Genomic DNA, 56,658 nt, shown 5'->3' with positions numbered 1-56,658 from the left:
CAGCGTGCTTTCCAGCGCTGGAACACGCGCCGGTTCGACCACGATGAAGTCGGCTTCCTTACCGACGTCGAAATTCCCGAAACGGTTCTCCATATCCAAGGCACGCGCACCGGCCAGCGTGCCGGTGAACAGCATTTCCGCGGGATGCATCGACACGCCCTGCTCGCCCGGTTCGGAGATGTGCACTTTGAATGCGGCGGAAAGTACCTGTGGAATAAGCCATTCGTCGCCACCGCCGTAATCGGTGCCCGCGGCCACCGTGACGCCGGAGGCGAGCGCCCGCTTCCACGGCATCGTGCCGGAACCGAGGAACTGCTGCGATACCGGGCAGTGCGCGACCGACGTGCCGGTTTCGGCCATCCGCCGCAGTTCGTCGTCCTGGCAGTGCACGCAGTGGGCGAGAATGGCGCGCTTGCCGAGCATGCTCTTGCCGCCCACGGCCGACCCGGGCAGGAACTTCCCGTCGTAGGTGTCCAGATAGGTCGCCACGTCGTACGCCTGCTTGGTGGCATCGACTTCGCCGGTGCCAGGGCGGTTGTTCTCGTTGAGATGACTGTGGAAATAGACGCCGCGTTCGCGTACCGAATCATAGAGATCGCCCAGGTTTTTCAGCGTCGTGCGAGTAACCGCCAGCGAGAATCGCGGAACGACCGCCACGTGCAGCAGCGCCGTGTCCACGTCACCGGTGTCGGCGGCATGCCATTTGTCGATCTCTTCGCTCGTCAATCGGATGGCGTCGTCTTCGGTGGTGATCAGCGGCGCCGCCGCATCCGCTCCGGTCGTTTGGATTCCCCGGCCTGCGACAATCCGCAGACCACGCCGCCGGGTCTCGGTGAACAGGGCGTCCTGCGCATGCGGGAACGCCGAGCCGAAGACCATCGCCGCCGTGGTCCCCGCTGCGATGCGCCGTGCACAGAACTCGGTGGCCGCCGATAGCGCGAATTCTGGATCGGCATAACGGGATTCCGCGGGGTACATACATAATTCGAGCCACTCCAGCAGTTGGCCGCCGCCGTAGGCATCGCCCGCGAAGGTCTGAGGGAAGTGGATATGCGTGTCGACGAATCCGGGAAGCAGGAATCCTGGACGATGATCGAACACTTCTCCGGCGCGGTGCTCGGCCGGGATATCGGAGCGCGATCCGCAGAATACTATCCGGCCGCTTTCCCCGATTATCAGCGCACCGTCCGGCAGATCGGCCAACGCGTCGGCCGCATCGCCGGCTGCGGGACTTCCGGCGATGTGGAAAATGTGCCCCAAGTGGACTTGGCTCACCATTCGAGGAAAACACACATGGATCCGGCATGCGAGCGGATCGGGTGAAATGCGGTCAGACGCCGCGCGAGAACAATGTCACCGGAGGCGGCATACGGTAGCCGGCGAGTTTGATGAATCGGGCGCTCACGCTGCGCTGCGCGTCCTCCAACGGGCCCGCTCCGACCGTGTTCATCATCCGGTTGATCACGTTGAAGCAAGTGCCGACCCAGACGGCCTCGTCGAACGCTTCCCGGGAGACGCCCGCCAGCCGGACCAGCGCGGCGTCCTCGGCGGTCAACCCGCCCGGGTCACGAGCCATCTTCGCGAGGAAGGCCAGCATCGCGCGTGCCTCGGGACGCAGCGGGGAGTCCGCGCCGTCGGCCAAGGCGCGGGTCACCACGTCGGCGTCGATGTAGGCGCCCGCGATCGCCTCGTGCGAGGTGGCGCAGAACGGGCACTCGTTGGCCTGCGAGGTATGCGTCGCGAAGATCTCCCGTTCGGCGACGGTCCAGTACGACGGTCCGCGCATGATGTCCTGGATCAGCTCCGACAGCGGCGACCCGAAGAACCTGTGCCGGTAGAACAACACTTTGAGCACGGCGGGAACCTCCACGCCGCTGAACCGCCGCATGGTCCACAACACGAGTTTGGTCGGCCGGTCGTGACCGGAACGCACTGCCTCCAGCCACATCTCAGTACCCCTCCCAAGCCAGGTGCGCGGCGCGCAGGCGCCGGTCGGCCGCGCCGTAGGCGGCGACCGCGGTCGCCTCGAAGATCTCGTCGTCGGTGTGCCCGGCCGCTTTGAGCGCCGTGATCTCCTGCTCGGTGACCCGATAGGAGCGGTCGGCCACCAGGTCCGCGAACGTGGCGAGTTCAGCCGGAACGTCCTGGCCGGAGTCGGCTGTCCCGGCGGCTCTGGCTCTCAGCGCCCGGCGGACCCGGCTCGACAGCCGCCCCGGGGCGGACTCGAGACGGTCGCCGAACAGCTGCCATTTCTCACTCATCGAGCCGCGCATGGGCCTCATTCTGTCCGACGACGGTCACCTTCGCTGAGAATCACGGGCGCGCAGCGCTACTCGTTACCGCCCCTGCGCAATACGACCTTCCGACCGGCCAGGTCGACACCGATCAGCGGCGGCGCCCCCTGGTCCTGCTCGTCGCGCAACATCGACACCGATTCGCGATGGTCGAGCTCCATGCGCTTGGTCGAGTAGAACAGCGCGGTGAATTCGTCGGTGAACGTGCCGGAGAGCGGGGTGCGGCGGCGCCTGCGGCGCTTGTTCACGGTCAACTCGTAGACGGCCACCAGCACGAGCAGGATCACCCAGCCTGGAATCGTCCACTGGAACAGCGCCGCCATGCCACCGAAGGTACCAGCCGGCAGTTCCCGCCGAACCGGAGTGAAAATTGTCCTTTTCATGAGGGGTAACCGACGCGATCGCGGGTATACGCCCGATACGCAAGTGCGGGGAAGGACGCGATGCCAGATGCGCCGTCGGACAATCCGCGCGGGAACGATGCGCGAGAGAAACATGAGAATCGGAAGTGTAATCGTCTTGATCTGGTTGCTGATCGGCGTGGTCGCCGCAGCACAACGGCACTATTTCGACAGCGGGCCGGTCAACTGCGCCGGTTTCGGCACCATCGCCGTCACGGTGATCGCGGGACCGCTCAACTACATGGGCGTCAACCCGAAGGTCGCGGATTGCAATGTCCCGCAACCGAGCCCGTAGTTCGATCGAGTAACCGCGGACGGCCGGGTGGGTATACCGCCCGGCTGTCCGCTTTTCGTCTGCGGGTCCGTGAACCAAATATTTGCTGAGACGCGATTCGATCCACACTACCTCGGGCTGATTGGGTAACTGTCGGTGTGGCCGGGTATCCCCCTCGACGGGGAGCACGGAAGGAACCGAGGAGATGCGTGATTACGGGCGTCGTGAGCGTGATTACGAACGTCGTGCGCGTGCCGGCCGCGGCCCGGGCATAGGCTCCCGGGTGCTCGGGTTCCTGCTGCTGGCCTGGCTGGCGATCGGCCTGCTCGCGGCCGGGCAGCGGCACTATTTCGACAGCGGGCCGCCGTTGAACTGCGCCGGTTGGGGCACGATCGGTCTCACCGCCCTCGCGGGCCCGCTCAACTATGTCGGCGTCGATCCGAAGGTCGGCGACTGCGAACTGCCGCAACCGAGCCGGTGAAACGCACTCGGCCCCGCATCCGGACTCCGGATGCGGGGCCGAGCCATGGCCTTCGGATCAGCTGACGCCGACCGGCACCTTCGCCGTCTCGGCGGAACGCCGCTGCAGCTCACGCAGCTTCGTACCCTCGACGTCGATATCGGGCAGGATGCGGTCGAGCCACTTCGGCATCCACCACGACCACTTGCCCATCAGCACCAGTAGCGACGGGATCAGCACCATGCGGACGATGAACGCGTCCAGCAGCACGCCGACCGCCAGGGCGAAACCGAACGACTTCGCGGTCACGTCGGTCTCCAGCAGGAACGAGCCGAACACCGAGATCATGATGATCGCCGCCGAGGTCACCACGCGCGCGCCGTGGTGGTAGCCGGCGACCACCGCGTCCTTGGCCGACCTGCCGTGCACGAACTCCTCGCGCATCCGGGTCACCAGGAAGACCTGGTAGTCCATCGCGAGGCCGAACACCAAGCCGATCAGCATGATCGGCATGAAGCTGACCAGCGGATGCGGGTCCTCGATCAGGCCGAGCTTGCCCTCCTGGAAGATCAGCACGGTCGCGCCGAAGGTCGCGGCCATCGACAGCAGGAACCCGAGCGCCGCCGTGAGCGGCACCAGGATCGACCGGAACACCAGGATGAGCAGGACGAACGCCGCGCCCGCCACGATCGCCAGGTAGGGCACGATCTTGCTGAGCAGCACGTGGTCCACGTCGGCGAAGATCGCCGTGGTGCCGGTGATGCCGTACTCGATGCCGTACTCGGCCTTCAGCTGGCCCTCGGCCTCCCTGGCGTCGCGCACCAGATCCTTGGTGGCCTGGTTGTTGGGCCCGGACTTGGGCACGCCGTTCAGCAGCGCGCCCTGCTGGTCCTGGCTCCACTGCGGCTCGGTCACGTAGTCCATGTCGGGGTAGGACGCGAGCTTGTCGCGCAGCGCCTTCACCGCGGCGTCCCGGTTCTCGGCGGGGACGGCGCTCAGGTCGGCGGCCACGTTCAGCACGCCGTTGCTGCCCTCGCCGAAGCCTTCGGTCCGCAGCTCGTAGGCCTTCCGGATGGTGGAGGTCTTCGGCATGCTGTCCTCGCCGGGCAGGCCCAGGTTCAAGCCGGCCGCGGGGGCGGCGAGCGCGCCGAGCACCACGACGCTCAGGATCAGCGCGACCCACGGCGCGCGGCCGATCAGGCGGCCGAAACGCATGCCGTTGGTGACCGAGTTCTCGTCCTCGGGATCGTGCTGTGCGACCACCGGCAGCTTCGGCTTGAACAGGAACCGGCCGAACGCGCCGAGCAGCGCAGGCATCAGCGTGATCGCCGTGAGCACCGCGAAACCGGCGGCGATGGCCCCGCCCAGACCCATGAACGTCATGAACTCGACACCGACGATGCTCAGGCCCGCCAGCGCGATGATGACGGTCAGACCGGCGAACACGACGGCGGAACCGGCCGTACCGAGCGCGGTGCCGGCGGCCTCTTCCGGCGAATCCTGCACCGCGAGTTCATGCTTGTACCTGGACACGATGAACAGCGCGTAGTCGATGGACAGCGCGATGCCGATCATCGAGGCGAGGAAGGTGGTGAAGCTGGGGATCTCGATCACCGAGGTGCCGAGCATGATCAGCGAGGTGGCCGCGCCGAGGCCGATGATCGCGGTGACGATCGGCACGAACGCCGCGACGATGGCGCCGAATGCCACGACCATCACGACCAGCGCGACGGCCATGCCGATCATCTCGGACTTGCCGCTGGGCGCTTCTTGCTTCTGCGCGATCGAGCCGCTCATCTCGACCGTCAGCCCGGCGTTGCGCGCGTCGGCGGCCACGTCGTAGGCCGTTTCCCGCTGGGCGTCGGTCACGTCGGTGACCTTCGCGATCGTGAACGGGACATTGATCACAGCCACGGTCGCGGGCGCGGTCTTGCTCAGCACGTTCAGCGGGGCGGCGCTGCACTGCGCGGGATCGGGATTGCTCAGGCAGCCCATCTTCTCGGTCGCCTCGACCGGGTTGGTGATGGGTTTGCCGTGGTCGACGATGTCGAGCTGGCCGAGTTTGGCGATGAACGCGTCCAGCGCCGCACGGTTCGCCGGATCAGTCAGCGTCTGACCCTCCGGCGCGGCGGCGACGTAGGTGCCGGTGACCGCGTCGAACTTGTACGCGGCGGAGGCGCCGGGGAAGTGTTTGTCGAGGATTTCGTTGGCACGCTCCGAGGGCAGGTTGGGCATGCTGAAGTCGTTGCTCATCGGCTTGCTGAGCTGCGCGCCCAGGCCACCGAGGAGCACGAACAAGACGAGCCAGACGGGAAGCACTATCCATTTCCGGCGGAAGGCGAACTTCCCCCATCTGTACAGGTAAACGGACACGACTGGTTACTCCTAGCGATGACTGGGATTGTGCTGGTTCTGCGTGTAGACAGCACTCGCGGAGGTGCCCTGCCTGCCTCCGCCTCCACTGACGCTTTCTGCCTACCGTGCGGTAGGTAGACTACCCAGGAGCTAAGCGGAGGTACAACCTCAATTTTACGGGTGATCTTCGCTCGATGCGAAGGTGATGAGAGGATCGTCGAATGGCCGTGCGTGACGCACCCGGCGCTGTAGCCGCAGGTGGAAGCACTAAAATCGCGATTCGGGACGCCGCGGTAAAGCTGTTCGGAGCCAAAGGATTCGAACAGACGAGCCTGCGCGAGGTCGCGGATGCGGTAGGAATCACAAAGGCGTCGCTCTACTATCACTACGCGTCGAAGCTCGATCTGCTATTGGCGATCATCGATCCGATCGTCGATCTCATGCGTTCGGTGGTGGACGATCTCGACCGGGTGCCGCACGACGCCGAAGGCATCCGCCAGGTGCTGCGGACGTATCTGCGCGGTCTGATCCATCACCGTGACGCCGGGGCGCTGGTCGTGCGCGACACGGTCGCGATCATCAACGCCATGGCCGACCGCTACCCCGATCTGATGAACACCAGCAAGGCGCTGCGCGAGTGGCTGGCCGGACCGGACGCCACCGAGGAGGCGCACCTGCGCGCCTGCGCCGCGCTCGAGGTGATCGGTGTTGCGCTGGTGTCCAAGGAACTCGTGCCTGGTGCGGACGACTCGCTGGTGGAATCGTCACTGCTGGACGCCGCGACCTGTGTGCTCGCGGGCGGCGGCGCCGCGTAGATTCGAGCCATCCCCTCGACGCCAGGAGTCGCTGCTGTGCACATCACCGCGAAGGTCGATTACGCGGTGCGAACGCTGCTCGAGATCGCCAGTGCGCCGCGGCTGGACCAGTCGGCGGTCGGACTCGGCGCACCCCTTGTGCAGGCCGCGCCGGTGGTCAAGGCCGAAGCGATCGCCACCGCCCAGCGGATTCCGCCCAAGGTGCTCGAGTCCGTGCTCGGCGAACTGCGCCGCGCGGAACTCGTGATCAGCAGGCGCGGCCCGGACGGCGGCTACTGGCTGGCCAGGCCGGCCGCCGACATCTCCATCGCCGACGTGATCCGCGCGATCGAGGGCCCGCTCGCGTCGGTGCGCGGCGCGCGGCCGGAGGACGTCCGCTATGCCGGTGCGGCCGAGCCGTTGCAGCGGGTGTGGATCGCGCTGCGGGTCAATATTCGCGCGGTGCTGGAGAACGTCACCATCGCCGACATCGCGAGCAACCGGCTGCCCGGATTCGTCGAAACGCTCACCGAAGACCCAGGCGCCTGGGCGCGCCGCTAGCTCCGCAGACCCCGACGGGAGAGCATTCATGCAGGTCAGAAATCTTCACGGCGTATCGCGCCGACAGCCGGTAGCCTGCGATTCATCATGCTGACCCAACTGCTCCGCACGCATCTGTACCCCTACCGCACCCAGCTCGCGGGGGTCGTTGTGCTTCAGCTGATTTCCGTGATCGCGATGCTGTATCTGCCGAGCCTCAACGCTGACCTGATCGACAACGGCGTCACCAAAGGTGATCTCGGCTACATCTGGAGCACCGGCTTGTGGATGCTCGCGGTCACGGGCGTGCAGATCGTCGCGTCGGCCGCTTCGGTCTATCTCGGCGCCCAGGCGGCCATGGGCGCGGGCCGCGATCTGCGTGGCGCGCTGCTGCACCGCGTCGGCACCTTCTCCGCGCGCGAAGTGGGCATGTTCGGCGCGCCCTCGCTGATCACCCGCAATACCAACGACATTCAGCAGGTTCAGCTGCTCATCGTGATGTCGGCGACCATCCTGGTGATGGCGCCGATCATGTGCGTCGGCGGCATCATCATGGCGTTGCGCGAGGATCTCGGCCTGTCCTGGCTGCTGCTGATCGCGGTGCCCGCGCTCGGCCTGTCCATGGCCGCGCTGATCTCCAAGATGGTGCCCGGCTTCCGCGACATGCAGGCCAGGATCGATGAGGTGAACCGGGTACTGCGCGAGCAGATCACCGGTATTCGCGTGGTGCGGGCCTTCGTGCGGGAACGGCAGGAGACCTGGCGGTTCGGCCTGGCCAACACCGAACTCACCGACACCGCGCTGCGGGTCGGCCGGTTGATGGCGCTGATGTTCCCCACGGTCATGCTGATCAGCAACGTCACCGCGGTCGCGGTGATCTGGTTCGGCGGGCACGCGATCGACGCCGGGCACATGCAGATCGGTTCGCTCACCGCGATGCTGTCCTACATCATGCAGATCCTGATGGCCGTGATGATGGCCTCGTTCCTGGCCATGATGGCGCCGCGCGCCGCGGTGTCGGCCGACCGGATCGGTGAAGTGCTCGACACCGAGTCATCGGTGCACCCGCCGCGCCTGCCGCAGCCGTTCACCGACGACCCGGCTGTCGTGGATTTCCGGTTCGCCGAGTTCGCCTTCCCCGGCGCGGAGAAGCCGGTGCTGAAAGCCATCCGATTCGAGGTGCGCCCCGGCACCACCACCGCGATCGTCGGGTCCACCGGCGCGGGCAAAACCACGCTGATCAACCTCATACCCCGGCTGATGGACGTCACCGACGGCGCGGTCTATATCGGCGGCACCGACGTGCGCCACATCGACCTGGAGGTGTTGCGCTCGCAGATCGGCCTGGTGCCGCAGAAGGCGTACCTCTTCTCCGGCACGGTCGCGAGCAACCTGCGCTACGGCAATCCGCACGCCACCGACGAGGAGCTGTGGCGCGCGCTGGAGATCGCGCAGGCCGCCGACTTCGTCCGCGAGATGCCGGAGGGTCTGCAGACCCCCGTCGCGCAGGGCGGCACCACCGTTTCCGGAGGCCAGCGTCAACGGTTGGCCATCGCCAGAGCGCTGGTGAAGAAGCCCCGGGTGTATCTGTTCGACGACTCGTTCTCCGCGCTGGACGTGGCGACCGACGCCAGGCTGCGGGAGGCGCTGAAGCCGGAGACCGCGGACGCCTCGGTTGTCATCGTCGCGCAGCGCATCGCGACCATCCGGGACGCGGATCAGATCGTGGTGCTCGAAGACGGCGCGATAGCCGGCATCGGCACGCACGAGCAGCTCCTGCGGGAGTGCTCGGAGTACCGGGAGATCGTCGAGTCGCAACTGAGTGCCGAGGAGGCGCGATGAGACCCGGAATGCCAACGCCCGGTGCGCCGGGCACCAAGGCGAAATCGTTCGTGCCCTCGCTGAAACGACTGTTGCGCAGGCTCGCGCCGGAGCGGTTACAGGTCGCGCTGATCATCGCGCTCGTCATCGTCTCGGTGGTGCTGAACACCGTCGGCCCGTACATCCTCGGCAAGGCGACCAACCTGGTCTTCGACGGCGTGGTCGGCAAACAGCTGCCGCCCGGCGTGTCCAAGGACCAGGCGATCGAAGCCCTGCGAGCCAAGGGCGACAACACTTTCGCCGACATGCTCAGCGCCATGGACGTGGTGCCAGGGGTGGGGGTCGACTTCGGCGCGGTCGGGCGGGTCCTCGCCTTGGTGCTGGCGCTGTACATCGGTGCGGCCGTCTTCGGGTGGTTGCAGGGGTACCTGCTCAACATCGTGATCAACCGGACCGTGAAGCGGCTGCGCAGCGAGGTCGAGGACAAGATCCATCGACTTCCGTTGCGCTACTTCGACTCCGCGCCGCGCGGTGACGTGCTCAGCCGGGTGACCAACGACGTCGACAACGTCTCGCAGAGCCTGCAACAGACCATGAGCCAGCTGCTCATCTCGGTGTTCTCGGTGCTCGGCATCCTGGTCATGATGTTCTGGATCTCCTGGCAGCTCGCGGTGATCGCCTTGCTCACCGTGCCCGCCGCCATCGTGGTCACCGCGCAGATCGCGAAACGGTCCAAGCCGCACTTCGTCGACCAGTGGAAGTACACCGGCCTGGTCAACGCCCAGGTCGAGGAGGCGTACACCGGGCACGAGGTGGTCACCGCGTTCGGCCGCAACCGCGAGGTCGGCAAGGCATTCGATGAGCGCAACGAACAGCTGTATCAGGCGAGCTTCAAAGCGCAATTCATCTCCGGCCTGATCATGCCCTCGATCATGTTCCTGGGGAACGTGAACTTCGTGCTGGTCGCGCTCGTCGGCGGGTTGAAGGTGGCCACGGGCAGCCTCTCGCTCGGCGAGGTACAGGCGTTCATCCAGTACTCCCGCCAGTTCAGCCAGCCGCTGACCCAGCTCGGTGCGATGGCCAACCTGCTGCAGTCCGGCGTCGCCTCGGCCGAGCGGATCTTCGAGATCCTGGACGCCGAGGAACAGAGCCCGGACCCGGTGATGGCCGACGCGCGCCCGGTCGACCGCGGCCGGGTGGAGTTCGAGGCCGTCTCGTTCCGGTACGAACCCGACAAGCCGGTGATCGAGCGGCTGTCGCTGGTGGCGGAGCCCGGGCACGTGGTCGCGATCGTCGGCCCCACCGGCGCGGGCAAGACCACGCTGGTGAACCTGCTCATGCGGTTCTACGAACTGGACGCGGGCACCATCACCATCGACGACGTCGACATCACCGAGATCACCCGCGACAACCTGCGCTCGCGCATCGGCATGGTGTTGCAGGACACCTGGCTGTTCAAGGGCACCATCCGGGAGAACATCGCCTACGGCAACCCGAACGCGAGTGAAGAGGAGATCCTCGCCGCGGCGCGCGCCGCCTATGTCGACCGCTTCGTGCACGCGCTGCCCGACGGCTACGACACGATCATCGACGAGGAGGGCTCCGGCGTCAGCGCCGGCGAGAAACAGCTGATCACCATCGCGCGCGCGTTCCTCGCCAAACCGTCCATCCTCATCCTGGACGAGGCGACCAGCTCGGTGGACACCCGCACCGAACTGCTCGTGCAGCACGCCACCGCCGCCTTGCGCCGCGACCGGACCAGTTTCGTCATCGCCCACCGCCTGTCCACCATCCGCGACGCCGACCTGATCGTCGTCATGGAAGCGGGCCGGATCGTGGAACACGGCTCGCACGAACGCTTGCTCGACGAGCGCGGGGCGTACTACCGCCTGTACAACGCCCAGTTCGCGGGCGCTGTGTGATTTGGCCGCGCCTTCGGCGCGGCGTGTTCGCGGCCCCTTTATGGCTCGCGTCCGAGCGACCGCCGCTTGCTCCTTCGTCGCCTACGCGGCGGTCACTCGGACGCGAGCCGGGCCGCGAACGGCGGATGCTCGGTCTCGCTGCGCTCGAAAGACGTGGTTGCGGTGCGCTGGGCGCGTCGGCGTTCGAGTCCGCTACTTCGGTGCATGCGATTCGCAGTGGCCGGCTGTCGGTTGGGCGTCCGAGGATTGTTGTGGGGGTCGCGCCCGCGCGGTGCGGTTGGTGATTTCCAGCGCGGCGCTGAGCGGCCTGGTTCGTGAACCGGCTCTCACGATCGCTTGTGGCCGAAACCGAGGCGTCGCGCCAGGCGGGCCATGAGCTGGGACATTCTCGACGGGAAGGAATCCGGTTCGGGGATGCGTACCGGGCGGACGCGGCCGTTGTGCAGCGCGGTGATCTTCCAGCCCTGGTCGGTGCGGATGGTCACCAGTGTCTGGCGGGACAGGCGGCGTTCGGGCAGCCGGGAACGCCAGGGCATCAGGACCGATGCCGTGCCGTGCAGGATCGCCGCGTCGGGGCTGATGAAGCGGATCGACTCGAGATCGCCGACCAGTGCCGAACCGGCCAGGACGCCGCGGAAGAGCTTGGCGTGGTTGGCCTGATGCTCGCTGCGGCCGATGGCTCGGGTGCCGTCGTAGGAGACGTAGTCGGAGTCCTCGGTGAACAGCGCAGCGTAGGCGGCGGCGTCGTTATCGGTCCAGGCTTGCATGAGGTTGTCGAACAGGCCGCGCAGGGCTGGATCGTCGGCGCGGCGCTGGTCGAGTGTCGTGTTCATGGGAGCGTGCCTTTCGATGTTAAGATTCGGAGATCGAAATGTACGATAGCCGAAAGTTTCGAATGTCGAAAGATGAATTGATCGGTGCGATCGCGCAGGAGTTGCGGCTACTGCAGCAGAGTTTCGACGCCTTCGACGAGGCCGCGGCGGTGCGCCTGGGATTGAATCGCACCGACCTGCGCTGCCTGGACATCGTGCTCGGCCGTGGGCCGCTGGCGGCGGGGGAGCTCAGCGTCGCGCTGCGACTGAGTCCCGCTGCCACCACCACCGTCATCGACCGATTGGCGCGGGCCGGATTCGTCTCGCGCGCACAAGATCCCGGCAATCGGCGGCGGATACTGGTGGAAGGCACCGCGCGGGCCGAGGAGGTGGCGCGAGAGATCTTCGAACCCGTCGGCATGGCGGGGGCCGACGCTCTCACTCGGTTCGACACCGACGAGCTGCAGATCGCGCTCGACTTCCTGCGCACCGCACTGCGCGTGCACCAGGAGCAGACCGAGCGAGTGTCGCGTCTCGGTGAATCCGACTGACCGGGGCCGAGGGCCGGGGCGAGCGGTGGCCTGGTTCGGGCGGCGACTGCCGAACTGCGAGGATAGCGGGGTGTCCGGTCCCGAATCCTTCTCCTTCACCGTCGGTACGCGCCTGGACGGGCGGCACGGCCGGTCCGGTGTGATCGCCACGCCGCACGGGCCGATCGCCACGCCCGCCTTCATCCCGGTGGGCACCAAGGCGACGGTCAAGGCGGTCCTGCCGGAGACCATGCGGGAACTCGGCGCCCAAGCGCTGCTGGCGAACGCCTACCACCTCTACTTGCAACCGGGCGCCGACATCGTGGACGAGGCGGGCGGGCTCGGCGCGTTCATGAACTGGCCGGGGCCGACCTTCACCGACAGCGGCGGGTTCCAGGTGATGTCACTGGGCGTCGGGTTCAAGAAGGTGCTCGCGATGGAAGCGGTCGACGTACGCAGCGACGACGTGATCGCACCCGGCAAAGAGCGGCTGGCCACCGTGGACGACGACGGTGTCACGTTCCGCTCCCACCTCGACGGTTCGGTGCACCGCTTCACGCCCGAGGTGTCGATGAACATCCAGCACCAGCTCGGCGCCGACATCATGTTCGCGTTCGACGAACTCACCACGCTGCTGAACACCCGCGCCTATCAGGAGCAATCGGTGCAGCGCACCCACGAGTGGGCGCAGCGCTGCATCGATGAGCACGAGCGGCTGACCGCCGCGCGCACGCACCGGCCGTATCAAGCGCTGTTCGCCGTCGTCCAAGGCGCGCAGTACGAGGACCTGCGCCGAAAGGCATGCCGCGGACTCGAGTCGATTCGCGGAAACGCGGGAACGGGATTCGACGGTTACGGCATCGGCGGCGCGCTGGAGAAGCACAATCTGGGTGCCATCGTCGGGTGGTGCTGTGACGAGTTGCCCGAGGACAAACCCCGCCACATGCTGGGCATCAGCGAGCCGGAGGACATCTTCACCGCCATCGAGAACGGCGCGGACACCTTCGACTGCGTGAACCCGTCCCGGGTCGCCCGCAACGCCGCGATCTACGTCGACACCGGCCGGTTCAACATCAACACCAGCCGCTTTCGTCGCGACTTCACCCCGATTGATGAGAACTGCGACTGCTACACCTGCGCCAACTACACGCGCGCCTACCTCCATCACCTGTTCAAGGCCAAGGAGATGCTCGCCGCAACGCTGTGCACGATTCACAACGAGCGGTTCACGATTCGCCTGGTCGACCGGATCCGCGAGAGCATCGAGGGCGGTTACTTCGATGAACACAAGGCGCAGACACTGGGCCGCTGGAGAAGTAAGAAGGGCGCGGGGCACGAAGTGGATCGGTAACTCCGCGAAGTCTTCGATCGTCTCTCGTGGCCCGCGCCCTGTTTGCCGGGGATTTCGTCAGGTGTGCAGCGGATCCACTTCGGTCGGCGCGTAGCTCGGTTCGTGCTTCTTGAGCAACGCGATCACTCGGTAGGTGATCGGGAGCACGAACACCTCGCATAGGGTCTTCCAGATGAAGCCGACGATCACATAGTTGATGAACTGCTGCCAGGTATCGATGCCGATGGCGCCCGCGGCGATCGAGCAGAAGATCAGCGTGTCGGCGAACTCGCCGACGATGGTCGATCCGATCAGCCTGGCCCACAGGTACTTTTCCTTCGTCCGCTCCTTGATCAGCACCAACGTCGCGGAATTCAGCAGCTGGCCGACGAAGTACCCGGCCAGGCCCGCGATGACGAGCCGAGGCGTCGTCCCGAGGACGGTGCGGAACGCCTCTTGGTTGTCGTAGAAGCTCGCGGCGGGCAGCCGGATCGCGATGGCGAAGCACACGACCGTCAGCAGCAGGGCAGCGAAGCCGTAGTAGATGGCCCGCCGGGTGGCGCGGAAGCCGTACACCTCGCTCAGTACGTCGCCGAGGATGTAGGCCAGCGGGAACAGGAAGAATGCGCCGTCGGTGGCGATCGGAAGGATTTGCAGCGGCCCCAGCGACACCGATCGGTCGCCGAAGAACTCCACCCCCTTGGTGGCGCAGATGTTGGAAATGATCAGGGTTGCCGTGAAAAGGGCCACGATCGGTGCGTAGTACCCCCGCGCTACCTGGGCAAATGCCGCGTGGTCCGCGGGGCGTCCAGGCCCGCCGTGCTCTTGTGTGGTTTTCGACTCACTCACCCGCATCATCCAACCAGGTTGTGGAATACGCTGTAGCAATGACGAATCCCGGGGACTCCGACGAGTGGTGGAAGCAGTACGGTGGCCAAGGCGTGTCGCCGGAGTCCGGTGGACAGAATTCGGTCCCGCAATACCCGAGCCCGGAGCAGCAGCCGTCGGGCTACCCGTCGGCGCCGCAGTACCCGGTGCAGCCGCCTTCGCAGCCGATGACGCCGCCCCCGCAGCCGCAGTACCCCTCCTATCAGCAGCCCGCGCAGCCGTATCCGCAGCCGCAATACGGCTACCAGACTCCGTACCAGCCCTACGGAGTCCCGGCGCAGGGCACCAACGGCATGGCGATCGGTGCGCTGATCTCGTCGCTGGTCGGGTTCGTCACCTGCGGGCTCGGCTCGATCGTCGGCATCATCCTCGGCGTGATCGCGTTGAACCAGATCAAGCAAAACGGCCAAGAGGGCCGCGGTATGGCGCTCGCGGGCATCTGGATCGGCGTCGGCGCCACCGTGCTCGCCATCCTGTGGTTCGTCGTCGTGATCATCGCGGGGACGACCAGCGCGTAGTTCACCGTACGAGTCGAGCCATCGAGGTGCCATTCGCGAACGAATGGCACCTCGTCCGGCTCACGCGCAGTTGTAGGTCCCGCGTGTGACTTCCGTCGTCCCCGCGAACGTGAGGCCATGGGGAATGAACCTGATGCCGACGCAGTTACCGTTCTCGTAGTAGGTACCCGCGTCGACCGCGATGTCGGTCGCGACGAGCGCGATCACTCCCGCGCAGACGGTACCCGCCACATTGAGGGGAGCGCAGATCAGGCCGGAACCGGCACCTACCAGCCAGCTCTTGTCTCTCGCGCTACGTGTCTGCGCGCGATCGAGCCGGACCGTGCAAGTGATGTTCCCGCAATCGCTCTGCGTCGATTGTGCTCCCGCCGCACCTGCCGGCAGGACGGTGCTCATGCCGAGCACCGAGCCGACGAGAACGGTGGCGGCTGCCGCTGATCTGATGATGTTCATACCGAGACTCTCTGTTGTCGCTGCTAACGGGGCCCGCGCGAGGAACTCGAGGCGCTACTCGGTTGCCTGGCCGTACGCAGGCTGACCGGACCCAACAGGTCCACGAAGCCACGCGCTGCCATCTGGCGAATCCCCCCTTGACCTCACTACGCGGCCGCGTGGCCGGAGTGGGTTAGTGCGATCCTACTTTCACGACCCGGACAACGATAGGCATTATCGAGTCGATGTAGACGTAATTCTCTGTCGGACAGAAGGAATCAGATGTAAGCGGTATGTGATCCTGCTTGTCCCGCAACAAAGAAAGCGGGTGTGCGCTGGTTCAGCGCACACCCGCTTCGCGGTTCCGGGCCTCCGGCGGATCAGGCCTTCACGACCTGGGTGCCGCCGGCGAACTTGTCGTGCCAGCCCTGCTTGTTCGGGTCCTGCTCGATGGTGATCGCGATGTAGATCGCCAAGCCGAACGACGCGAGGCCGCCGATGCAGTAGACGATGTTCAGGGCGACGAAGAGGTTGCGCTTGAGCGAGGTCTGCGGATCGATCTTCGCCGCGCCACCGGGAGCCAGGATCTTCAGTCCGAGGATCTTCTTGCCGAAGGTGGCGCCCTGGGAGGTCTCCAGCAGCACGTAGTAGCCGACGATGACGACGTAGGCGATGGCGGTGGCGAGAATGCCGCCGACGAAGCCGCCGATGCCGTACGCGACCAGCCAGTAGACGATGCCTGCCGGAATGCCGCTGAAGATGGCGTCGAGAACGCGTGCGCCGAACCGGGTCAAGAGGTCGCCGGGTTGTCCGCTGTAGTTGTTGAACCCGGGCTGCTGCGGGTACTGACCGTAGGGTTCCTGCCCGTACTGGGGCTGCTGGCCGTACTGCGGCTGCTGTCCGTATTGCGGCTGCTGCTGGCCGTACTGGGGCTGTTGCCCGTATTGCGGCTGCTGCTGGCCGTACTGGGGCTGCTGCCCGTATTGCGGCTGCTGGCCGTACTGGTCGCCCCCCTGGGGGTACGGCTGGCCGTACGGCTGCCCGCCCTGCGGATACTGGTTGGGGTCGTACCCACCGCTTGTCATAGTTGTTTGTCCTCGTCGATTGATCAGTAGTTGGACGATGCGTACGTTACGGACATGGGCTGCTTCGCAACAACCCGTCCACGTCGAATACCGACGGTTCACGGGGTAGCCGCCGGGTGTCGAAACGCTCGAGTAGCTCGGACGACGATGTCGCGGTGAAGCCGAGCGAAGCGGCCAGTGCCGAGACTACTTCCTCCGGCGTGTTGCCGAGCGCCAATCGTTCGCGGAGTGTCACCGCCCCATCCCGTTTCGCCAGCCGCCGCCCCTCCGAATTGAGCACCAGCGGCACGTGGGCATAGTGCGGCACCGGCAGATCGAGCAGCGTCGCGAGGTATGCCTGTCGCGGGGTCGATGGCAGCAGGTCGTCGCCGCGAACCACTTGGTCGACGCCCTGCGCCGCGTCGTCCACCACGACGGCGAGGTTATAGGCGGGGATGCCGTCACCGCGCCGTAGCACCACGTCGTCGACCGGGCCCCGGTAGCGACCGTGCAACTGGTCGTACACCTCGAACTCGGTGGCCGTGGCGCGCAGCCGGAGTGCGGCCGGGCGGCCCTGCGCGCGCAACCGCTCGCGCTCCAAGGGAATCAGGGTGCGGCAGGTTCCGGGATAGGCGCCCATCGGTCCGTGCGGCGCCGTCGCTGCTTTCTGTATCTCCCTTCGCGTGCAGAAGCATTCGTAGGTGAGCCCGGCGGCGGTGAGGCGTTCGATGGCCGCCTCGTACTGCGGCAACCGATCGGACTGTCGTACCACGGGCCCGTCCCAACCCACGCCGATCGCGGCGAGATCGTCGAGCTGCCGCTGCTCCGCACCGGGCCGCACTCGATCCAGGTCATCGATCCGGAGCAGGAAGCGGCGGCCGGTGGAACGAGCGAATGCCCAGGCAAGCAGTGCGGTGCGGAGATTGCCCAGATGCAGGTCCCCGGACGGGCTCGGCGCATACCGGCCCGCACCCGGCTCAGGCACGGGCTCGTCTGATGGACGATGAGAAGCGCACCCCGGCCATGGTAGAAGCGAGGCGATCAGCCGCGCAGACGCGGCCGCAGGTCGGCGTCCGCCGGTTCGCCGCCCGCTTCCAGCGTCGCGAGCAGAGCTTCGGCGTGGGCGATCAATCCGGGTAGGTCGATATCGTAGGGCGCCTGCCCGCTCTCCGGTCGGTATGCCGTCATCCGCGACACCGCGCGGGCGAGCAGTGTACGCGCCCCTTTGGGATTTCCGCGCTGTATGTGCGTCAGACCGACAGCGAACTGCGCGAGCGCCTGCCACAGCATCCGCTCGGCGAACGATCCGTTCTTCCATGCGGCCTCTAAAACCTCGTGCGCATTGAATGCGAGTCCCTCGTCCAGCAGTTGCTGGGCGAAGGTCAAGGTTTGCTGGGGTGGAAGATCGAGATCATCCGGAATTCGGGCAACTCCGGTACTGCCGGGAGGCAGCGGACGCCCGAGGCGGTCGCGCGGACGGGCATTACGGGCGCGACCTGCGTCGTCTCGATCGCGTTCGACCATAGGTTCCATCATGCACGGCCGCTGTGCCGCCGTCGACGCGGCCCTCGGCCGGAGGGGAATTGTCGGCCGATAACAGAGCAATCACATCCGTTAAAAACATTGTGGTACGCCAGTGTTTGGAATGAATACCCAGGGTCGGCAATGTTCCCGCAACCCTGTTGCTTCGCAAACGTGTGTGGTTGCGATGATTGAATAGGCAAGAGCCGGGCAAACTTTCGAAGGACCTGCTAGTGTTACCGCGCGGGGACGGGCCCCGCGCGAGGTTAATTTCCTCTCGAACTCGATGTGCGATATCGACGCACCGGGAAAGTGGGCTCCGGCAAAAGGTGCACCACGGGATTCGGCTTTCCAGTCGGATACCGCTGCTAGCTGGAACGATGTCAGGAGAAATCTCGCTCTCGACGCAGCAAAGGAGCTAGTACCGTGGAGGTTGGTTGGACGGGCGCTGTATGGCGCAAGAGCACATACAGCGGTCCGGATGGCGCGTGTGTGGAAGTCGCTTTTCTCGTCGACGGCCGTGTCGCGGTTCGTGACACCAAAGCCAGTGGACGTGGTCCGGTCTTGGCGTTTGCGCCGGGTGAGTGGGATGCATTCCTAGTGGGGGTCTCGACGGGAGCATTCCGGTGCGGCTGAACTGCTCCGGAATCGCCTGAACAAGGCAAAGCGGGCCCCGGGTCGTATCGGACTCGGGGCCTTCGCGGTTTTCCGGGCGGGTCGGGTGCCGAATGTTCAGTGGGCGGAACCGTTTCCGTCGCCGTTCGCCCGTTCCTGAACATTGCGCAGCACCGCGAGTTGCTTGCGTTCCTCTTGGTGCTCGATCTCGAAGTGCTGCGCGCTCTCGTCCCGCGGATCCGCGCGCAGGAAGCTGCCGGTGCCCGGCTTGCCCGCCGCGCCCAGCTTGCTCATCTTCTTCGGCACGGGCGCGCCCTGGTACTCCAGCGGAACCGGGTGGCCGTGCTTGTCCACCGGGCCGAGCGGCTGGTGGACCTCGATGTACTCGCCGTGCGGCAGGCGCACGAGCACGCCGGTCTCCACCCCGTGGTCGAGCACGGCCCGGTCGCTGCGCTGCAGGCCGATGCAGATGCGGTAGGCCAGGAAGTAGGCGATCGGGGGCGCGAGCAGCAGGCCGATGCGTCCGGCCCAGGTCGTCGCGTTGAGCGAGATGTGGAACTTGTACGCGATGATGTCGTTGACGCACGACAGCGTGAGCACCGTGTAGAACGCGATGGCCATCGCGCCGATGGCCGTGCGAACGGGCACGTCGCGGGGGCGTTGCAGCAGGTTGTGGTGCGCGCCTATGTCGCCGGTGAGCCGCTTCTCGATCCAGGGATAGGCGATGAGGACGACGAAGACCAGACCCATGATCACGGCGACCCAGAAGACGGCGGGCACGGTGTAGCGGCCCAGGTACAGCTCCCACGGCGGCATCAATCGCGCCATGCCGTCGGTCCACATCATGTAGAAGTCCGGCTGCGAACCCGCCGACACCTGCGACGGGTTGTACGGACCCAGGTTCCAGATCGGGTTGATCTGGAACACGCCACCCATGATGCCCACGATGCCGAGGGTGAAGGCGAAGAACGCGCCCTGGTCGGCGGCGAACACCGGCACGATCCGGGCGCCGACCACGTTGTTCTCCGTGCGGCCGGGCCCGGGGAACTGGGTGTGCTTCTGGTACCACACCAGCGCCACGTGCGCGGCGATCAACGCCAGGATGATGCCGGGGAACAGCAGCACGTGCGCGACGTAGAGCCGGGGAATGATGATGTCGCCGGGGAAGTCGCCGCCGAACATCAGCCAGTGCAGCCAGGTGCCGATGATCGGGATCGAGATCGTGATACCGGAGAACGCGGCCCGCAGGCCGGTGCCCGAGAGCAGGTCGTCGGGCAGCGAGTAACCGAAGAAGCCCTCGAACATCGCCAGGATCAGCAGCAGTGAACCGAGCACCCAGTTCGCCTCACGCGGCTTGCGGAACGCGCCGGTGAAGAAGATGCGGAACAGATGCACGATGATCGAGGTCGCGAACAGCAGCGCCGCCCAGTGATGCACCTGCCGCACGAACAGGCCGCCACGAACCTCGAAGGACAGATTCAGCGCCGTCTCGTAGGCGCGCGACATGGTCACGCCGCGCATCGGCTGGTAGGAGCCGTTGTAGACGACCTCCGTCATGGACGGGTCGAAGAACAGTGTCAGGTAGACGCCCGACAGCAGCAGGATGATGAAGCTGTAGAGCGCGATCTCGCCGAGCAGGAACGACCAATGCGTGGGGAACACCTTGTTGATCGACCGCTTGACGAACGCGGCGGCCTTATATCGCTCGTCCGCCTCATCGGCTTGGTTGGCGATTCTGCGAGCTAGATCTATAGCCATGGCCGACACCCCGCCTGGGTGAGTGGTATCCGTTCCTACTACAGACGGTAGCAGAGCTGCGTGGCGGAATCGATGGGATTTTCCGGACGGAATTGTGGAACAAGATCATTCACATTGCTCCGGCCCGCCGGAGGCGATCCGGTCCGAGTCGATATCGTTTTACCTGTGAGCGCGATGGCACCGCAGGACGCGACGATGTATTGGTTGTCCGAACGTACGCGCAACGATCTTTTTCTGTTGTATTGCTTCGCCGATCGTGGACTGCCCACGGTGGAACTGCGCGCCGCCGTCGCCGAACGGAGCGCGCGGATCGCCGACCTTGGGGTCCGGCTGCGCGAACTGCCCGCGGACATCGATTACCCGATGTGGACCCGATGCGAATTCGGCGCCGAGCAATTCGTGGAACACGAACTGCCGGAGCGCAGTTGGTCGTGCTTGCTGGAGGTCCTCGGCGATCTGCTCGGCACCGGAGTCGATGCCGCCGTGCACCCGTGGCGGCTGCACGTGTTCCGTGCCATCGCCGACGCGCCGGGGCTGGGCGGCGAGCCCGCGCTGGTGGCGGTGCTCCAGATGTCCCATGCCCTGGCCGATGGGCGGCGGTCCTCAGCGATCGCGCGTGCGCTGTTCTCGGAGACTCCCGCGGTCGAAGACGGAAGCCGGACAGCGTCGGCGGCGCCCGAAGCGGTGGGTTCGGCGGCGGACGCCAGGACCGCGCCCGGATCGCGGCTGGAGACCCTCGCGCGGTGGCCGGAGGTCACGGCACGGGCGCGGACGATCGGTGACGCGGTGTCGGCGGCCGGGGTGCTGGTCGACTCGGCGGTGGGTGTGCTGCGCATGCCGGTCCGGGTGGCGGCGACCGCGGTGCGCGGCTACCAGGCATTTCGGGCGCAGCGGCGGCTCGCGGAACTGACCGAGTCGGGTGAAGTGCCGCCACCCGCAGCCGGTTTCCCGCCGAGTGTGCTGAATCGGTCTTCACCGCAAGGCATCTCGCGGCACGAAGCTCGAATGCTGGTGTTCCCCTCCGCCGACTTGCGGGTGCCCGGCCGCACCGTCACGGTGGTCGTCTTGACCGCGGTGTCGCTGGCGCTCGCCCGCTACCTGGCCGAGCTGGGCGAGCCGGTGGAGCGGCTCGGTGCGCAGGTGCCGATGGCGCTTCCCGAAGCCGGCCGCGCACGCAACAACTATTGCGGTCTCGGCGTCGACCTGTTCATCGACGAGACCGATCTGCGCCTGCGCGCCGACAAGATCGCCGCGGCGCTCGCCGACCGGCGCGTCCGCGCACAGCACCCGCTGCTGTCCGCGCAGGGCCGGGTCACCGCGGCCATGCCGGCCCCGCTGCTGCGCCGCGACGTGGATCGCTACCCCCTCGACGCCGTGCCCGACTCGATCGCGGGCCACACCGTCGTCTCGAGTGTCGACCGTGGTCCAGCCGATCTTTCGTTCGGTGGCGGCGCGGTACGGTTCACGGCCGGGTTCCCGGCCCTCGGTTCCGTCATGCACCTCACCCACGGCGTGCACGGACTCGGCGACACCGTCACTATCTCGCTGCACGCCGACCCGGCGGTGCTGCCCGACCTCGACGCCTACGCCGCCCACCTGCGTGCCGCGCTGCTCGAAGCGCACCTCACGCGGGTCGACTCCGCTCCGGCGTCGCCATCGGTGTGACGAGCCCGCCGGTCAAGAACGGACGAGGGCCGGCTGCGGCGCGGCCTGGTGCACTTCGGCGGAGATCTTGATGTCCAGTTCCAGCCGGGTGGCGTTGATGACCGAGCGCTCCTCCTCGACGGTGTTCTCGATCGCCCGCGACCACAGCGCCTGGATCTCGGTGATCTCTTCGGCGGTGGCCTCGCCGTCGAATTCGATCCGGCGGCGCTGCAAACTGATGTTGAGCGCCGCGGTGAGCGTGCGCATCAGGTCCTCGCAGCGATTGGGGATCTTGCGATGCGACACGACGCGCAGGTTGCTGATGTAGCCTCGCGAGCCGGTGATGATCTGCCGGATCTCCGTATCGACCTCATCGAGCTCGTCGGCCTCCCAGAGTTCGCAATGCAGCAACTGCTGGCGGACGTCGCTCGAGATGGACAGCACGGACGAGACCGCGGTCAGCACCGATTCCCGCCGCCACTTGTCGTGCTCGCGCCGCTCGGCCGCCGCGTTGGTCGACTCCACATTGCGCTGCGCCGCGTCCAAGGTGACCCGGTTCCGCTCGTCCGCGGCGGTGAGCGCCGCACGGTTCGTGCGGTTGTTGACCAGCACGCCGACCAATGCCGCAATGGCAACGATGAGAGAACCGAAGAGCGGGAGCCACTGAGTCACGGAGAAGATCATTCCACCGGAATGGGCAGTCGCACAGCCCAGATCGGACGAACTGGGCTCGTCCGGCAACTCCGAGGGGAATCCGAAAGCTCGACCGGTGTCAGTCCCGTGCGGCGCCGTTCGGCCACACGACATCGACCGGCACACCACGTTCACGCGCGAGCTCGACCACTGTCCCGGTGCCCGCCTTCTGCCCCGCGTCGCCATCCCACACTGCGATCAGTCGATCGACCGACCCGACCACGACATCGTTGGCCGCCTCGTACGCTTCCCGGCCCGCGTCGTCGAAATCCAGCACGCGCACGGTGGTCGCGCGTTTCACAAGCTCATCGAACAGTTCGGCGTGATCCGGTTTCACCTTCCGCTCGCGGTAGTTCCGGGACGGCAACACCACCTCCAGCCGGCCGCCCGCATCGAGGACCGCCCGTGCGAACACCGAATCAGACCCGCGCGCAATACAACTCACCCCGACCAGATCGCTCGGATCATGCTCATCGAGCAGCGCGCACACCGCGTCGTACACCAACGGTGCCGTAGCCTCGGTGATGTTCATATGCCCGGTGACGCCGATCCGCACCATCCCGATGTGCTCCTATGCTGTCGCGGCAACCAGTGGCCGCATCCGCTCCCGCAACTCGACCACCGCGCCCACCGTCACGAACTGCCCGGTGCGGTTGTACACCCTCGCCAGCTTCTTCGCGACACGGTCGGACGCGGTTTGCTCGACCACTTGCAACGCAGTATGGCCGGCGCGAAGAAACCGTGACCGCCATCCTCCAGTGCTAGGTTCACTCCGATGAAGCTGCTCGTTATCACTAGCGGCCCTCCGACATGGTCCACTCGCTGGTTTCTGTTGCGCCGCCACATGCACGCCTGGTTCCGGCGCGAATCCCGCGAGCCCGGCTATACCGGTGAGGGCCAGTGGCATCCTCACCGCGAATACGGCGGTTGGGTGATCCGTCCGGCCACTGGGTGGCGTCGGTTCCGCTGGATAACCCCGCCCCTGCACTACACGCGCACCATCCCCGCCGACGACATGTACGCCCTCGGCACGTGGATGTCGGAGAAGCTGGAGAAGTAGACCGGCACACCGGATACAGCGATTCGGCCCGCGCCCGAATCAATGGAGGTGGGGGCGCGTTATTCGTCGGACAGGCTGACCGACGCAGGTCACGGAGTCGGCATCTGCCCGCCGGGTCACCCTCCAGTGGCGCTACGACCGAGCCGATATCTTTTCGATGCGTTCGGCCGCCGATGAGAAAAGGCCTGGTCAGAACGGGGTAAAACCGTCCTGACCAGGCCCTTCTTCAGCGGAGGATAGGGGATTTGAACCCCTGAGGGCGTTAACCCAACCCGCGTTCCAGGCGAGCGCCATAGGCCACTAGGCGAATCCTCCGTGGAGCAGCATACCGGTAGCCCCCGGCCGGTCGCCAAATAGGTGGGGTGACGTGGGGGAAGTGCCTGGTCGGTCGGGGGTGGTGGACCCGGAAGATGGGTTTGCGGGCCGGAGGCGCTACACTGGCCGACGGATCCCGCGCGGCGCGCATCCTGTGAACCCCCCCAGGGCCGGAAGGCAGCAAGGGTCAACGGGCTCTGCCGGGTGCGCGGGGTCCCCTTTCATTGGCCTCGTGCGGTGCCCGGCCGGTGCGGGCGCGGTTCGGTTTCGCCTCTGCATCCCGCCCTCGGATAACGCCTCCAATTCCGGCCGCTGCACGGGTAACGTGAACACCGTCCGCGGGTGTACGTGCGTCTGCGCGGACAACTGTTCGGTCGCCGCCGCACATCGGTCCGGCCAAACCCATCGTCCCCTCGCTGCTTGAAAGGCTGCCCAGGATGCCCCGGCAAACGCAGATCGGTTTGATGAGCCATGAGGAGCTCGTGCTCGAGCACGACACCCAGACCGCGAACTACGCGACGCTCAAGACCGAGAAGCTCACGCTGGACCTGACCCGGGGAAAACCTTCGCCGGAGCAACTCGACCTGTCCGCCGAACTGCTGCGCCTGCCCGGCGACGGCGATTTCCGTGACGGCACCGGCACCGACTGCCGTAACTACGGTGGCCTGCACGGTCTCCCGGAACTGCGCGCGATCTTCGGCGAGCTGCTCGGCATCCCGGTGGACAACCTGCTCGCGGGCAACAACGCCAGCCTCGAGCTGATGCACGACGTGATCACTTACGCGATGTTGTACGGCACGAATGATTCCGAGCGCCGCTGGGCCGCCGAGGACACGCTGAAGTTTTTGTGCCCCGCCCCCGGTTATGACCGGCACTTCGCGATCACCGAGGCGCTCGGCTTCGAGATGATCCCGATCCCGATGCGCCACGACGGCCCGGACACCCACGCCATCGCCGAGTTGCTGGCGAGCGACCCGCAGATCAAGGGTCTGTGGGCGGTGCCGAACTACTCCAACCCGACCGGCGTCGTCTTCTCCGAAGAGGTTGTCCGCGAACTCGTTTCGATGCCCGCCGCAGCGCTCGACTTCCGGTTGTTCTGGGACAACGCGTATGCGGTGCACCCGCTCACCGACACCGCGGCCCCGGTGATCGACGTGCTCGGGCTGGCCGCCGCCGCCGGAAATCCGAACCGCCCGTTGGTGTTCGCTTCCACCTCGAAGATCACCTTCGCTGGCGCGGGCGTGAGCTTCATCGGCGGTTCCACCGCGAACCTGGACTGGTACCTGAGCCACGCCTCGAAGAAGAGCATCGGCCCGGACAAGATCAACCAGCTGCGCCACCTGCGTTTCTTCCGCGATGCCGACGGCGTGCGCGCGCACATGCAGAAGCACCGCGCCATCCTGGAGCCGAAGTTCGCCCTGGTGCTGAAGATCCTCGAGGACCGCCTCGGCGCCTCCAAGGTGGCCTCCTGGACCGAGCCCAAGGGCGGCTACTTCATCAGCCTCGACGTGCTCGAGGGCACCGCGGCGCGGGTGATCGCCCTCGCCAAGGACGCGGGCATCGCGCTCACCGCGGCCGGTTCGGCCTTCCCCTACCGGAACGATCCGGAGGACAAGAACATCCGGATCGCGCCGAGCTTCCCGAAGCTGCCCGAGCTGGAGAAGGCGATGGACGGGCTGGCCACGTGCGTGCTGCTGGCGGCCACCGAGAAGCTGCTCGGCAAGTAGGAGCAGACCCCAACGATTGATCGCCCGGCACGGATTTCGTGCCGGGCGTTCCCGTTTGTATCGAACGCCGGAGGCGCGGCCGAAACGAAGGAGACAGTGTTCCGGTCGAGGCGGGACGGCTGGCTGCGCTGCCGAAGAGCCCGCTTCGAGCCGTGCTGCGACGCGCGCACGACTGGCGGAAACCGCGCCGCGAACGGGACCCTGACCGAGGCCCGACGCTTACCCGGTCTCCAGCAGTTCCTTCAGCCGCGCCAGGTCCGCGCGATTCGCCCGCCGGATCGCTGCTTCCAGCACGGGCGCGGCCAGCCTTCGCAGACCCCTCGGCTCGCCCCGGTTGCGCAGCGTCATGCGGGTACCGCCTTCGGACGTATCGGCCCAGGTGTAGGTGGTCTCCATCGGAAACGGACCTGTCACGGCACGCATCACCAGCCGCAGGCCGGGCGCGTAGTCGGCCACCTCGTAGGTATAGGTGAGCCTGCCGCCGAGAAAGTGGGCGACGAACGTCATCCGCGAGCCCACGCGCAGCGGCGGCTCCGTTTCCCACGTGACGCTGTGGATGCGCGAGTACCAGGCCGGAGCGTGCCCCGGATCGGCCGAGTACGCGGCGACCAGCTCGCGCGATCGGTTGATCACGACGTCGGTCAGCACGTCGACGGCCATCGGCCGGGTCAGCGGGGTTTGTGCGCGAGGACGGCGAACATGGTCACCGAGAGGTGGATGTCGCCATTGGCGGCGCCCGCGTCGAGGTCGGCGAGTAGGCGATCGCGCTCCGCCTCGGTGATCGCGCCGCGCGCGACCGCCATCGCCGAGATCCTGGTGATCAGCGAGCCCGCGCCCACGCTGCGGTCCTGCACCAGGGCCTCCGAGCCGATGTCGTCGACCACCAGGCCCGCCTTGGTGAGCAGGCCGGGCAGGCGACGGCCCGACAGCGGATTGGTGGTCGCCGACACGAGTGTCTCGATCACCTCGCGGACAACCCGCCGGTCACCGGGGTGCACGATCGCCGTGCCCCAATCGCTGTCCACCACGACCACGCGTCCGCCGGGACGCAGCACGCGGGCGATCTCGTTGGCCGCGCGGGCGGGGGCGGTGAGGTGCTGAAAGACGCGCTCGCACAGAACGGCGTCGAAGCAGTCCGCGCCGAACGGCACGCCGTAGGCATCCCCCGAGTGGAATTTGGCCGTCGAGCCGGCCTGAGCGGCACGGCGCTCGGCGGAGGCGAGCAGCTGCGGGTCCGGCTCGACGCCGACCGCGCTGCCGTTCGGGCCGACCGCTTCGGCGAAGGTGATGACCTCCGACCCGGTGCCGGAGCCGATGTCCACGGCGTGTTCGCCGGGCCGCAGCGCGAGCGCTTCGTGCGCCCAGGTGCGCAAGCGGCGGATACCGGGCAGCGCGGCCTGTAGGTCGCGCACGTCGACGAGCTGGTCGTGGCCTGCCCGGTCGAACCGATCGGGGCGCAATGCGTAGGTGTTCATGGGCCCGTGTCCATCCCTGGCCGTTGCCGTCGTCTTGGTCGGTGTCGCCGTCGTCTGAGGCATGGCCTGGAGCCTACGCGGCAGGTCATCTACCCGCGCGTAGGGGATGTGAGGTGGGTCACTATGGTCGATGACTAGTCTGGTACTGCCCGAATAGACGGAGAGGCGGGACAGTGACGCGCACGCTGTGCCTGGCGCAGGACGCCGAGGCGGACCGGCTACTGACCGAGGACCATTTCGCCACGCTGCTCGGCATGCTGCTGGACCAGCAATATCCGATGGAGCACGCCTTCCGCGGCCCGAAGAAGATCGCCGACCGGATGGGCGGCTTCGACATCCAGCGCATCGCCGAGGCCGATCCGCAGGAGTTCGAGGATCTCGCCGCGACCCCGCCCGCGATCCACCGCTACGGGCGGTCCATGGCCCGGCGCGCCCAGGAGTTGGCTCGCTACGTCATCGAGCACTACGACGGCAAGGCCGAGAACATCTGGACCGCGGGAGACCCGGACGGCAAGGAGGTGCTGCGCCGCCTGCGGGACCTCCCCGGCTACGGCGAGCAGAAGGCGAAAATCTTCCTGGCCCTCCTGGGCAAGCAACGTGGCGTGCGGCCGGAAGGCTGGCGCGCGGCGGCGGGCGCGTACGGCGACGAGGGCTCGCGCCGTTCGGTTGCCGACGTTACCGACGCCGAATCCCTCGCGCAGGTAAGGGAATTCAAGAAGCAGGCGAAAGCGGCAGCCAAAGCGAAGTAGTGCGGTGACCGTAACTCCCCGGTTGCCTATTTGAAATCGCCCTGCGTTTTTTCCTCGTTATCGCAGAGTCGGTGCCCGATGCTTTTGGCTGGTACGGCTCCACCTGAGATGAGGGATTGCAGGACATGAGGATGAGGAAGCTCGCCGTGGTGGCGGCGCTGGTGACCATTGCGACCGGAGTGGCCGCTGGTACGTCCGGTGCCGCCCCGGCAGAAGAAAACGCGGAAAGCGCAATCAATTTCACCGCGCACGCGACCGATACCCAGTCGATCATCGAAATCGACGCGGGCTCGCTGGTGGTCGAGAACGAGGTGCTCGAGGTGAAGGCCTCCAACGGTACCGTGCTCGCCGCGCAGCCGCTGCGGTTTCAACTCGACGACTTCGAATTCCCGATCGCCGCAGCGGTTTCCGGCCGCACCGCGACGCTGACGCCGGTGTTCGACCGGGAACACGCGGTCTACAAGCCGGTCGCTCTGCCGTACGAGGACAAGGCCCCGTGGAAGACCGAGTACGACCGTGAGGTCGCCGCTTGGACCCGTCTGACCAGCACGATCTCCGCCGGTGCGACCATCGGCACGCTCGTCGGCGGCCTGGCCGGCGGCGCCATCGGCTGCGTGCTCGGCGGCATCGCGGGGGCGACTGTCGCCTCCGCCGCGATCGTCGGCCTGTTCGGCGCGTTCATCCCGGCCGCGGCCATCGGCTGCCTCGGCGGCATCGTCGCCGTCGGCGCGCTCGGCACCCTCGCGGGCCAGATCCTGATCACCGCCCCGGTCGCCATCGGCGCCGCGATCCAGTACTTCACGACGATCAATCAGCCGTTCGTCGCACCGAAGTAATCCTTCCGCGTGAAAAGACTCCGCTCTGCCCGTCTTCCGGGTGAGCGGGGTCTTTTTCGCGTGCTCGCGACCTGGGGAAACAATGTGCGTGTGCACACAGCGGCGCGTCGAGGGTTGGTGCGTCGGGCAAATCGGTGTTAATTTTAATGACATGTCTGCCGGCCGATGGAACCTCCTGCGCGTCACTTACGTGACCGCCGCGTTGGGTCTGCGGCTGCCGTTGACACGCGAACTGTGTCGCCTCTCTTGCTGCAGCTGAGCTGTTTTTCCTGCTCGTTTGCTGCCTCGCCGCCCATGTAGGCATGTCCCGTTCGATTACGGGACTTCAGCAAGGATCTGCACAATGTCCCTTCCCACCCTTGAACGATCCGTCTCCAGGGTTGCGGGCAGCCGTGCCCGCGTCCAGCGCCCGGTTGTCGCCCCCGAGCTCCGCATCGGCGACAATCCGGCGGCCGCGGTGCTGCGCTCCGCGACCGGCGGTCCCGTCTCCCGCGACAATGCCGCGCGCACAACGGGTTTGAGCATCGCCACGGTCAACCGCCAGGTCTCCGCACTACTCGCGGCCGGCCTGCTGCGGGAACGTCCCGACCTGACGGCCTCGGGTGCGGTCGGACGCCCCCGCGTCCCCTTCGAAATCGATCACGACGCCTACCTGACCATCGGCATCCACATCGGCGCCGCGGTCACCAAGATCGTCGCCGCCGATCTGCGCGGCCGCATCCTCGGCGGCTTGGCCATCGCCACGCCGCAGACCGGCCAGGAATTCGCCACCACCACCGTCGCCCGCAGCGCCAAGGCGTTCCTGCAGCGCTGGCACCGTCGCAAAGCGCTGTGGGCCGGTGTCGCGATCGGTGGCCGAGTCGACCCGCTGACCGGCGTCGTCGACCACCCGAAGCTGGAATGGCGTGGCGCGCAGGTGGGTTCGGTGCTCGGCGAGGTGCTGGAGTTGCCCGTCTCGGTCGCGCCGCACGTCGAGGCGATGGCAGGCTCGGAGTTGTTGCTGCCCACCGGTGAGCCCAAAGACCAGGCCCGCGTCGAGCGGGGCAGCAGCCTGTATTTCTATGTGCGTGAAACCGCCGGTATCGCGGTGACTTTGGACGGTCGCGTGCACACGCCGAGCAACGGTCCGGGATCGATCGCGCACCTCCCCACCGGTTCGGACGTCGAATGCACCTGCGGACGGCGTGGTTGCTTGGAGGTGACCGTCGGTGATCGGTCGCTGCACTCCAGGGCCGTCGGCCGCGGCATCATTCCGGCGCACAACGGAACCGCGGGCTCGACCATCGCGGATCTGTATCGCGCGGCGGAGGCAGGTTCGGAATCGGCGCGCGAGCTGCTCGCCGAGCGGGCCACCATCCTCGGCCACACCGTGGCGATGGTGCGCGACATGCTCAACCCTGATCGGGTGATCCTCGGTGGCCAGGCCTTCACCGGCTATCGCCCGGCGGTAGCGCATGTGGCGCGCGCGTTCAACCAGGGTTCGACGCTGCCGCCCACCGATATCCGCATCAGCGGATTCGGTGGCAAGGTACAGGAATACGCCGCCGTGGTGACCTCGCTGAGCGTCCTCTACGCCGATCCGCTGGCCGCAGTCCGGCGAACCGCGTTGACCGACTGAGCAATACGACGAAGGGCGACCGGACGTGCTGTCCGGTCGCCCTTTTCGTGCGTGTGGGTCGTTTACCGATGCGGGTCGCCCGCGTTCGCGAACAAGCCTTCCAACGCCGTGATGAAGAACGGGAAGTGGCTTGCGAAGCGTTGCAAGTTGCGGTCGCGTTCGAAGCCGCCGAACCAGTAGAGGCCCGGTTGCGCGTCGGCCGACGGATCGAGGTCGCGGAAGGCGCGGATCCAATTGTCGGCCCGCGCACCGAGCACCGTGAACGGCAGGGCGCGAGAGAACACGGTCTCCTGGTCGATCGGCGGGATATGTTCGCGCCGCGTGGTCTCCAGGCCGCGCTGGAGCGCGCGGATCTGCCGGGCGAGTTCCAGCCCCCGGGTCGTCCGCACCGGCAGGTACTTCGGGGAGAGCAGAGTCGCGACACCGCCGAGCGCGATGGCGACACCGACCAAGGCGTGCCCCGAGGTGAGCGCGAGCGCTACGGTCACCGCGATACCCGCGACCACCAGCGCCCCACCGAGCCACACCGCGATGCCGGGACGTCGGCGATCGAGGAAGTTGCCGCGGGCGACGGCGTCGGCGATCAGTGCGGCGCGAATCGGACCGGAGGTCATCCGCCCCGACGCGCGCAGCTCACCCAGTGTCACCGCGTCGGCGCCACCGGGCAGCAATGTCTCGTAGACGGCCTTCTCGTAGTCGCGCAGCTGATCGTCGGGCGTATTCACCCGGGTGATCCGCCAGTCGCTGTCGCTGAGCGGCGTGATCCGGATGTACCGGCGCACCGCGAGATCCACCACAGTGGCGGCGACGTCGACCGGATCGACATACCCGTCCAGCAGCAGGCCGGCCTCGCCGGGCAGCGCGCCCTCGGGTGAGGTGAACTGCACTCGATCGCCTTCGCGCAGCAGCGGGTCGATCGTTTCCGTGCCGCCGCCCACCGTCGCGTCCTGGCGGCGGGCGCGCAGCACGAAGACGACCAGGATCGCCAGCGCGAGCAGCAGGACACCGAACGCCACAAGCACCGGGGCGGTGATCGCGAAGGGGCCCGCGTCGCCGCCGCCGCGCACGTCGGCGTTGCTCGGCACGGTGCCGGGCGGCAATTGCAGCGTCAGGTCGATCGCGTCGCCCTTGTGCAGGTCGGTTTGCTCGAGAAAGAGGACGCCGTCGGACTCGATCTTGACGTCGGCACACGGGCGGGTGTTGCCGGGCGGCCCGAGTTTGCAGTCTACGATGCCCATTTCGAAGCTCGGGCTGATCAGCGAGGCGCTGATGGACGCGATGTCGGCGCCCAGCACGCCGAGCCAATGGAACACCTGGGTGCCCGGCGCGTCACTGACGGTGTTCTGCACGGAGTACTGGAAGGTGGACTTGCCCGGCCGCGCCTCGATGGTGAACTGGTCGTTCGCGACCGTCGCGGTGCCAGGGCCTTCGGTGTTCACATCGGTGACCCGGAACACGCGCTCGGCATCGTCGCTCACCTTCAGCCGCAGTGGAAGCGACATCCGGAACGATCCGTCCGTCGACACCGAAATCTGTTCGACGACCTCGAGGACACCCTCGCGATTCAGCTTCAGATCGGCGGTGATGGTCACGCCGTCGGGTGCGGGCTGGGCTTGGGCGACCGGGGCCGCCGCGAACATTGCCGCGATGGCGAGAAGCAGCACGCCTAGGGCGGCCCCCCGAAAAGTCAGCATGGCTGCCTACTTTAGACAGCTTGCTATTCTGCGTCAGCGGCTGTCGGCGATCACTGAGACGAGGGGGTACGGGGGCGTGACACAACCACCGTACGGACACGGACCGGTCCCGCACAGGGGGCGTCCGGTTCCTCCGCCGCCCGGCTACGGTGCGCCCTATGGACCACGCCCCGGCTACGGTCCGCCACCTGGATACGGCCCGCCACCCGGCTACGGCCAGCCGCCGGGGTATGCCCAGCCCGGTTACGGACCGCCACCGGGTTACGGCTCTCCGGTCCCTCCGCCGATGCCCTATGGTCCGCCCAGGCGGCCTCCTTACCCGCCGCGGCGCAAACGCGGTGGCGGTGGATGGGTGGTGCTGCTGATCGTCATCGTGTTCTTGGTCGCGGCGGGGCTGGTGCGCAACGCGATCTCGGTGGGACGCGGCGACAACGACGCGTTCGGCCCGCGACCGAGTTTCACGTTCGACGCCCAGCCGGACGGGTCGACCGGACCGTCGGAAACCGGAACCAACCCGTTGCTGACCGATCCGAGCACGACACTCGTTCCGGCGCGATGCGACTACTCGCCGTGGGGCACCCAGGTCGACGCCGCCCGCAAGTTCTTCGAAAGCGCCGCGTCGTGCCTGGAGTCGGCGTGGAAACCCGTGTTGCGCGAGGCGAATCTGCCGTTCCAGCCGCCGTCGCTGAACGTCAGCGCGACCACGTCGGGCATAACCACGCCGTGCACCGGCTCGACCAGCAATTTCGCGGCGTTCTACTGCCCGGCGAACAAGACCATCTACATGCCGATCAGCCAGTTGCAGACGGACTACTTCAAGGACAACTGGGTGGTCTACCTCTCGGTCTTCGCGCACGAGTACGGACACCATGTGCAGGCGATGTCCGGCATCCTGCGCAAGGCCAACAGCGATCGGGCCGACGCCGGGCCGCGCACCGCCAAGGGTTTGGAACTGTCCCGGCGAGTCGAATTGCAGGCCAATTGTTTCGACGGCATGTACCTCTCCTCGTCGTCGAAGGGCGGCTCGCTGACCGATCCGCAGATCACCGTGGCCCGCAAGGACGCCTATGGGCGCGGCGACCAAGCCGGGGACATGCGCGACCACGGGTCCGCCGAGAACGGCGGTCAGTGGTTCGAGACCGGACTGAACAAGAACCGTGCGGCCCAGTGCAATACGTTCACCGCGTCGGCGGGCTCGGTCAGCTGACGCGCCGAGCGGGCACGGGCCCCGCGGTGGTCATCCGGTCCGGCTCAGGCCGGGCGAAGGGCGGCAGCGCTCTCCGGTGAGATAGTCCGCGATACCGCCCCGAGCCCGGTGCCGATTGCGGGGAGTGGCCCCATCGATCAGAGCTTCGGATCGTCGTCGAGCGTGCGATCGGGATGTGGACGTCCGAAATGCCCCTCGCCGAGGCGGCGGGGCGCGTGTCCGTGCACCCCTTCCGCATATGCCGTTTCGGCGTGCAGGGCGAAGTCGATCCCGGCGGTCTCGTCCTCCTTGCTGACGCGGAAGCCGACGAGCCGGTCGATGCCCTTGCCGAGCGCGAAGGAGACGCCGAAGGCGTAGGCCGCGACGACCAGCACCGCTACCAGCTGCTTGCCGAGCTGGGCGAGTCCACCGCCGAAGAACAACCCATCGGCGCCGCCGGTCATCACCGCGGTGGCGAGCAAGCCGATCAGCACAGTGCCGACGACTCCACCGGCGAAGTGCACGCCGACCACGTCGAGCGAATCGTCGTAACCGGCCTTGAACTTCCAGCCCACCGCGAACGAGCACACCACGCCCGCGGCCAGCCCGACCAGCACCGCGCCCAGGGTGTTGACCGACCCGCACGAGGGCGTGATGGCGACCAGGCCCGCCACCACGCCGGAGGCGGCGCCGAAGGTGGTCGGCCTGCCGTCGCGGATCTGCTCGACCGCCAGCCAGCCGAGCATGCCGAGGCAGCCCGCCACCAGCGTGTTCAGGAAGACGGCCGCGGCGAGGCCGTTGGCCGCCAGCGCCGAACCGGCGTTGAAGCCGAACCAGCCGAACCACAGCAGGCCGACGCCGAGCAGTACGAAGGGCAGATTGTGCGGGCGCATCGCGTCGGTCCGGAATCCGATGCGGGGGCCGAGCACGAGCGCGAGGGCCAAGGCCGACGCGCCGGAGGCGATCTCCACCACCAGTCCACCCGCGTAGTCCAGCGCGCCGAACCGCGCGAGCCAGCCGTCCGGGCCCCACACCCAGTGGGCGATCGGCGCGTACACCGCCAGCGCCCACACCGGCACGAAGATCATCCACGCGGAGAATTTGGCGCGGTCGGCGATGGCGCCGCTGATCAGCGCTGCGGTCAGGACGGCGAAGGCGAGCTGGAACGTGACGAACAACAACTCCGGCACCGAGCCGTGCGCCGAACCCGGATCGATGCCCGCCATGCCCAGGTGATCGAGGCCGCCGATCAGGCCGCCGCCCGCGTCCGCGCCGAACGCCAGGCTGTAGCCGAAAAGTAGCCAGGCCACGGTCACCAGCGGGATCGCGATGAAGTTCATCATCAGCATGTTGAGCACGCCGGTCGAGCGCACCATCCCGCCGTAGAAAATGGCCAGGCCGGGGGTCATCAGCAAGACGAGGGCCGTGCTGATCAGCAGCCAAGCGGTGGCCGCGGGGTCGATGGTCGGGGACACGGGTTACTCCTTCCGCGCGAATGCGCTGCGAGGAAGTTACCGAATGGTCGCTCGCGGGCCGACAACAGATCGGGAAAGTGTGACTCCCGAGTCAGGCGGAGGGCTGATCCTTCCGGACACCGCGCAGCCACGCGGCGACCGCGTCCGGCGTGGGCGGGTCCGCGCCGACCAGGTCGAGCACGGTGTAGCCGATGCATGCCGCGCCCATCACGCGTGAGGCGGTCGCTTCCGCGTCACCCCAGGGCAGGAAGGGTTTGGCGAGCAGGAGGGAGGCGATGCCGTGACCCACCGACCACAGCTCCAGCACGATCGGCAGCGGGTCGCGCGGCGCGATCGTCCCCTCGTCCATGCACTTGCGCACGGTGGCCGCGAAATGCTGGAAGGCCCCGCTGGTGAGGACCTGATCCACCGCTCCTCCGGTCTCGGTGGGCGCGGTCGCCAGCCGGTACTGCTCGGGATGCTCGAGGGCGAAACGGACGTAGGCCATGCCTTGGTCGTGCAGCTGAGTCAACGGAGAGGTCGCGGGGTCGGTGGCGGCCCGGATCGCGTCGGCGAGATCTTCGAAGACCTTGGCGACGACCGCCTCGAGGAGCTCGTCCTTATCGGCGAAGTGCCGGTAGATCGACGGCGCGCTCACCCCGACCAGCTTGCTCACCGCCCGGATCGAGACGGCGTCGGCGTGCCCGGTGCTGGTGAGCAGCTCGGCCGTGGCCCGCAGGATCTCGTCGCGCAACTGGGCTCCGGAACCGCGCGGCGACCGCGGACGCCTCCCACCGATCATGCGCGTCCCGCGGTTTCCAGCGGGCGTGCTGCGGTGTCCTCCTCGCCCTCGGTCAGCCCGATCTTGGCGTGCAGGCGGGCCAGGGGTGCGGGCGCCCACCAATTGGCCGGACCGAGCAGGCGCATGAGCGCGGGCGCGAGCAGGCCGCGGATGAGCGTGGCGTCGGCGAGCACGGTCAGCGTGAGGCCGAGCCCGAGCAGCTGCATGAACGACACCTTCGCGGTCACCAGGGCGCCGAGCACGATGGCCATCAGCACGGCGGCGGCGGTGAAGATCCGGCCCGTGCGCGCCAGGCCGATCGCGACCGCGCGGGTGTTGTCGTGCGTGGCCAGCCATTCCTCGCGCACCCGCGACAGCAGGAACACCTCGTAATCCATGGACAGGCCGAAGGCCAGGCAGAACATCAGGATCGGCATGGTCGGCACCAAGTATCCGACCGCGGTGAAACCGAGCAGGCCCGACAGGTGGCCTTCTTGGAACACCCACACCATCGCGCCGAACGCGGCGGCCAGCGACAGGGTGTTCAGCACGAGCGCTTTGATCGGCAGCACGACGCTGCCGGTGAACAGGAACAACACGACGAACGTGGTCAGCGCGATCAAGGCGGCGGCGAGCGGGAGCCTGGCGGCCAATGCCTGCAGCGAGTCCGCGTTGGCCGCCGCGGCGCCGCCGTAGAGCGCGTCACCCGGTGCGGGGACCGCCCGGATCGCTTTCAGCTGACGGTCACCGGCGGGCGAGAAGGGGTCGAGTTTGGTCGCGACGCTCAAGTAGGTCCCGGTGTCGTTGATCATTCCGGGCGGCGGCGGCGCGACTCGCGCGCCCGTCACGTAGATGCCCGCGGCCGAAAGCACTGCGGGCACGCCGTCCACCTTGGACAGTTGCGCGGCGTATCCGCCGAGCGCCGCGCTGTCGCCGCGATAGCCGTCCAGCACGATCGTGGTGCCGGCGACCGGGTCGGCCTGGGGGAACTCGGTGCGCAGGGCGTCGCCGACCTGACGGCTGGCGGCGGAGTCCGGCAGCACCCGGTCGTCGGGATAACCGAACTTGACCGAGAGGAACGGCGCGCCCAGCGCGAGCAGCAGCGCGATGATCGCGACCGCGACCGGCGCGGCGTGCCGCATCACCACGCCGGCCAGCCGATACCAGGCGGTGTCCTCCGGCGCCTGCGGGCCGGGTGCGGGCGCGCCGCGACCGAACAGGCGGCGCAGCGGAGCCCGCAGGTCGAGGGAGTTCACCCGATGGCCGAGCAGCACCAGCGCCGCGGGCAACACCACGATCGACGCGATCGCCGCGGCGGCGACCACCGCGACGCCCGCGTACGCGAAGCTTTTCAGGAAGTACAGGTCGAACACGCTCAGGACGGCCATCGAGAGCGCGACGGTGAGCGCGGAGAACAGCACGGTGCGTCCCGCGGTCTGCACGGACCGGATGGTGGCCGCGGCTGGATCCAAGCCGTTGGCGAGTTCTTCCCGGAAACGGCTGACGATGAACAGGCTGGAGTCGATGGCCAGCGCCAGCCCCATCGCCGTCGTCATGTTCAGCGCGTAGATGGAGACATCGGTGAACAGCGTGAACATACGCAGCAGCGCCAGCGTCGCGAGAATGGCGAACACCCCGATGGCCAACGGGAGGGACGCGGCGACGAGGCTGCCGAACACCAGGATCAGCACGATCATCGACAGCGGCACCGCGACGCCCTCGGCCAGCGCGAGGTCGCGGGTGGTCTGCTCGGTGACGTCGTGATAGATCGCGGCGATGCCGCCTTGGCGCACGGTGATGCCGTTGGAGACGCCCGCGAACTGCCGTTCCAGGTCGCTCGCGGTCTGCTGCACCTGGGTCTCGTCGCCTTCGATGTAGGCAACCACCAAGGCGCTCTTGCCGTCGGTGCTGCGTAACGCGTTCCCCAGCGGCTGCGGCGTGGTCCAGTAGGACTGGACGCCCTGGACGTCCGTGCGGGATTTGAGCGAGTCGGCCAGCACTGTGCCCGCCGCCTTGGTGGCCGGATCGTCCGCGCCCCCGTCCGAGCTGACCAGCAGGACGAAATTGGGCGCCGCCCCGGCGAAGTTGTCCGCGATCAACTGGGCGACGCGAGCGGACTCGGCATTTGCGGAGGTGAAACCGCCCGATTTCAAGTGCGCGGGCGCGGTAGCGCCGAAGACGCCGCACAGCACGGCGACCGCGAGCGCCGCGGCCAGCACGGTACGCGGAGATCGGGTGATGAATCGGGCCATCCGGGTCAGCATCGCGGCTCCGCTCGCTAGGTTAACAGCGTTAGAGTAACGCCGTTAACCTATGCTGTCGAACTCGCACGACGCGCCCGAGGTCAACCGCGGGACTTACGGATGGCCCGCAAGCCCCTTCGGCCGGGCACGGGAAGGTCGTCGCACATTTCCACCCATTCCGCGGTGGTCAGCCACAGCTGCTGGGCGCGGGCATCGGCGGTGTTGTGGAAGATCCGGCGGCCCCGGTCGTCGCGCAGTTCTTGCGCGACCACCGACCAGCGCGGCGGGCGGCCGTGCTCGGCCTGGTAGTCCGCCAGATACGTCGCGATCGCGGTGCCGATGGTGTTCACGGGACGCAGCGACACCCGGTTGCCGTACTGCGCCGCGTAGAAACGCCGCGCCGCGCACAGGGACCGGGGATTGGCGTTGGAGGCGATCCACCCCGCGCGCTGCGCGCGCTCGATGAGCCAGAGGTGTTTGACCGCCGACGGCGCGATATTGCCGACGCGGGTGCGGATCAGCGTCATGATCTGTTCGGTGCACAGCACGTCACGGCGGGTGGGGCCGTAGCCGTGCGCGGTCCAGTGCGCGTCCGCGAGTTTGGCGAGCACCCGGCCGAAGTCGTCGATGCTGCGCTGGGCGCGGCGGCCGAGGCGTTCGATGCGCTCCGCCTCGCGGCGCATCTCGTTCTGCGCGGTCAGGGTGCGGATCGCCGCCATGGTGGGCACCTGGCCGCGTTCGAGAAGTTCGAGGATGGCGGCGGCGGTGGCCGGATCGGCGGCCGCGGTCACCGGCAGCGAGTCGCGCTTGATCGCGAACTCCTGGGGACTGATGGCGCGGCTCAAGAGGGCGACGGCGGAGCGGTCGCCTGCGAAATCGGTGCTGGAGAGCCAGGCGGCGGCGATGTCGTCACACGACACGTGGACGGTCCTCCGGTGGAAGTGGGGATTGGCGCTGGTCACCCGTTGGCGGAGCTTTGTTGGTTGTGCCCCGGTCGGGATGAGGGACCGGCCGGGGTCACCAACCTGATGAAGGTTTGGCTACCGAAGTTGCCGTCTGCCACGTTAGCCAGACGATTGCATCGGTGTCACCCATGGTGACGGTTTCGTTATTTCCAAAAAGTGGAGGTAAATCGGGGTCGGAGTCCATCTTTTCCGGCCGCGACGGGATGCCGCGGCGGGTGCGTCCGGTATTCGCACGCGCAGGATAAGTGATAGCTCTGAGGTTGCTGTTGCGCATGTCCCGGTCGGCCGTCGAAGAAGGCGACGCGCATGTTGTGACTTGGATCACATTTATCGGCGACCGTGTGCCGCTGATCCGGGCGGTAGGCGGGCATGCGCGTTGTCGGTGGTCGCCGGTAACCTCTGGCCGTGGCTCTGTACCGGAAGTACCGACCGGCAACATTCGCTGAGGTGGTGGGTCAGGAGCACGTCACCGACCCGCTGAGTACCGCGCTCGACACGGGGCGGATCAGCCATGCCTATCTGTTCTCCGGTCCGCGCGGCTGCGGCAAGACGTCTTCCGCGCGCATCCTCGCCCGATCGTTGAACTGTGTGCAAGGGCCCACTTCGACGCCATGCGGCACCTGCCCGTCGTGTGTGGCGCTCGGGCCGGGCGGCCCGGGCAACTTGGATGTCATCGAACTCGACGCCGCGAGCCACGGCGGTGTCGACGACACCAGGGAATTGCGGGACCGCGCCTTCTACGCGCCCGCGGAGTCCAGGTACCGCGTGTTCATCGTCGACGAGGCGCACATGGTGACCACCGCCGGGTTCAACGCGCTGCTCAAGATCGTCGAGGAGCCACCGGCGCACCTGATCTTCATCTTCGCGACCACCGAGCCGGACAAGGTGCTGCCGACCATCCGTTCGCGCACGCATCACTATCCGTTCCGGCTGCTGCCGCCCGCCACCATGCGCGGGCTGCTCGGGCGGATCTGCGAGCAGGAGCACGTGCCGGTCGAAGAAGCCGTGTACCCCTTGGTGATTCGCGCGGGCGGCGGTTCACCGCGCGACAGCCTGAGCGTGCTGGACCAGCTGCTGGCCGGCGCAGGCCCCGAGGGCGTCACGTATGCCCGCGCGGTCTCGCTGCTCGGTGTCACCGACGTGGCGCTGATCGACGACGCGGTCGAAGCGCTGGCCGCCGACGACGGCGCAATCTTGTTCGGCACCGTCGACCGGGTGATGGAGGCGGGCCACGATCCGCGCCGTTTCGCCGTCGACCTGCTCGACCGCTTCCGCGACTTGATCCTCCTGCGGGCGGTGCCCGACGCCACCGAACGCGGCCTGGTCACCGGCCCCGGCGACGTGCTCGACCGGATGCGCGATCAGGCCGAGCGATTGGGTTCGGCCACCTTGACCCGCTACGCCGAGCTGCTGCACGAAGGTCTCGGGGAGATGCGCGGCGCCACAGCGCCGCGACTGCTGCTCGAAGTCGTCTGCGCGCGCATGTTGCTGCCCTCGGTGTCCGACGCGGAATCCGCCACCCTGCAACGGTTGGAAAGGCTCGAGCGCGGTTTGGCCGGTGGTTCCATCGCCCCGGCGCCCGCCGCGTCGTCGGCGCATGCTCCCGCGCCGTCGCCCGCGGTTGGTTCGCCGTCGGACCCGCCTCGTCGCCGAGGTGCCGAGGCGCTGGCCGCGATTCGTCGCGAGAACCGCGGGGGTGACCGCTCGGGAAGCGCTGCGGAAGCCGGTGGTTCGGCGCATGTCGGGGCAGGGGAGCGTGCCGGAGGCGCATCCGCGGGTGCGGGGAACGTCGATGACACGACGCCGGTCGGTGGTGTGCGAGCCGGGAATCCGTCTGCCGATACGGCGGGCTCCAGTGCCGGTGCGGAATTCCCGGGTGCCGGAGGCGGGCGTCCGACGGAGCCTGTCGCCGGCGAGTCGGTCGCGCCGGGTTCTCCTGCGCAAGGGGGTACGGATCGCCCTGTGCCGGTGGCCGAACCGGATTTCGCCGAATCCGGTGGTGCGGCAGGAATGACGCCGCGGCGAGAGGCGAGTGCGACCATCGAATCGAGTGCTCCGCAACGCGGGACGGCAGGCTCGGCGTCTGCGCCATCCGCCGCCGCGCGTGACGCGAGCGCGATGCCGGGCGATCTCTCGTCCGAAACCGAAGAGGCACGAAGGTTTTCCGACCATTCGGCGAGGTCTGAGCGCGGATCGTCTGAGCAGGAAACGAATGCGCGGGCGGCCTCGTCGGTCGTCGATCCGGCCGCCGGGCGACAGCAAGGGACCGATCCGGCTGCCGGACGGGGCTCTACCGCCGGGCGGGAGCAAGGGGCTGATGCGGCTGCCGGACGGGGTTCTACCGCCGGGCTGGGGCGCGGGGCTGATGCGGCTGCCGATCAGGGATCTGCTGCCGGGCGGGAGCAAGCTGCCGGGCGGGGTTCTGCTGCCGGGGGCGAGCGCGGGGCTGATTCGGCTGCCGAGCGGGCCGTCGGGCACGGCGATCAGGCTCGGTCCGCCGCGCCGGCGTCTCATGCGACCGGTTCGTCCGCGCAGGAGCTCGCCGCCGGTTCTGTTGCCACACCGAGCGCTGATCTGTTGCGGGAAGTGGAAGCCGCCTGGGTGGACATTCGCGCCAAAGTGCGTGAGTTCGGTGCGGCCGTGCAGGCGATGCTCGCCGGTGCGTCGGTCGCCCGGGTGGAGGGCGAGGTCATCGTCTTCGCGCACCAGCACGCGCCGCTGGCCCAGCGCCTGTCCGATCCGCGCAACCTGGAGGCGGTCCGGTCGGCAGTACGGGCGGTGCTCGGCCGCGACCACGAGGTGCGCTGGGAAGCGGGCGGCGCCGCGCCACGGCCCGCCGCCGCGCCGCGATCGGGCGGTGCCGCGAACCGACCCCGCGGGCAGGCGGGCAACCAGCCGGGACGTGAATCCGGCAACGCGGCGAGCCGTGGTTCGGCCGCGCCCGCGCCGCGCTTCTCCCGCCCGAGTCAGGCGAAGAACGCGAACGCCGACAAGGCCGGCGGCGCGGGGCGTTCCGGCGCAGGGGGCGCCGACAAGCGGCCGTATTCCGCGGACGACGATATCCCGCCGCCCGACTACCCCGACCTACCCGACGACCCCGGCCCCGGCCCCGCGGACTATCCGCGGTACGACGCCGGGCCGAGCGCGGGCGACGCGTCGACCGACCTGGACTGGGACGGGGCCCGGGTCATTCCCGCCTCGACCCCGGAAGAGGAGCAGGAGATGATGGCAGCCGCGGCCGATCCGGTGGCTCCCGGCGACCGTCGCGACCCGGACGAGGTCGCCCTCGAATTGCTGAAGAGTGAGCTGGGTGCCACACGATTGGATGGTTGACAACCATCGTTCTCGCAACGTTAAGTTAACCGGAGTTCGCACTCCACGGTAGTATGGACGGGTAGCCGGGAGCTTCGGTACGCCGACGTTCTATGGTATGCCCAGGCGTACGGGCGACCTGGCCGTACGTTCGTCCTGTCCTGCCTGGTTTTGTACAGCGTTAGGAACGGTCGGTCGCAAGGCCGGTCGGCGAGGTCAGCCGCAGCCATGCCGCATCCGCGGTGTCGCCGCACACCAGCGCTCGGACGGACGAAAGTCCGGCCGCCGCACATTGAGGAAGGAACACTCCATGACCACAGAGGCCTACATTTACGAGGCCATCCGCACTCCGCGCGGCCGTGGCAAGAAGAACGGCTCGCTGCACTCGGTCAAGCCGATCGACCTGACTGTCGGTCTGATCCAGGAGCTGCGCGGGCGCTTCCCGAACCTCGACGAGGACCGGATCTCCGACCTGATCCTCGGCGTGGTCGCGCCGGTCGGCGATCAGGGCGCGGACATCGCCCGTACCGCGGTCACCGTGGCAGGCCTGCCCGACACCGTCGGCGGCTTCCAGCTCAACCGCTTCTGCGCCTCCGGCCTCGAGGCGGTCAACCTCGCCGCCCAGAAGGTTCGCTCCGGCTTCGACGACCTGGTTCTCGCCGGTGGCGTCGAGTCCATGTCGCGCGTGCCGATGGGCTCCGACGGCGGCGCCTGGGCCCTGGACCCGGCCACCAACTACGACACCTACTTCGTCCCGCAGGGCGTCTCCGCCGACCTGATCGCCACCATCGAGGGCTTCAGCCGCGACGATGTCGACGCCTACGCGGTGCGCTCGCAGGAGCTGGCCGCCAAGGCCACCACCGGCGGCTACTTCGCCAAGTCGATCGTGCCGGTCAAGGACCAGAACGGCATCGTCGTGCTGGACAAGGACGAGCACATGCGCCCCGGCACCACCGCCGAGGACCTGGCCAAGCTGCAGCCCTCCTTCGCCGTGATCGGTGAGATGGGCGGCTTCGACGCGGTGGCGCTGCAGAAGTTCCACTTCGTCGAGAAGATCAACCACGTGCACCACGGCGGCAACAGCTCCGGCATCGTCGACGGCGCCGCGCTCGTGCTGATCGGTTCCGAAGAGGCGGGCAAGGCCTCGGGCCTGACCCCGCGGGCGCGCGTCGTCGCGACCGCCACCAGCGGCGCCGACTCCACCATCATGCTCACCGGTCCGACCCCGGCCGCCAAGAAGGTGCTGGCCAAGGCGGGTCTGACCCTCGACGACATCGATCTGGTCGAGATCAACGAGGCGTTCGCCTCCGTGGTGCTGAAGTTCCAGAAGGACCTCAACATCCCGGACGAGAAGCTGAACGTCAACGGCGGCGCGATCGCGATGGGTCACCCGCTGGGCGCCACCGGCGCGATGATCACCGGCACCATGGTCGACGAACTGGAGCGCCGCAACGGCCGCTACGCGCTGGTCACCCTGTGCATCGGCGGCGGCATGGGCGTGGCCACCATCATCGAGCGGGTCTGAGCCCCAACCGACAGCTGAGAATTCATGGCGGCGTGCGCGTCGGGCCCGGAGGCGGCAGCCTGCGTGACCACGTAGGGCCGCGAACGCCGCTAATTCACCAAGGAGACACAAGAGCTGTGAGCGAAACCAACATGATCGGTTGGGAGCAGGATTCGGACGGCATCGTCGTGCTGACGATGGACGACCCGAACCAGGGCGCCAACACGATGAACGAGCTGTACAAGAAGTCGATGACGGCCACCGTCGACCGGCTAGAGGCGGAGAAGGACAACATCACCGGTGTCGTCCTGACCTCGGCGAAGAAGACCTTCTTCGCCGGCGGCGACCTGAAGAACATGATGAAGGTCGGCCCGGACGACGCCCAGACGCTGATGGAGGAGCTCACCGAGATCAAGAGCGCCCTGCGTCGCCTGGAGCAGCTGGGCAAGCCGGTCGTCGCCGCCATCAACGGCGCGGCGCTCGGCGGCGGCCTGGAGATCGCGCTGGCCACCCATCACCGCATCGCGGCGGACGTGCCGGGTTCGCAGATCGGTCTGCCCGAGGCCACCCTCGGCCTGCTGCCCGCGGGCGGCGGCGTCATCCGCACCGTGCGCATGCTCGGCCTGCAGAACGCCCTGATGCAGGTGCTGCTGCAGGGCCAGCGCAACAAGCCGGCCAAGGCCAAGGAGATCGGTCTGATCGACGAGCTGGTCGGTTCGGTCGAGGAGCTGGTCCCCGCCGCCAAGGCGTGGATCAAGGTCAACCCCGAGGCCGGCGTGCAGCCCTGGGACAAGAAGGGCTTCAAGATCCCCGGCGGCACCCCGTCGTCCCCGGCCTTCGCGGCCAACCTGCCCGCGTTCCCCGCGAACCTGCGCAAGCAGATCAAGGGTGCGAACATGCCCGCGCCGCGCGCGATCATGTCCGCCGCGGTCGAGGGCTCGCAGGTCGACATCGACAACGCGTCGCTGATCGAGTCCCGCTACTTCGTGCACCTGCTCACCGGCCCGGTCGCGAAGAACATGATCCAGGCGTTCTTCTTCGACCTGCAGACGATCAACAACGGCGGTTCGCGTCCGAAGGACGTGCCGAAGAAGGAGATCAAGAAGGTCGGCGTGCTCGGCGCGGGCATGATGGGCGCGGGCATCGCGTACGTCTCCGCGAAGGCGGGCTACGAGGTCGTACTGAAGGACGTCTCCATCGAGGCGGCCGAGCGCGGCAAGAACTACTCCGAGAAGATCGAGGCCAAGGCTCTCTCCCGGGGCAAGACCACCGAGGAGAAGTCCAAGGCGCTGCTGGACCGGATCAAGCCGACCGCGGACGCGGCCGACTTCGCCGGCGTCGACTTCGTCATCGAGGCCGTCTTCGAGAACACCGAGCTGAAGCACAAGGTGTTCCAGGAGATCGAGGACGTCGTCACCCCCGACGCGCTGCTCGGTTCGAACACCTCCACCCTGCCGATCACCGGTCTGGCGACCGGCGTGAAGCGCCAGGAGGACTTCATCGGCATCCACTTCTTCTCGCCGGTCGACAAGATGCCGCTGGTGGAGATCATCCGGGGTGAGAAGACCTCGGACGAGGCGCTGGCCCGGGTGTTCGACTACACCCTCGCGATCAAGAAGACTCCGATCGTCGTCAACGACAGCCGCGGCTTCTTCACCTCCCGCGTGATCGGCACCTTCGTCAACGAGGCGATCGCCATGCTCAAGGAGGGCATCGAGCCCGCCACCATCGAGCAGGCCGGTCTGCAGGCGGGCTACCCGGCCGCGCCGCTGCAGCTGTCGGACGAGCTGAACATGAAGCTCATGCAGAAGATCGCCAAGGAGACCCTGGAAGCCGCGCAGGCGGGCGACACCACCCTGGGCGTCAAGCGGCACCCGGCGCAGGACGTCATCGACTACATGGTGTCCGAGGGCCGTCCGGGCCGCCTGGAGAAGGCGGGCTTCTACGAGTACGACGAGAACGGCAAGCGCACCGGTCTGTGGCCGGGCCTGCGTGAGCACTTCAAGACCACTGCGGGCTTCGGCGTCCCGCTGCAGGATCTCATCGACCGCATGCTGTTCGCGGAGGCGATCGAGACCCAGAAGTGCTTCGACGAGGGCGTGCTCACCTCCACCGCCGACGCGAACATCGGTTCGATCTTCGGCATCGGCTTCCCGGCCTGGACCGGTGGTGTGCACCAGTTCATCGTCGGTTACCCGGGTGGCCAGGAGGCCTTCGTGGAGCGTGCCGACTACCTCGCCAAGACCTACGGCGAGCGCTTCGAGGTTCCGGCCTCGCTGCGTAAGTAATCGCGCGCCGCGACGCAACGCCGAAGCCCGCCATCGCTTTTCGCGGTGGCGGGCTTCGGCCGTTTTCCGGCCCGTTCGCCTGCGCGTCCGTTCGGCGCGATAGGTTGGCAGCCGTGCCGAGACGTAGTCGCCATGTTCTGATCGCCAGTTGCGCCCTCGCGCTCGCATCGGCCCCGGTGGCGGCCGCCGATCCGGTGACGACGTCATCGGTGCGTTTGCTGGGCGAGCAAGTCGTCGCGTCGAGCCTGGACTTCGCGGGCACCACCGTGGGTGGCCTGTCCGGGATCGACTACTCCGCGCGCACCGGTGAATTCGTGCTGATCAGCGACGATCGTTCGAACGAGAACCCCGCGCGGTACTACACCGCGCGCTTCGAGGTCGGCGAGCGCGGAGTCGGACCGGTGACCTTCACCGGCACGCACCCCCTGCTGACCGCGGCGGGCGCGCCCTACGCGCCGATGTCGGTCGACCCGGAGGAGATCCGGGTGGACCCGTGGACCGGCGATCACTACTGGACGCAAGAAGGCGAGCGGGACGGCGCGCTGCTGCAAGATCCGTCGGTGCGGATCGCGCACCCGGACGGCTCCTATGTCGGTGACCTGCCGATCCCGGAGAACGAGCGGATGCGCCCCGACTCCGGGCCGCAACAGAACCAGGCACTGGAGGCCGCGACCTTCCTCGCGGGCGGCACGTTGTTCGCCACCGCCACGGAGGGGCCGCTGCTGCAGGACGGGCCGGCGGCGACCACGACGAGCGGGGCACTTACGCGGATCACCGTCCAGGCGCGATCCGGGCCACTGCTCGCCCAGTACGCGTATCCGCTGGATCCGGTCTTCGCCGAGTCGCGGCCGCAGCCCGGCCGCGGCGCGAATGGGATCGCTTCGATCCTCGCCGCCGATCCGCTGGACCCCACGAAACTTCTTGTGCTGGAACGGTCCTTCTCGCCGGGCACGCCCAACAAGATCCGCGTCTACGAGGCCGATCTGAGCGCCGCGACCAACATCCTCGACGCCTCGATCGGCGCTGCCCGCCCAGTGGCCAAGCGGCTGCTGGTGGATCTCGACGACGTCGGGCTCGCCGCCGTCGACAACGTGGAGGGCATGACCTGGGGGCCGCGTCTGCCCTCCGGTGAGCGCACCTTGGTTCTGGTCAGCGACGACAATTTCGACAGCCGCCAGATCACCCAGATCATCGCCATCGCCGTGGCCTAGTCCGTGCCACGCAGCTCCTCGGCGGCGGCCTGGTACGCGGCAGCCGCCCTGGTGAAGTAGTCGAACAGCACCTCGCGCTGTTCGGGTGCGTAGCCGCCGATGATCTCGCCGATGCGCTGCCGTGCGGGGGCGAGCACCTCGTCGAGATCGGCTGGCTTGCTGATCAATTCGACGATCACCTTCCGGCGGTCGCCAGGGACCGGCGCGCGGCGCACGTAGCCCGCGTCCTCCAGGCGGTCGATCAGCCGGGTGGTCGGGCCGGTGGTCAGGCCGCTGCGCGCGCCGAGTTCGCCCGGCGTCATCGGCCCGGCCAGTTCGAGGATGTTGAGCGCGTACAGATCGGTGGCGCCCAGATCGACCGCCCGCGCCCCGGCTTGTCCGTGCAGCATGACCGCGCTCAGGTAGCGCCGGTAGATCTCGCGGGCGTCGGCGCGGAGTCCGGGCGCCGTGGGCTCGCGGTCGGGTTCAGGTGTCGACACGGTTATTCCTCCGCACCTAATGTCTGCTCACATGTAGATAGTTCTACAAAGAAGAAAGATCTTTGAAGAAGTAAAATATCACGGCAGGTCACCACCGCGCCGAGCGGGTTCCCGTAGCCGAGGTGGTTGGTCGAATCGACTCCGGGTATCCGCTCATGTGGACCTGAAGTGGCGGTGGTCACAACCAAGGCGGCATCGGCGCCGGAACCGCTCAGCGGTCGCGAAACACGCGGATTCGGAACACACCCGACCTGTTCGGAAACGTCACCCGCGTGATACCGCACCGCGCTACGTTGGAGTATGCGCAGGCATATCGGACACGGCGTCCGGCGGTCGGCGCGGAGTTGGTCGCCGATGTCGCCGATTCGATGTGAGTGTTCGAGGTGATCACATGAATCCACAGACGCGTTCGGGCCGGGTGCGCCCCGAATCCCCTGCGGCCGAGACGAAGACGCAGCGGCAGCCGCCCGTCGACATCGCCGACGAACTGGAGGCGATGGGCCTGTCCGGTGCGGTGGAGATCGGCCGCGGCGGATTCGGGGTGGTGTATCGCTGCATCCAGACCGCGTTGGACCGGGTGGTCGCGGTGAAGGTGCTTCCCTCGGAGATCGACCAGGAGAGCAGAGAGCGGTTCCTGCGCGAGGAACAGGCCATGGGCAGGCTCTCCGGCCACCCGAACATCGTAGACATACTCCAGGTGGACGTGACGGCAACCGGAATGCCGCTCATCGTCATGCCGTACTGCACCCACGGGTCACTGGAAAAGCTGATTCGCGATCAAGGCCCATTGACCTGGGCGGACTCGCTACGAGCAGGCGTCAAGCTGGCAGGAGCCATCGAGAGCGCGCACCGCGCCCGAATCCTGCACCGCGACGTGAAACCGGCGAATGTGCTGCTCAGTGGTTACGGCGAGCCGCAGCTGACGGATTTCGGCATCGCCCGCATCCCGGGCGGGTTTCGCACGTCGAGCAGCATGATCACCGGCTCGCCCGCGTTCACCGCGCCGGAGGTCCTCAAAGGTGACGAGCCCACCATCCGCTCAGACGTCTACGGCCTCGGCTCGACATTGTTCGCCTTGCTCACCGGGCACGCGGCCTTCGAGCGGCAGGCGGGCGAGCGGGTGGTCGCGCAGTTCCTGCGGATCACCACCCAGCCGGTGCCCGATCTGCGTGAACAGGATATTCCGCCGGATGTCGCCGGCGTCATCGAACAGGCCATGTCCCCGAATCCGCGGGATCGCCCGGCCAGCGCCTACGAGTTCGGCGAAATGCTGCGCGCGGTGCAGCGCGGCCACGATCAGTTGCCGGACGAGATGGCGCTGCTGGAGACCACGCCGGAGCCCGAAACGACCACCCCGGCAGCCGTGGGCGAACCGACCGCGGTGTGGACCGCCTCTCGTCCCGCGGTCACCGCGCGGCGCAGCTGGCCGTTGACGCTACGGCCCGCCGTCTCCCAGCATCCGGCGGTCGTGCCGACGACGCCGCCGACGGCCGTGACCAAGTTCTGGCCGCCCACGCCCACGCGAGAGCCGATTCCACGGCCGCGTCTGCTGGACATCCTGCGCGCGGGCGGGCGGCGCAGGTTGGCAGTGATCCACGCGCCCGCGGGCTTCGGCAAGAGCACGCTGGCCGCGCAGTGGCGCGCCGAACTCAGCGAAGGCGACACCGCGGTCGCCTGGATCGGCATCGACCGGGACGACGACAACGAGATCTGGCTGCTCGCCCACCTGATCCAGGCCATCCGCCGGGTACATCCGGACGTCGGCGCCGGTCTGGACCAGGTACTGGAGGAACGGCCCGCCGACGCGGCCGCTTTCGTGATTCCCACCCTCATCGACGAGATCCACGCGGCGGGCAGGACGGTCGTGGTGATCGTCGAGGACTGGCAGCGGATCACCGACGGCGGCGCGCATCGCGCGATGGAAGCTCTGCTGGACAACTGCTGCCACCACCTGCGTTTCGTCGTGACCAGCCGGGAACAGTCCGGCCTGCCGACCAGCCGCATGCGAGTGCACGACGAACTGGTCGAGATCGGCTCGGCCGCGCTGCGCCTCAACGAGGCGGAGACCAGGCAGATCCTGGTGGAGCGCAACGGCTTCGACCTGACGCCCGAACAGGTCACCGAAATCCACACCGCCACCGACGGATGGCCTGCGGCCATCCAGCTGGTGGGCCTGTCCTTGCGCGGCAATGCCGACCCGGCTCAGCTGATCGCCACCCTCTCCGAAGGCAACCACGGCATTCGCGAATACCTCGCCGAGAACGTCTTGGACACTTTGGAACCGAAGATGCTCGAGTTCCTGATGTCGATCGCGGTGACCGAGCGGGTGTGCGGTTCGCTCGCCGCGGCGTTGTCCGGCGAGCCGGACGCCGAGCAGCTGCTCGAGCAGGCCGAGCAGCGTGAGCTGTTCCTGCGGCGCATCGAGCACGACCCCGAGTGGTTCCGGATGCAGCCGCTGTTCGCGGAGCACCTGCGGACCCGGCTCGACCGCGTCCACCCGGGGAAGCTGAAGTCGCTGCACCGCAAGGCTTCGCGTTGGTACGCCGAACACCAGCTGCTGCGCAAGTCGGTCGACCACGCGCTGGCCGCGACCGATCTGAAGATGGCGCTGGACCTGCTCGAGGGTGGCGGGATGGACCTGATCGACGGTTCCCGGCTCGCCACGCTGCTGGGCAGCGTGTCGAAGCTGCCGATGCAGCAGGTGGCGTCGCGCTCGAAGTTGCTGATGGCGGTGGCCAGGGCGAACGTCAACCTGCAGCAGTCCGGCGCGGCGCGCAACGCCCTGGGCAGGCTGTCCAACATCCTGGCCCGCGGGTCCACCGGCGACGCCGATGTGCGAGTGCAGCGCTGCCAGGCGGCCGTGCTCGCCGCCGCCGACCAGATCGCGCGCGACCACACCGATGGCGTGCTGGATCGGGTCGCCGACTGCCTGCGGGAGCAGGACGATCTACCCGTGTGGACGGTCTCGACGGCGGCCAACCTGACATCCTTCGTGCGCCTGTGCGAGTTCGACTTCGAGGGCGCGAGGAACATCCAGGAGTGGGCCGAGGAGTACCACGAACGCTCGAAGGATCCGCTGGGCCTGGTGTTCGGTCGCTGCGGCCAGGGCGCCGCCGCCTACGAGCAACTCGACGTGGACACCGCCACGCGCTGTTTCCAGCAGGCCTGGGACTTCGCGCGGGAACGCTCGGGACCGCGCTCGCACGCGGTGCGGGTCGCCGCGGCGCTGCTGGGCGAGATGAGCTACCGCAGGGGCGATCTGGCGACCGCCGACCGGCTGCTCGACGAAAGTCACGAGCTGGTCACCCGGGTCGGTCCGGTGGACTTCCTGATCTCCACCTTCGTCGTCGGCGCCCGGGTCAAGGCGGTCGGGGGAGATCTGTTCACCGCGGCAACGCGACTGGACGAGGGCGCGCGCATCGCCGCCGACAACCGGCTGCCCCGGCTGGCCGCCCACATCCGGGCCGAACGGCTGCGTCTGGGCATGGCGCTGGAGTCCGCGGATCGCCGCTACACCGACCTCAGTGAATCCACGCCGCTCCAGGCGGCGCATCGGCTGACCGGCGCCGCCCTGCTCACCGCCGAAGCCGAGGAACTCGCCGCCATCCGCGCACTGCTCGCCGAACGCCGGCTCGGCTCCGACGACCGGGCGGTGCGCCGCGCCCGCGCGCTGTCCGACCACACCCGCCAGAAGCACCGCCCGCGCGCTCAATTGGACGCCGCGCTGCTCCTCGCGGAATGTCTGGCCACCGCGGGCTGGGTCGGTGAGGCCACCAACCTGCTGCTGCCCGCCGTCGCGACCTGCGCCGACCTCGGCTGGACCAGGCCGCTGCTGGACGCGGGCCCCGGCGTGGTCGGCATCCTGCGCGTGCTGCGCGCCGACCTGCCCGCCTCCGCCCAGGTCGGCGACGTCGAACTGCCCGCCCCGTTCCTGGATGAACTCCTGAACGAGGCGGGCAGCAACGCCTTCTGAACGTCCCGGTCTACGGCTGCCACCACGGGCGCAGCGGTACGGTCCAGTCGCCGTCGGCGGGCAACTTGACGCCGAGCACCTGGTGCAGCTGCACCACGTTGCGCTGGAAGCCCAGCCGGCACCCCGCCATATACAGGCCCCACACCTTCGCGGTGCCCTCGCCGACCTCCGCGACGCAGGCGTCCCAGTTGGCGACCAGGTTCTTGCACCATTCGTGCAGAGTCAGGGCGTAGTGCTCGCGCAGGTTCTCCTCGTGCAGCACCTCGAGCCCGATGTTCTGGATCTCGGAGATGATCCGGCCGGAGCCGATCAGCTCGCCGTCCGGGAACACGTAGCGGTCGATGAAATCGCCCGCCTTTGTGGTGCGGGTGTTGTCCGGGCGGGTGATGCAGTGGTTCAGGAACAGGCCGCCGTCGCGCAGCTTGTTCTTGATGTAGTCGAAGTAGTACGGGTAGTTGTGCACCCCGATGTGCTCGGTGAGCCCGATCGAGGACACCGCGTCGAACTCGCCCTCCGGCACGTCGCGATAGTCGGAGTGCCGCACTTCGGCCAGCTCGGCCAGGCCCTCCTCGGCGATCTTCTTCTGCGCCCAATCCGCCTGCTCGGCCGAGAGCGTCGCGCCGATGACCTTGACGCCGCGCTTGGCGGCGTAGCGCACCATGCCGCCCCAGCCGCAGCCGATGTCGAGCAGCCGGTCACCCTCCTTCAAGCGCAGCTTCTCGAACACCAGGCGGTACTTGTTCTCCTGCGCCTGCTCGAGCGTCCAGCTCTCGTCGCCGTAGGTCGCGCAGGTGTAGGTCATCGACGGGCCGAGCACGTGCTCGTAGAAGGCGTTCGAGACGTCGTAGTGGTGGTGGATGGCTTCGGCGTCGCGCGTCTTGGAGTGGCGCAGTCCCTCGAAGGCGATCCGCCGCCAGCGCGGCAGCGTCTCCTGCGGCGGCGGGGCGACCGGCTTGAGCCGCTCCCAGCCCAGCGAGCGCGCGATGGTCACCAGGGCCAGCGCGGACGGACGGCGGAACTTCAAGCTGTCCATCGCCTTCAGGATCGCGTACGGATCACCCGGGTGCACCCCGCTGGCGGTCATGTCGCCTGCGATGTAGGCGCGCGCCATGCCCAGGTCGCCGGGGGCCGTGGCCAGGTAGTTGATGCCACGCGGAGTCCGGATGTCCAGCGCGAACTCCGAGTCCTCCGGTCCGGTGGCGCTGCCGTCGTAGGCCGTCAACCGGATCGGGACTTCGCCCTCGACGAGGGTCTCGAAGATCTCGGCAATGCTGAGTTTGGTTCCGAGATCGGCGAAGACATCGGAACGGTCCTTGAATGTCGTCATTTGCGTTGCACCGCCTTCGAATACAAATCCAGCAGGCGCTGGTTCGGGTCGTAGCGTTTTTTCAGTTCGGTGTAGGTGTTTCCGCCGTAGAGCGCCGCGAACTCATCCTTGTCGTAGAAGGAATCCGAGTACAGCGACTTATGACCGTCGAATTCGGTCACTTTGTGCTCGATGGCGCGGTTGGCCGCGCCATCCTGCTGCCCCGGGACGGTGGGCACGGCCGACCAGAATCCGACGTTCACGTAGGTCCGGTCCGGCTCCAGGGGATACAGCGGCCAAGCGCGTCCGCCGGACCGCTGCGTGCGGCCGGTCTCGCGCAAACGCAGCGGGCACAGCCAGATCGGCTCGATCGGGATCTCGCGCAGGAACCACTCCACGAAGTCGGCGGTGCGGTCCACCGGCACCTCGATGTCCTGCACGACCCGCTCACGCGGGGGATTGCCCTTGCGAGCCTCCAGCTTGTCCCCGATGTCGTACTTGTGATCGAGCGCAACCAGCTTCCAATAGAAGCTGCTGCGCCGATAGCGCTTCGGCCAGAATCGGCGGATCCTCGGATTCTGCGTGCCGAAGGCGCGGGAGCACCAGAACCAGTCGGTGTCCCAGCGCCACAGGTAGTCGTGGATGGTCAGGCGGTCGCGTTTGGGCGTTTCGCCCTCGTGCTGGATGGACCGGTAGTAGATGTCCATCCCGGTGTAGTCGCTGACCGGGCCCGGCTCGTCGGTGCGGCGGCCCAGCGTCAGATAGCTCTCCTCGGCGGAGAAGACGACGCCGTCGAGGTAGTCCACGGGCTCGTCCGCATAGACCCGATCCGTGACGATCGTCGCGAGGGTGGCCTCCAGTTCGCGCAGGTCCCGGAAGCGAACGTGCCGCAGCGCGACGTACGGTTGTACTTCTTCCAGCTCGATCTTCAGCCGGACCGTGTAACCCAGCGTCCCGTAGGAATTCGGGAAGCCGCGGAACAGATCGGCGTGCTCGTTGTCCGGCGTGGCGGTGAGGATCTCGCCCGCGCCGGTCAGCACGTCCATCTCCAGCACCGACTCGTGCGGCAAACCGCTGCGGAAGGAGGTGGACTCGATGCCGAGGCCGGTGACCGCTCCGCCCAGCGTGATGGTCTTGAGCTGGGGAACGACCAGCGGCGCGAGCCCGTACGGGAGGGTGGCGGCGACCAGCTCCTCGTAGGTGGTCATGCCCGCGACGTCGGCGGTCCTCGCCACGGGGTCGACCGCGATCACCCTGGTCAGCCCCGAGACATCGAGGCCGGGCGCGGTGTTCTTCGCCCTGGCGCGGAAAAGGTTCGAGGTCTTCTTGGCCAAACGGACGTTGGCGTGCTCGGGTATGGCGCGGTAACTCGCCAGAAGGCGATCCACGCCGGCTCGATGCGCGGCAAATCCTGATTCGCGTGCGGCCGGTGCGTGTCCGGCCTTCCCCAACAGACTCACTGCCACCCCTCGACGCTAGTACGGACCATACGGCGGGGCCACCGCGAGGTCTCGGTCGTGGAGAAATGTCACGCATATGTTGCGAAATGGAATACCGAATCGTCCGGAGAAGTTCGCCACACGCTCCGCCCTCGCCGTTATCATCCGGGGCCGACAGGGCAGGATGGAGATCCGTCGAGACACCGCATCCGGACAAGGAGCTCATTGTGGGACAGGTCAGCGCCAGTAGTTCGATCGACGTGGCGGCGGATCCGCAGCGCGCGCTGGAGGCCATCGCCGACTACGACACGGTGCGTCCGCGCATCCTCTCGTCGCACTACCGCGACTACAAGGTGGTCGAAGGGGGCAAGGGCGCGGGCACCGTCGCGGAATGGACGTTGCAGGCCACCGAGAAGCGCTCGCGCAACGTGCACGCGGTCGTCTCGGTGTCCGATTCCATTGTCACCGAGCGCGACTCGAATTCGACCTTGGTGAACACCTGGACCGTCACCCCGGAGGGCGCGGGCGCGCGGGTCACGCTGCGCACCACGTGGAAGGGCGCGGGCGGCGTCGCGGGCATCTTCGAGGGCATCTTCGCGCCGCTCGGCCTGAAGAAGATCCAGGCCGAGGTGCTCGGCAACCTCCAGCGCGAACTGGCCTGATCGTACGGCCGCGACGACGGCCATGGCCGTCGTCGCGGTCTGCTGGGTCTATTCGGCCGCGATGTCGAAGAGGTTCCCCTCGGGATCGGCCAGCGTCGTCCACTTCATGCCCCACTCGTCGAAGTCGGCGACGTGCTTCGCGCCGAGATCGATCGCGCGCGCGACCTCGTCCCGGCCGGAAGCGAGCAGGTCGAGGTGGATGACGTTCTTGCCGGGGTTCTTGTCGGGCACGCGGATGAACATCAGCGGGGTCGCGGCGCCCGCGGTCCGGCCGACGGTGGCGAACTCCGGGGTGGGGTCGGGATCGACGGGCGTCTCCAGCAACTGTGACCAGAATTCGGCGAGCGCGCCCGCGTTCGCACAATCGATGGTGACGTGGGCGATCGAGATCGTCATGAATATCTCCTTTTACGGTTGGGCGACGGGCCAGCACACTTCGGTCCGGTAGCCGGCGGGTTCATCGGACGCGTCCGGTCCGAGCAGGTACATCTCGCGGATCGGCTCGGGCAGCGCGACAGCGTGTTCGGCGACGTGACTGCCCAGTGCGCCGTAGGTCCGGTCGAAATCGTCGAACGGACCCTCGTGCACGGCGACGGCGAAACGGCGCGCGGGTAGCTCGATGAGCGAAAGCGTTGCCGGCAGCGCCACATCCGTGTCGGCGACTGGGACGAACGCGACTACTTCGCCTTCGTCCTGCTCGAAGAAGTCGGTGCTGTAGGTGGCGCCGGCGACGCCCGCAGGCGCGATGCTCGCGGCGGCCAGCGCCTCGTACAACGCCTGGAACGTCGAAGCGCACCACTCGCCGATGTGTTCGCGCGCCACCGTCGCGCCGATCGCCGCCGCCGGGAACGCCCCGACCACGCGATACTCCACGGCGATCGGAGCCGATGGCGTCAGCAGCGCGCGCAACGAGGCCACGACCGCGCGGGTACGGGTCAGCTCGGCTTCCATGCGCTCCAGATGCGCCCGCAGCGTGGCGTCACGGGCGTTCTCGTCCGGTGCGGCCAGCACGGCGCGGATCTCCGGAACCGGCATGTCCAGCTCGCGCAGCCGCCGGATCAACTGTGCCTGCGTCACCTGCGCCGTCGCGTACCGCCGATAGCCCGAATTCGCGTCTATGCCGGCCGGAGCGAGCAGACCGATCTCGTGGTAGTAGCGCAACGTCTTCACGCTGAGATTGCTCAGCCTGGAGAATTCCCCGATAGGGACGGTGGCCGTCATGGCACCAGCCAACACCCTCCAGTGACGGGAGGGTCAAACGACACCCGCTGTTCAGGCGAGCGCGAAGGTCAGCAGCAGGGTGGTCTGGAACATGCCGCGCCACCACGAGTAGCCGAACCACACACCGGGAGTGACTTCCCGGATCTCGTCGTAGACCTGCGGCGTCGGCGAGGGCGCGTAGTTCAGTGCCCAGGTCGGCTGCCCATCGGTCAGGGCGGGCGCGACGTAGACGTCGGCGCCCCAGGCCTCGAAGCCCGCACCGGTGAGGCGGTTCATCAGGAAGCCGCCGTCCGGGCCGGTGTAGAAGGTCTTGCCGATCCACAGCGGGGGCGCGATGGCCTGCATGACCGGCGGCCGAGTGACCCAGCCCGATTTCACGCCGACCGGAACGGCGCCGAGCGGTGCGGCGCGGAAGATCGCGTCCTGCTGCTCCGGCGAGCACCGGGAACGCAGCGAATCGAGCGTCGCGGCCTTGTCGTCCGGGTAGAGGACGC

The 56,658-nt window shown here is 67.6% G+C and carries 51 protein-coding genes, 1 tRNA gene and 1 other RNA gene (2 of these 53 only partly in view); 24 read left to right on the top strand and 29 right to left on the bottom strand.

Annotated elements, in window-relative coordinates:
- From ACIA5H_RS31095 to ACIA5H_RS31080, 4 genes are all read right to left on the bottom strand, one after another.
- Window positions 1-1,278 carry the 5' portion of an amidohydrolase family protein gene (locus ACIA5H_RS31095; RefSeq protein WP_397079224.1) on the bottom strand. The gene continues 129 nt to the left of window position 1, outside the view, so 1,278 of the gene's 1,407 nt are visible here — the first part of the coding sequence; it begins with the start codon at window positions 1,276-1,278; its stop codon lies off the left edge, out of view.
- A 52-nt stretch (window positions 1,279-1,330) separates the two neighbouring features.
- A complete protein-coding gene (locus ACIA5H_RS31090) occupies window positions 1,331-1,948 on the bottom strand; it encodes a carboxymuconolactone decarboxylase family protein (protein WP_397079223.1) in 618 nt (205 codons plus the stop codon).
- Between the two features lies 1 nt (window position 1,949).
- Complete coding sequence (locus ACIA5H_RS31085) at window positions 1,950-2,261, bottom strand: hypothetical protein (protein WP_397079221.1); 312 nt, start codon at window positions 2,259-2,261, stop codon at window positions 1,950-1,952.
- A 68-nt stretch (window positions 2,262-2,329) separates the two neighbouring features.
- Window positions 2,330-2,617 carry a DUF6191 domain-containing protein gene (locus tag ACIA5H_RS31080; protein WP_397079219.1) on the bottom strand — a complete coding sequence of 96 codons (288 nt, stop codon included), beginning with the start codon at window positions 2,615-2,617 and terminating at the stop codon, window positions 2,330-2,332.
- 172 nt (window positions 2,618-2,789) lie between these two features.
- On the opposite strand from ACIA5H_RS31080, the gene ACIA5H_RS31075 reads away from it, so the two are divergent.
- Window positions 2,790-2,990 carry a hypothetical protein gene (locus ACIA5H_RS31075; protein ID WP_039794406.1) on the top strand — a complete coding sequence of 67 codons (201 nt, stop codon included), beginning with the start codon at window positions 2,790-2,792 and terminating at the stop codon, window positions 2,988-2,990.
- A 184-nt stretch (window positions 2,991-3,174) separates the two neighbouring features.
- Complete coding sequence (locus ACIA5H_RS31070; RefSeq protein ID WP_355073016.1) at window positions 3,175-3,450, top strand: hypothetical protein; 276 nt, start codon at window positions 3,175-3,177, stop codon at window positions 3,448-3,450.
- A gap of 57 nt (window positions 3,451-3,507) precedes the next feature.
- Here ACIA5H_RS31070 and ACIA5H_RS31065 read toward each other — a convergent pair whose 3' ends face one another.
- Window positions 3,508-5,802 carry an MMPL family transporter gene (locus ACIA5H_RS31065; RefSeq protein ID WP_379249955.1) on the bottom strand — a complete coding sequence of 765 codons (2,295 nt, stop codon included), beginning with the start codon at window positions 5,800-5,802 and terminating at the stop codon, window positions 3,508-3,510.
- A gap of 203 nt (window positions 5,803-6,005) precedes the next feature.
- Between ACIA5H_RS31065 and ACIA5H_RS31060 the strand changes: the two genes are divergently transcribed.
- The 4 genes from ACIA5H_RS31060 to ACIA5H_RS31045 all read left to right on the top strand — a co-directional run bounded on the left by ACIA5H_RS31060 (window position 6,006) and on the right by ACIA5H_RS31045 (window position 10,861).
- Complete coding sequence (locus ACIA5H_RS31060; protein WP_355073012.1) at window positions 6,006-6,599, top strand: helix-turn-helix domain-containing protein; 594 nt, start codon at window positions 6,006-6,008, stop codon at window positions 6,597-6,599.
- Between the two features lie 36 nt (window positions 6,600-6,635).
- Window positions 6,636-7,139: an Rrf2 family transcriptional regulator gene (locus tag ACIA5H_RS31055; protein WP_355073010.1), complete on the top strand. Its 504-nt coding sequence runs from the start codon at window positions 6,636-6,638 to the stop codon at window positions 7,137-7,139.
- An 87-nt stretch (window positions 7,140-7,226) separates the two neighbouring features.
- Complete coding sequence (locus tag ACIA5H_RS31050) at window positions 7,227-8,960, top strand: ABC transporter ATP-binding protein (protein ID WP_397079216.1); 1,734 nt, start codon at window positions 7,227-7,229, stop codon at window positions 8,958-8,960.
- The gene (locus ACIA5H_RS31045; RefSeq protein ID WP_355073006.1) at window positions 8,957-10,861 is read left to right on the top strand and encodes an ABC transporter ATP-binding protein; all 1,905 of its coding nucleotides are present in this window, start codon (window positions 8,957-8,959) and stop codon (window positions 10,859-10,861) included. The genes ACIA5H_RS31050 and ACIA5H_RS31045 overlap by 4 nt, the downstream gene beginning before the upstream one ends.
- Window positions 10,862-11,187: 326 nt before the next feature.
- Here ACIA5H_RS31045 and ACIA5H_RS31040 read toward each other — a convergent pair whose 3' ends face one another.
- Window positions 11,188-11,694, bottom strand: a complete 507-nt coding sequence (locus ACIA5H_RS31040; protein ID WP_397079213.1) for an SgcJ/EcaC family oxidoreductase — start codon at window positions 11,692-11,694, stop codon at window positions 11,188-11,190.
- Between the two features lie 62 nt (window positions 11,695-11,756).
- On the opposite strand from ACIA5H_RS31040, the gene ACIA5H_RS31035 reads away from it, so the two are divergent.
- Both ACIA5H_RS31035 and tgt read left to right on the top strand, forming a co-directional pair.
- Window positions 11,757-12,224, top strand: coding sequence for a MarR family winged helix-turn-helix transcriptional regulator (locus ACIA5H_RS31035; RefSeq protein ID WP_397079211.1), 468 nt, complete (start codon window positions 11,757-11,759; stop codon window positions 12,222-12,224).
- 70 nt (window positions 12,225-12,294) lie between these two features.
- Window positions 12,295-13,554, top strand: a complete 1,260-nt coding sequence (gene tgt, locus ACIA5H_RS31030; RefSeq protein ID WP_397079209.1) for a tRNA guanosine(34) transglycosylase Tgt — start codon at window positions 12,295-12,297, stop codon at window positions 13,552-13,554.
- 57 nt (window positions 13,555-13,611) lie between these two features.
- Here tgt and ACIA5H_RS31025 read toward each other — a convergent pair whose 3' ends face one another.
- The gene (locus tag ACIA5H_RS31025) at window positions 13,612-14,391 is read right to left on the bottom strand and encodes a queuosine precursor transporter (protein WP_397079207.1); all 780 of its coding nucleotides are present in this window, start codon (window positions 14,389-14,391) and stop codon (window positions 13,612-13,614) included.
- 29 nt (window positions 14,392-14,420) lie between these two features.
- Here ACIA5H_RS31025 and ACIA5H_RS31020 point away from each other — a divergent pair, with 29 nt between their 5' ends.
- Entirely contained in the window at window positions 14,421-14,939 is a 519-nt protein-coding gene (locus ACIA5H_RS31020; RefSeq protein WP_397079205.1) for a DUF4190 domain-containing protein, read from the top strand.
- Between the two features lie 60 nt (window positions 14,940-14,999).
- On the opposite strand, the gene ACIA5H_RS31015 is transcribed toward ACIA5H_RS31020, so the two are convergent.
- From ACIA5H_RS31015 to ACIA5H_RS31000, 4 genes are all read right to left on the bottom strand, one after another.
- Window positions 15,000-15,392, bottom strand: coding sequence for a hypothetical protein (locus tag ACIA5H_RS31015; protein ID WP_379249964.1), 393 nt, complete (start codon window positions 15,390-15,392; stop codon window positions 15,000-15,002).
- A 359-nt stretch (window positions 15,393-15,751) separates the two neighbouring features.
- Complete coding sequence (locus ACIA5H_RS31010) at window positions 15,752-16,456, bottom strand: RDD family protein (RefSeq protein ID WP_397079203.1); 705 nt, start codon at window positions 16,454-16,456, stop codon at window positions 15,752-15,754.
- 46 nt (window positions 16,457-16,502) lie between these two features.
- Window positions 16,503-17,420 carry a tRNA glutamyl-Q(34) synthetase GluQRS gene (gene gluQRS, locus ACIA5H_RS31005; protein ID WP_397079201.1) on the bottom strand — a complete coding sequence of 306 codons (918 nt, stop codon included), beginning with the start codon at window positions 17,418-17,420 and terminating at the stop codon, window positions 16,503-16,505.
- 56 nt (window positions 17,421-17,476) lie between these two features.
- Window positions 17,477-17,959, bottom strand: coding sequence for a DUF309 domain-containing protein (locus tag ACIA5H_RS31000; RefSeq protein WP_356963394.1), 483 nt, complete (start codon window positions 17,957-17,959; stop codon window positions 17,477-17,479).
- Window positions 17,960-18,382: 423 nt separating this feature from the next.
- Between ACIA5H_RS31000 and ACIA5H_RS30995 the strand changes: the two genes are divergently transcribed.
- Window positions 18,383-18,592 carry a DUF397 domain-containing protein gene (locus ACIA5H_RS30995; RefSeq protein ID WP_356963395.1) on the top strand — a complete coding sequence of 70 codons (210 nt, stop codon included), beginning with the start codon at window positions 18,383-18,385 and terminating at the stop codon, window positions 18,590-18,592.
- Window positions 18,593-18,688: 96 nt separating this feature from the next.
- On the opposite strand, the gene ACIA5H_RS30990 is transcribed toward ACIA5H_RS30995, so the two are convergent.
- Window positions 18,689-20,329, bottom strand: coding sequence for a cytochrome bc complex cytochrome b subunit (locus ACIA5H_RS30990; RefSeq protein WP_397079198.1), 1,641 nt, complete (start codon window positions 20,327-20,329; stop codon window positions 18,689-18,691).
- Window positions 20,330-20,494: 165 nt separating this feature from the next.
- Between ACIA5H_RS30990 and ACIA5H_RS30985 the strand changes: the two genes are divergently transcribed.
- On the top strand, window positions 20,495-21,994 hold the full coding sequence (locus ACIA5H_RS30985; RefSeq protein WP_397079196.1) for a WS/DGAT domain-containing protein: 1,500 nt from the start codon (window positions 20,495-20,497) through the stop codon (window positions 21,992-21,994).
- A gap of 12 nt (window positions 21,995-22,006) precedes the next feature.
- On the opposite strand, the gene ACIA5H_RS30980 is transcribed toward ACIA5H_RS30985, so the two are convergent.
- The 3 genes from ACIA5H_RS30980 to ACIA5H_RS30970 all read right to left on the bottom strand — a co-directional run bounded on the left by ACIA5H_RS30980 (window position 22,007) and on the right by ACIA5H_RS30970 (window position 23,375).
- Window positions 22,007-22,645, bottom strand: coding sequence for a hypothetical protein (locus ACIA5H_RS30980; RefSeq protein WP_379249974.1), 639 nt, complete (start codon window positions 22,643-22,645; stop codon window positions 22,007-22,009).
- A 100-nt stretch (window positions 22,646-22,745) separates the two neighbouring features.
- Complete coding sequence (locus ACIA5H_RS30975) at window positions 22,746-23,225, bottom strand: hypothetical protein (RefSeq protein WP_379249976.1); 480 nt, start codon at window positions 23,223-23,225, stop codon at window positions 22,746-22,748.
- A 12-nt stretch (window positions 23,226-23,237) separates the two neighbouring features.
- On the bottom strand, window positions 23,238-23,375 hold the full coding sequence (locus tag ACIA5H_RS30970; RefSeq protein WP_379249978.1) for a hypothetical protein: 138 nt from the start codon (window positions 23,373-23,375) through the stop codon (window positions 23,238-23,240).
- 66 nt (window positions 23,376-23,441) lie between these two features.
- On the opposite strand from ACIA5H_RS30970, the gene ACIA5H_RS30965 reads away from it, so the two are divergent.
- Window positions 23,442-23,726: a hypothetical protein gene (locus tag ACIA5H_RS30965; protein WP_379249980.1), complete on the top strand. Its 285-nt coding sequence runs from the start codon at window positions 23,442-23,444 to the stop codon at window positions 23,724-23,726.
- 230 nt (window positions 23,727-23,956) lie between these two features.
- On the opposite strand, the gene ACIA5H_RS30960 is transcribed toward ACIA5H_RS30965, so the two are convergent.
- A tRNA-Ser gene (locus ACIA5H_RS30960) sits at window positions 23,957-24,041 on the bottom strand.
- A 128-nt stretch (window positions 24,042-24,169) separates the two neighbouring features.
- Here ACIA5H_RS30960 and ffs point away from each other — a divergent pair.
- An RNA gene (gene ffs, locus ACIA5H_RS30955) (signal recognition particle sRNA small type) lies at window positions 24,170-24,264 on the top strand.
- A gap of 214 nt (window positions 24,265-24,478) precedes the next feature.
- A complete protein-coding gene (locus tag ACIA5H_RS30950) occupies window positions 24,479-25,768 on the top strand; it encodes an aminotransferase class I/II-fold pyridoxal phosphate-dependent enzyme (protein ID WP_397079193.1) in 1,290 nt (429 codons plus the stop codon).
- Window positions 25,769-25,987: 219 nt separating this feature from the next.
- Here ACIA5H_RS30950 and ACIA5H_RS30945 read toward each other — a convergent pair whose 3' ends face one another.
- Entirely contained in the window at window positions 25,988-26,428 is a 441-nt protein-coding gene (locus ACIA5H_RS30945) for an SRPBCC family protein (protein WP_397079191.1), read from the bottom strand.
- A gap of 8 nt (window positions 26,429-26,436) precedes the next feature.
- Window positions 26,437-27,243 (bottom strand): methyltransferase domain-containing protein, encoded by an 807-nt coding sequence (locus ACIA5H_RS30940; RefSeq protein WP_379250147.1) that lies wholly within the window; start codon window positions 27,241-27,243, stop codon window positions 26,437-26,439.
- A 173-nt stretch (window positions 27,244-27,416) separates the two neighbouring features.
- Between ACIA5H_RS30940 and ACIA5H_RS30935 the strand changes: the two genes are divergently transcribed.
- From ACIA5H_RS30935 to ACIA5H_RS30925, 3 genes are all read left to right on the top strand, one after another.
- A complete protein-coding gene (locus ACIA5H_RS30935) occupies window positions 27,417-27,992 on the top strand; it encodes an HhH-GPD-type base excision DNA repair protein (RefSeq protein WP_356963408.1) in 576 nt (191 codons plus the stop codon).
- A gap of 125 nt (window positions 27,993-28,117) precedes the next feature.
- On the top strand, window positions 28,118-28,828 hold the full coding sequence (locus ACIA5H_RS30930) for a hypothetical protein (protein WP_379249986.1): 711 nt from the start codon (window positions 28,118-28,120) through the stop codon (window positions 28,826-28,828).
- 343 nt (window positions 28,829-29,171) lie between these two features.
- Window positions 29,172-30,446 carry an ROK family protein gene (locus ACIA5H_RS30925; RefSeq protein WP_356963410.1) on the top strand — a complete coding sequence of 425 codons (1,275 nt, stop codon included), beginning with the start codon at window positions 29,172-29,174 and terminating at the stop codon, window positions 30,444-30,446.
- Window positions 30,447-30,508: 62 nt separating this feature from the next.
- On the opposite strand, the gene ACIA5H_RS30920 is transcribed toward ACIA5H_RS30925, so the two are convergent.
- Window positions 30,509-32,140, bottom strand: a complete 1,632-nt coding sequence (locus ACIA5H_RS30920; protein ID WP_397079188.1) for a DUF2207 family protein — start codon at window positions 32,138-32,140, stop codon at window positions 30,509-30,511.
- Window positions 32,141-32,492: 352 nt separating this feature from the next.
- On the opposite strand from ACIA5H_RS30920, the gene ACIA5H_RS30915 reads away from it, so the two are divergent.
- Window positions 32,493-33,347: a neutral zinc metallopeptidase gene (locus tag ACIA5H_RS30915; protein ID WP_397079186.1), complete on the top strand. Its 855-nt coding sequence runs from the start codon at window positions 32,493-32,495 to the stop codon at window positions 33,345-33,347.
- A gap of 137 nt (window positions 33,348-33,484) precedes the next feature.
- On the opposite strand, the gene ACIA5H_RS30910 is transcribed toward ACIA5H_RS30915, so the two are convergent.
- From ACIA5H_RS30910 to ACIA5H_RS30895, 4 genes are all read right to left on the bottom strand, one after another.
- Window positions 33,485-34,801, bottom strand: coding sequence for an ammonium transporter (locus ACIA5H_RS30910; RefSeq protein WP_379249990.1), 1,317 nt, complete (start codon window positions 34,799-34,801; stop codon window positions 33,485-33,487).
- A 91-nt stretch (window positions 34,802-34,892) separates the two neighbouring features.
- The gene (locus tag ACIA5H_RS30905; protein WP_356963414.1) at window positions 34,893-35,534 is read right to left on the bottom strand and encodes a TetR/AcrR family transcriptional regulator; all 642 of its coding nucleotides are present in this window, start codon (window positions 35,532-35,534) and stop codon (window positions 34,893-34,895) included.
- A gap of 44 nt (window positions 35,535-35,578) precedes the next feature.
- Window positions 35,579-37,825 carry an MMPL family transporter gene (locus tag ACIA5H_RS30900; RefSeq protein WP_397079183.1) on the bottom strand — a complete coding sequence of 749 codons (2,247 nt, stop codon included), beginning with the start codon at window positions 37,823-37,825 and terminating at the stop codon, window positions 35,579-35,581.
- Between the two features lie 80 nt (window positions 37,826-37,905).
- Window positions 37,906-38,724 carry a hypothetical protein gene (locus ACIA5H_RS30895; protein ID WP_356963416.1) on the bottom strand — a complete coding sequence of 273 codons (819 nt, stop codon included), beginning with the start codon at window positions 38,722-38,724 and terminating at the stop codon, window positions 37,906-37,908.
- A 450-nt stretch (window positions 38,725-39,174) separates the two neighbouring features.
- Between ACIA5H_RS30895 and ACIA5H_RS30890 the strand changes: the two genes are divergently transcribed.
- From ACIA5H_RS30890 to ACIA5H_RS30875, 4 genes are all read left to right on the top strand, one after another.
- Window positions 39,175-42,102 (top strand): DNA polymerase III subunit gamma and tau, encoded by a 2,928-nt coding sequence (locus ACIA5H_RS30890; RefSeq protein ID WP_397079180.1) that lies wholly within the window; start codon window positions 39,175-39,177, stop codon window positions 42,100-42,102.
- A gap of 289 nt (window positions 42,103-42,391) precedes the next feature.
- Window positions 42,392-43,606 (top strand): acetyl-CoA C-acetyltransferase, encoded by a 1,215-nt coding sequence (locus ACIA5H_RS30885; RefSeq protein ID WP_379249998.1) that lies wholly within the window; start codon window positions 42,392-42,394, stop codon window positions 43,604-43,606.
- A 116-nt stretch (window positions 43,607-43,722) separates the two neighbouring features.
- On the top strand, window positions 43,723-45,873 hold the full coding sequence (locus ACIA5H_RS30880) for a 3-hydroxyacyl-CoA dehydrogenase NAD-binding domain-containing protein (RefSeq protein ID WP_397079178.1): 2,151 nt from the start codon (window positions 43,723-43,725) through the stop codon (window positions 45,871-45,873).
- A 113-nt stretch (window positions 45,874-45,986) separates the two neighbouring features.
- Window positions 45,987-47,084: an esterase-like activity of phytase family protein gene (locus tag ACIA5H_RS30875; RefSeq protein ID WP_397079176.1), complete on the top strand. Its 1,098-nt coding sequence runs from the start codon at window positions 45,987-45,989 to the stop codon at window positions 47,082-47,084.
- Here the strand turns inward: ACIA5H_RS30875 and ACIA5H_RS30870 are convergent.
- Window positions 47,081-47,563: a MarR family winged helix-turn-helix transcriptional regulator gene (locus tag ACIA5H_RS30870; protein WP_397079174.1), complete on the bottom strand. Its 483-nt coding sequence runs from the start codon at window positions 47,561-47,563 to the stop codon at window positions 47,081-47,083. The two genes, ACIA5H_RS30875 and ACIA5H_RS30870, sit on opposite strands and share 4 nt — an antisense overlap.
- Window positions 47,564-47,954: 391 nt before the next feature.
- Between ACIA5H_RS30870 and ACIA5H_RS30865 the strand changes: the two genes are divergently transcribed.
- Window positions 47,955-51,536 carry a protein kinase gene (locus ACIA5H_RS30865; protein ID WP_379250006.1) on the top strand — a complete coding sequence of 1,194 codons (3,582 nt, stop codon included), beginning with the start codon at window positions 47,955-47,957 and terminating at the stop codon, window positions 51,534-51,536.
- Between the two features lie 10 nt (window positions 51,537-51,546).
- Here ACIA5H_RS30865 and ACIA5H_RS30860 read toward each other — a convergent pair whose 3' ends face one another.
- Together ACIA5H_RS30860 and ACIA5H_RS30855 are read right to left on the bottom strand one after the other, a co-directional pair.
- A complete protein-coding gene (locus ACIA5H_RS30860; RefSeq protein WP_355078729.1) occupies window positions 51,547-52,863 on the bottom strand; it encodes a class I SAM-dependent methyltransferase in 1,317 nt (438 codons plus the stop codon).
- Entirely contained in the window at window positions 52,860-54,302 is a 1,443-nt protein-coding gene (locus ACIA5H_RS30855; RefSeq protein WP_355078739.1) for an FAD-binding oxidoreductase, read from the bottom strand. The genes ACIA5H_RS30860 and ACIA5H_RS30855 overlap by 4 nt, the downstream gene beginning before the upstream one ends.
- Before the next feature lie 206 nt (window positions 54,303-54,508).
- Here ACIA5H_RS30855 and ACIA5H_RS30850 point away from each other — a divergent pair, with 206 nt between their 5' ends.
- Window positions 54,509-54,943: an SRPBCC family protein gene (locus ACIA5H_RS30850; protein WP_355078728.1), complete on the top strand. Its 435-nt coding sequence runs from the start codon at window positions 54,509-54,511 to the stop codon at window positions 54,941-54,943.
- Window positions 54,944-54,991: 48 nt separating this feature from the next.
- Here the strand turns inward: ACIA5H_RS30850 and ACIA5H_RS30845 are convergent, their stop codons facing one another.
- The 3 genes in view from ACIA5H_RS30845 to ACIA5H_RS30835 are tightly spaced (at most 51 nt apart) and all read right to left on the bottom strand, a layout consistent with a single transcriptional unit that may run on beyond the window.
- Complete coding sequence (locus ACIA5H_RS30845; protein WP_397079171.1) at window positions 54,992-55,339, bottom strand: VOC family protein; 348 nt, start codon at window positions 55,337-55,339, stop codon at window positions 54,992-54,994.
- Between the two features lie 12 nt (window positions 55,340-55,351).
- The gene (locus ACIA5H_RS30840) at window positions 55,352-56,164 is read right to left on the bottom strand and encodes a MerR family transcriptional regulator (protein ID WP_397079169.1); all 813 of its coding nucleotides are present in this window, start codon (window positions 56,162-56,164) and stop codon (window positions 55,352-55,354) included.
- Window positions 56,165-56,215: 51 nt separating this feature from the next.
- On the bottom strand, window positions 56,216-56,658 hold the 3' portion of the coding sequence (locus ACIA5H_RS30835; RefSeq protein ID WP_397079167.1) for a hypothetical protein. The gene runs 184 nt beyond the window's last position; only the last 443 of its 627 coding nucleotides appear in the window; its start codon lies off the right edge, out of view; its stop codon occupies window positions 56,216-56,218.

Origin of the sequence: Nocardia sp. NPDC051900, assembly GCF_044452545.1 — a bacterium.
GTDB classification, from domain to species: Bacteria; Actinomycetota; Actinomycetes; order Mycobacteriales; family Mycobacteriaceae; genus Nocardia; species Nocardia sichangensis.
Note: the sequence above shows the minus strand (reverse complement) of the source record. Positions and strands in the feature narration are given on the sequence as shown.

Bases quoted from the DNA above. Each gene is read 5' to 3' on its own strand.
- ACIA5H_RS31090 (WP_397079223.1), bottom strand. From the start codon at position 1,948: ATGTGGCTGGAGGCAGTGCGTTCCGGTCACGACCGGCCGACCAAACTC.
- ACIA5H_RS31085 (WP_397079221.1), bottom strand. From the start codon at position 2,261: ATGAGTGAGAAATGGCAGCTGTTCGGCGACCGTCTCGAGTCCGCCCCG.
- ACIA5H_RS31080 (WP_397079219.1), bottom strand. From the start codon at position 2,617: ATGGCGGCGCTGTTCCAGTGGACGATTCCAGGCTGGGTGATCCTGCTC.
- ACIA5H_RS31075 (WP_039794406.1), top strand. From the start codon at position 2,790: ATGAGAATCGGAAGTGTAATCGTCTTGATCTGGTTGCTGATCGGCGTG.
- ACIA5H_RS31070 (WP_355073016.1), top strand. From the start codon at position 3,175: ATGCGTGATTACGGGCGTCGTGAGCGTGATTACGAACGTCGTGCGCGT.
- ACIA5H_RS31060 (WP_355073012.1), top strand. From the start codon at position 6,006: ATGGCCGTGCGTGACGCACCCGGCGCTGTAGCCGCAGGTGGAAGCACT.
- ACIA5H_RS31050 (WP_397079216.1), top strand. From the start codon at position 7,227: ATGCTGACCCAACTGCTCCGCACGCATCTGTACCCCTACCGCACCCAG.
- ACIA5H_RS31045 (WP_355073006.1), top strand. From the start codon at position 8,957: ATGAGACCCGGAATGCCAACGCCCGGTGCGCCGGGCACCAAGGCGAAA.
- ACIA5H_RS31040 (WP_397079213.1), bottom strand. From the start codon at position 11,694: ATGAACACGACACTCGACCAGCGCCGCGCCGACGATCCAGCCCTGCGC.
- ACIA5H_RS31035 (WP_397079211.1), top strand. From the start codon at position 11,757: ATGTCGAAAGATGAATTGATCGGTGCGATCGCGCAGGAGTTGCGGCTA.
- ACIA5H_RS31025 (WP_397079207.1), bottom strand. From the start codon at position 14,391: ATGATGCGGGTGAGTGAGTCGAAAACCACACAAGAGCACGGCGGGCCT.
- ACIA5H_RS31020 (WP_397079205.1), top strand. From the start codon at position 14,421: ATGACGAATCCCGGGGACTCCGACGAGTGGTGGAAGCAGTACGGTGGC.
- ACIA5H_RS31015 (WP_379249964.1), bottom strand. From the start codon at position 15,392: ATGAACATCATCAGATCAGCGGCAGCCGCCACCGTTCTCGTCGGCTCG.
- ACIA5H_RS31010 (WP_397079203.1), bottom strand. From the start codon at position 16,456: ATGACAAGCGGTGGGTACGACCCCAACCAGTATCCGCAGGGCGGGCAG.
- ACIA5H_RS31000 (WP_356963394.1), bottom strand. From the start codon at position 17,959: ATGGTCGAACGCGATCGAGACGACGCAGGTCGCGCCCGTAATGCCCGT.
- ACIA5H_RS30990 (WP_397079198.1), bottom strand. From the start codon at position 20,329: ATGGCTATAGATCTAGCTCGCAGAATCGCCAACCAAGCCGATGAGGCG.
- ACIA5H_RS30975 (WP_379249976.1), bottom strand. From the start codon at position 23,225: ATGGTGCGGATCGGCGTCACCGGGCATATGAACATCACCGAGGCTACG.
- ACIA5H_RS30965 (WP_379249980.1), top strand. From the start codon at position 23,442: ATGAAGCTGCTCGTTATCACTAGCGGCCCTCCGACATGGTCCACTCGC.
- ACIA5H_RS30950 (WP_397079193.1), top strand. From the start codon at position 24,479: ATGCCCCGGCAAACGCAGATCGGTTTGATGAGCCATGAGGAGCTCGTG.
- ACIA5H_RS30945 (WP_397079191.1), bottom strand. From the start codon at position 26,428: ATGGCCGTCGACGTGCTGACCGACGTCGTGATCAACCGATCGCGCGAG.
- ACIA5H_RS30940 (WP_379250147.1), bottom strand. From the start codon at position 27,243: ATGAACACCTACGCATTGCGCCCCGATCGGTTCGACCGGGCAGGCCAC.
- ACIA5H_RS30930 (WP_379249986.1), top strand. From the start codon at position 28,118: ATGAGGATGAGGAAGCTCGCCGTGGTGGCGGCGCTGGTGACCATTGCG.
- ACIA5H_RS30925 (WP_356963410.1), top strand. From the start codon at position 29,172: ATGTCCCTTCCCACCCTTGAACGATCCGTCTCCAGGGTTGCGGGCAGC.
- ACIA5H_RS30920 (WP_397079188.1), bottom strand. From the start codon at position 32,140: ATGCTGACTTTTCGGGGGGCCGCCCTAGGCGTGCTGCTTCTCGCCATC.
- ACIA5H_RS30900 (WP_397079183.1), bottom strand. From the start codon at position 37,825: ATGCTGACCCGGATGGCCCGATTCATCACCCGATCTCCGCGTACCGTG.
- ACIA5H_RS30885 (WP_379249998.1), top strand. From the start codon at position 42,392: ATGACCACAGAGGCCTACATTTACGAGGCCATCCGCACTCCGCGCGGC.
- ACIA5H_RS30865 (WP_379250006.1), top strand. From the start codon at position 47,955: ATGAATCCACAGACGCGTTCGGGCCGGGTGCGCCCCGAATCCCCTGCG.
- ACIA5H_RS30860 (WP_355078729.1), bottom strand. From the start codon at position 52,863: ATGACGACATTCAAGGACCGTTCCGATGTCTTCGCCGATCTCGGAACC.
- ACIA5H_RS30845 (WP_397079171.1), bottom strand. From the start codon at position 55,339: ATGACGATCTCGATCGCCCACGTCACCATCGATTGTGCGAACGCGGGC.
- ACIA5H_RS30840 (WP_397079169.1), bottom strand. From the start codon at position 56,164: ATGACGGCCACCGTCCCTATCGGGGAATTCTCCAGGCTGAGCAATCTC.